This window comes from Xanthomonas sp. WHRI 8932A (genome assembly GCF_035012785.1).
In the GTDB taxonomy this organism is placed as follows: domain Bacteria; phylum Pseudomonadota; class Gammaproteobacteria; order Xanthomonadales; family Xanthomonadaceae; genus Xanthomonas.
In genome coordinates, this window is record NZ_JAYGQQ010000007.1 from 1 (window position 1) to 57,406 (window position 57,406).

A 57,406-nucleotide genomic window follows, 5' to 3' on the forward strand; every position below is an offset into this window, starting at 1 on the left:
CCGGCACCTACCGATGAACACGCCCGAAGGAAACCGATCAACGGTCGCGGATTGAGGTCCTGACCAACACAGTTGCTCCATGGACGGATTCAAGGCGTGTCCCGCAGCGTTAGGCGGGCAAGGACCATGCAGCCGGGGCGCAGATCAGCGGCTCTCCACTAGCAAATGCAAAGCAGCCAAGCACACCGAAAGCAACCGAACTAGAGCCTGCATGGAAGGATTCACGCCGTGCACCGCGGCGTTAGGCGGGTAAGGGTCATGCAGCCGGCGCGCAGATCAGCGGCTCCCCACTAACGCATGCAGAGCAGCCAGTCACGCCCAAGGCAACCGTGAGCTTCTGTTCTTGAAGACGCCGAAAAAGTCGCGAGACATGGGGCGATAAAGATGAACTGAGAACGCAATAGCGCCATGTACGCGATCTACACCGCGAACACGCCCATCGCACGGCCCAACCGGCAGTGACGCGCCAAATCCCTGTTGGTTAGCACATGTCCTCACACGCGGCGCAGTACCGTGGCGCAGCGGCAGCACCAACGGCTGGATATACATTGCCTGCCGCAGGTTGGGTGATGACGGTGGTGTGAGCGGTCGATCGTGCCTGTTGGCGATGCGTCGCGCGGTCTTGGGCTCTCTTCTAATGGTTTGGCACAGATGCACGGATGGGTGAACAGTCATCAGGGCGCAGGCGGTGAAGCGATGCGGTGGTGTCGTGCAGGCGATCTGCGGCGTGGCGTGATCGTGCGGATGCGCGCGGCATGACCACTGCATTTCCGCATGGCGACAGCGCCATGGCGCAGGCTGTGCGCGTATACGACTGGGCTGCTACGCCGTTGGGGCCGAGCGCGCAGTGGCCGTCGCCACTGCGCAATGCGGTCAGCCTGATGCTCACCTCGCCGGAGAGCATGTACGTGGTATGGGGCGAGGCGCTGACGTTTTTCTATAACGATGCGTACGCGCCGATTCTGGGGCCGCGTCGGCCGCAGGCACTGGGCGCGCCGCTGCGCGAGCTGTGGGCCGACGCGTGGGAGGCGGTACGTGCGCCGATCCAGGCAGCATTTGCCGGGAGCGCCTCGCGCTTTGAAGAAGTGCCGATTGGTATGAACCGCTACGGCATGCCGGAAGAGACCTGGTGGACGTTTTCGTTTTCGCCGATCTATCTGGACGATGGCAGCATCGGTGGCGCGTTCTGCGTGACCAACGAGGTGACCGCGCGCAAGCTGGCACAGGCGCGGTTGGCCGACGAGCACGAGCGCTTGATCCGCTTGTTCGAGCAGGCGCCAATGTTCATGGCGTTTTTGAGCGGGCCGCAGCATCGTGTCGAGTTCGCCAACCCGTGCTACTCGCGCTTGGTCGGCCACCGCGATGTGATTGGGCGGCCGCTCGCCGAAGCGTTGCCGGACGCGCTTGAGCAAGGGCATCTGCGCCATCTGGATGAGGTGTATCGCTCCGGGCGCGCCTATACGGCCAATGCGCTGGTGTACGACGTCCAGGCAGTGCCAGGCGGGCCGACCGAGCGACATCTGCTGGACCTGGTGTATCAACCGATTGCCGGTGCCGACGGCACGGTCTCCGGCATCTTCGTGCAAGGGTTGGATATCACCGATCGCATCAGCCTGGAACGCGCGGTGCGCGAGGCAGAAGTGCGCAACCGGCAGATCCTCGATAGCGTCATGGACTACGCGATCATCGCGACCGACATGCGCGGCCAGGTGACCTCATGGAACGAAGGCGCGCGCCGCATTCTGGGCTGGAGCGAGGCCGAGATGCTCGGGCAATCGCTGGAGCGCATGTTTACCCCGGAAGATGTGGCGCATCGACAGCTTCTCATTGAAGCCGCCGCAGCGTTGGAAAGCGGTAGCGGCATGGACGAGCGCTGGCATATGCGTAAATCCGGCGAGCGGTTCTGGGCCAATGGATCGTTGATGGTGCTGCGCGAAGAAACTGGCGTGGCGATTGGCTTTGTCAAAGTGCTACGCGATCGCACCGTCGAGCGCTTGGCTGGCCAAGCCTTGATCAAAAGCGAGCGCCGGCTGGACGCCTTGGTGCGCGCGTCGTCGCAAGCGATCTTTTCTGCCACTGCCAACTGGAGTGCGTTGCGCCTGCATGCCGGCGATGGCTTGTTGGACGATGGTCGTGCGGCCAATGCGCGCTGGCAGCAGGAATGGATTTATCCAGATGATCGTGCGCCGTTGCTAGCGGCCATCCGTGCTGCGATCGACGATAAGGCGGCCCTGGAGCTGGAGCTTCGCGTGCTGGACAGACAGCAGGTGCGCTGGACGCTGCTGCGCGCAGTGCCCGTGCTCGATGCAGAGGGCGAGATCGAGGAGTGGTTCGGTACGGCCTCGGACGTCAGCGATAGACGCGAGGCCGAAGAGCAATTGCGCGTGCTGACCGAAACCCTGGAACAACGCGTCCGGGAACGGAGCGCGGCATTGCTGCTGGCCGAAGAAAAACTGCGCCAGAGTCAAAAGATGGAGGCGGTCGGGCAGCTCACCGGCGGCCTGGCGCACGACTTCAACAATCTGCTGACCTCCATCACGGTGGGCCTGGAGTTGCTGCAGGCACGGGTGGAGCAAGGCAAGTACGACCGCTTGGAACGCTATGTGGAAATGGCGCAGACCAGCGCCGCGCGTGCCGCTGCGTTGACGCAACGCTTGCTGGCATTCTCGCGCCGGCAGACGCTGGCCCCCAGTGCGTTGGAAGTGGACGCGCTGGTGCACGGCATGCGCGAAATCATCTCGCGGACCTTGGGGCCACCGATCACGTTGCAGGTGACGCCGGCGCCGCAGCCGTGGAAGGTGCTGGTAGACGCGCCGCAGTTGGAAAACGCGCTGCTCAATTTGTGCCTCAATGCGCGCGATGCCATGCCCGATGGCGGCGTACTCACCATCCGGCTGCACAACCGCTCGCTGGATCCGGTGGCGGCCCAGCAGTTGGATCTTCCGCCTGGCGATTATGTGTGCCTGAGCGTGCAGGACACCGGTACCGGCATGACGGACGAGGTCATGTCCAAGGTGTTCGAGCCGTTTTTCACCACCAAACCGATCGGGCAGGGCACCGGTCTGGGCCTATCGATGATCTACGGGTTTACCCGGCAGTCCGGCGGGCACGTGCGCATCGATTCGGAAGTGGGTCTGGGCACCACCATGGCCCTGTATCTGCCGCGTTTCAGCGGGACGGATGCGCTGGACGAGGCAGTCGCCGCACCGCAACAGCCGCAGCGCGCAGCAGCGCAGAGCTCCACCATCTTGCTGGTAGAGGATGAAACCGCCATCCGCATCTTGATCTCGGAAGTGCTCACCGAGGCCGGTTACCGCGTCATCGAAGCGGCCGAAGGCAGCGCTGCGGTGGAGCGCTTGCGCTCGTTAGAGCCAATCGATGTGTTGGTGACCGATGTCGGCCTGACCGGTGGCTTGAACGGGCGCCAGGTGGCCGATGCGGGCCGGCAGTACCGACCCACGCTACCGGTGCTGTTCGTGACCGGCTATGCGGCAACCGCGGCCGTCGGCGCCGGACAGCTGGACGATGGCATGGAAGTGTTGACCAAGCCGTTCCTGGCGGCCGACCTGAAGCTGCGCGTGATGCAGTTGCTGGAGCGGCGTTTGCAATGACCATGGCTGTTGTGCAGGTAGCGGAGCCATCGTCGCGCTCGGATCGTCTGCGTTGGGCGCGTTCACGCTGGTGCTCGAGGACGCAACACGGCGGCTGCAGTCACGTGTGCAAAGCGCTGCGTACGCCTGGCCTGCGAGGCATGAGAGTGCCTTGGTTGCGCCCGGTTACAGCGTTGTCTGCACGATGCCCAGCAAGTCGCGTAACGAGAATGGCTTGGTGAGCAAGCGCATGCCGGTGTCCAGAAAGTCCGCCCGTTGGGCGCTGGCGCCTGCGTAGCCGGTCATGAAGATGATCGGGAGTGCGGGGTACAACCGCCGCGCATTGTCGGCCAGGTCGCGTCCGTTCATACCCGGCAGGCAGATATCCGACAGCAGCAGGTCGAACGGACAGGCCGTGACGAGCTGCTCCAGCGCCTGTTCGGCATCGGCAGACACGACGACCTGATAGCCCTCTTCGCACAGGATATCCGCGGTCATTGCGCGAATGGCGTCGTCGTCTTCCACCAACAGAATGCGTGCATTACATGATGCGTCGTTCACCGCTATCCTCAAGCGATCGCAACAACGCGATCTGCTTCACTGCCAAGGCTATGCGCGCGCCCGTGACGAATGTGTCGGAGTTGTCACGCAGCGCATCACAAAGACCGGGGGGCATGCCGCAGATTGACAATCCTGCGACACCCCAAAGCAGCGAAAATCCGCCACAGCGGTCACGGCAAAAGACGGGCAGAACGCACAGCGCGTCAAGCCAGGCAAGCTGATCAATTCAGTCTGTGGCAACGGACGATCACGCGCGCGTGTTAACGTGAACGGCATGAAAAATGTAAAGCCGATGATCGCAAACCGCATCACGACCGGGACGACGGGGCTTGACACCATCCTCCGCGGAGGACTGCCGGCCAATCGGCTCTATCTGCTCGAAGGCCAGCCCGGCTCCGGCAAGACCACGTTGTCGCTGCAATTCTTGCTCGATGGCGCAGCCAGAGGCGAGAGCTGCCTATACGTCACCTTGTCGGAAACCATCGACGAGCTCAACGAAGTTGCCGCGTCGCATGAATGGTCGCTGGAACCTTTGCACATCTTCGAGCTGGCCTCGGCAGAGGCGTTTCTGGGCGACGGGCGCCAGCAGTCCATTCTGCATCCTTGGGAAATGGAACTGGATGGCACGATCAAGTTGATCCAGGCCGAAGTCGATCGGGTCAAGCCGACGCGCGTGGTCTTCGACTCGTTGTCCGAACTGCGTCTGTTGGCACAAGACTCGCTGCGTTACCGACGGCAGGTGTTGGCGCTGAAGCAGTTCTTCGCGCCGCGCAACATCACCGTGTTTCTGGTCGATGACCTCACCGACGAGAATGGCCAGCGCGACGCGCATCTGCACAGCCTGTGTCATGGCGTGATTTCGCTGGAGCGTATGACGCTGGACTTCGGCGCAGCGCGGCGACGCATGCAGGTGCAGAAATTGCGCGGGGTCAACTTTACCGCCGGCTACCACGACATCACCATCGTGACGGGCGGCATGCGGATCTATCCGCGCCTGATCGCCTCCGATCATCACGTACCGTTTGTCGGCGATGCGGTGTCCAGCGGGGTGGAGCGCATCGATGCACTGCTGCACGGTGGCCCCTTGCGCGGCACCAGCACCTTGCTGACCGGTCCGGCTGGGTCTGGCAAGACCAATGTCGCTTTGCAATATGTCAGTGCGGCCTGCGAACGTGGCGAGCATTGCTGCGTGCTGCAGTTCGACGAGCGCACCGGCACCTTGCTGACGCGTGCCGAAAACCTGGGCATGGATTTACGCAAGCACCTGGCCTCGGGCATGTTGGAACTGCACCAGATGGACCCTGCAGAACTGACGCCCGGCGAGTTCTCCTGGGCGGTGCGCGAAAGCGTGGAGGCGCGGAACTGCCGCATCCTGGTGATCGATAGCCTCAACGGCTATCTGTCGTCGATGCCGCAAGAAAAGCAGCTGATGCTGCAGATGCACGAGCTGCTGTCCTATCTCAACCAGAGCGGCGTGACCACGTTCCTGATCAATCCGCAGCATGGTCTGGTGGGGACGATGTCGACCGGCAACCTCAATATCTCCTACATGGCCGACACCGTCATTTTGTTTCGCTTCTTTGAAGCGCAGGGACGGATCCGCAAGGCCTTGTCGGTCATCAAGAACCGCAGTGGCGCGCATGAAGATTCGATTCGCGAGATGCGCATCAGCAGCGGCGGTCTGCATTTGAGCGAACCGCTGGAAAGGTTCCATGGCGTGCTGACCGGCACCCCACAGTTTGTCGGGGACAGCACGCCCTTGCTGGATCGTGCACTTGACCAACTGTGAAGCGGATGGGTCTGTGGTCCACATCATCGCGCCGTTCGGCCGCGATGCGGAAAGTATTGCAAGCATTGTCGGTGAGCGTGGACTGACGCGCCGGGTCTACGGTGCGTTGGCGGCATTGTCCGGCGACCTGCTCGACAGTTCCGGCGTGGTGGTGCTGACCGAAGAGGCCGTCGGCGGCGATCTGCAGCAGTTGCAGCAGATCCTGCAGGGTCAGGCGGCGTGGTCGGATATTCCATTCGTGCTGCTGCGCGCCCCGCGTGGTAGCCAGCATGGTCGCCGGGTGAGCCTGCCTGCCGAGATGACCAATGTCATCGAGCTGGAGCGGCCTCTCAGTTCATCGTCGCTGTTGAGCGCGATTTCCAACGCATTGCGGTCGCGACAAAAACAGTTCGTAATCCGCGACCAGATGGCAGAGCTGGCCGAAGGCCGTGCGGCACTGGCATTGAGCGAAGCCGAGTTGCGCCGCGTCACCGATGCCTTGCCGGTGTTGATCGCCTTCATCGACAAACACCTGGTGTATCGCTTCGCCAATCGCTCGTACGAAGACTGGATCGGTATTCCGCCGCAAGAGGTCATCGGACGTCCGCTGGTGGATGTGGTGGGGCCTGCGGTGGTGGCCGAGCGGCGCGCCTGGATAGAGGCCGCGCTGTCCGGTCAGGCGCTGACGGTGGAAGCGAGCTGGCCGCATGCCGATGGGCGCCGCCGCGATGCCGAGATCCGCTACATGCCGCGCTTCGATGCAGATGGCAAGGTGGATGGCTTCCACGTGTTTGCGACCGACATCACCGCACGTGCGCTGGCGCTGGAGTCGATCCAGGAGCAGGCCAACCTGCTGGAGGCCAAGGTGGCCGAACGCACGGCCGAGTTGCAGCAACAGATGCTGGCGCGCGAATCCAGTGAGGCCGCGCTGCGTCAAGCGCAAAAGATGGAAGCGGTGGGCCAGTTGACTGGCGGCATTGCGCACGACTTTAACAACATGCTGACCGGCATCCTGTCGGCCTTGGATCTGGCGCGTCTGCGCATCGACCAGGGGCGGACCGAGGGACTGGGGCGGTTTCTGGATGTGGCCTCGGCCTCGGCCTTGCGCGCGGCCGCATTGACCCAACGCCTGCTGGCGTTTTCGCGCAGGCAGTCGCTGCAGGCGCGGCATCTGCAGTTGAACGATCTGGTGGTGTCGCTGCAGGAATTGCTGGCGCGCACGCTGGGCGAGTCGGTACGCATGGAGGCCGATCTTTGCGATGCGCTACCGCATGCCTATGTCGACGAAAACCAGCTGGAAAGCGCGTTGATCAACCTGGCCATCAACGCCCGCGACGCCATGCCGGACGGCGGCCAGTTGCGCATTTCGACCCGGCATCTGCATGTCGACGAACACCGTCTTGAACTTGGCCGTGGCATCAGCCTGGCGCCGGGCGACTACGCCGTGGTCTCGGTGGCCGACACCGGCACCGGCATGCCGGCCGATGTGCTGGAGCGCGTGTTCGAGCCGTTTTACACCACCAAGCCGATCGGGCAGGGCACCGGCCTGGGCATGTCGATGATCTATGGCTTCATGCAGCAGTCCAACGGGCAGGTCTGGGTGGAGTCGGAAGTGGGCGTGGGTACCACGGTGAGCCTGTATCTGCCCGCCGGCGTCGCCGTGCAGAGCGTGGCGATGGGGCCGCAAGGCGGAGCGGTGGTGGCCGGGCAGGGACAGCAGGTGCTGGTGGTGGAAGACGACGAACAAGTGCGTCTGCTGGTGACCGAACTGCTTGGCGAGTTGGGTTACGAGGCCGAGGTGGTGGCCGATGCCGACGCCGCGCTGCCGATCCTGGCCTCGCAGCGACGGATCGATCTGCTGGTGACCGATGTCGGGTTGCCCGGGCTCAACGGACGCCAGTTGGCAGAGATTGCACGACAGTCGCGCCGCGATCTGCCAGTGATCTTCATGACCGGCTATGCCGAGACCGCACGCGACCGCGGCGAATTTCTTGCCGAGGGCATGAGCATGATCGCCAAGCCCTTTACGCTGGGCGAGTTCAGCGGGAAGTTGCACGAGGTGTTGGGGCCGTCGTCCTGAGCAAGGCAGATGTGGGATCTGCCGCATTGCTTGCTTAATGCCTCTTGGCAGCTGCGTCGACTGCCTTCATCCAGGAACAAGTGCGGGCTGTCCACGCAACCTCGCGTGGTCCGCTTCAGCCTGTGTCTCTGCGTCTACCTACCGCCGCTGCGCACCATGACACCCGGCAATGCGCCTAGCGGGCTGACGTCGCCGCCTCAGGCACGCCTGCACGTGTTTTGCGCTGCTGTCTTCAGCGTGCAGCACGCCCGGATTGCCGCGCGCTCGCCATCGATTCGGCCACGGCAATCTTGTCCGCCACCGCGTTCTGCATCGGCGAGCCGGTTTCCAGCAAGCCATGCAGATGGCGCCAATGGGTGGTGGCTGCGGCGTAGTCGTGCTGCTGGAAATCGCTGATGCCCAGTAGCCACAGCCCACGCTGATTGTCCGGCTCGCGCGCGATCAGCTGCTGCAACCGCGTCCGCGAGGTCGCATCGATGGCGAAATCGCTGTGTGTTGCCATGTCGGCGGCGATCCAGCCGACGATGGCCGCGCTGGTGTCGGGCGCGATCTTCAGTGCCTGCGCGTAGGCATCGCGCGCCTCGGCGGAGCGGTTGTTCTGCTCATGCGCTTTGGCCTGTTCCATCCACGAAGTGAGCGCTGCCAGTTGCGCCTGTTCGGCAGCGCTAGGTTGTGGTGGTACCGCATCGGCTGCAGCAGCCGTTGCGATGGGCGCCGTCTGCGGTGCCGTCACGTAGACCGGATGTGCGATCGCATCGGGTGCGCCAACCAGCCGATACAGGCCGGCGGTGGCGACGGGTAGGCCCAGTACCAGCAGAATCGGCAGCGTGTAACGTGCATTGCCATTGCGCGTGGGTGTGCGCATCAGCGGCAGCAGTAACAGCAGTAGCGCAACCATCACCAGCGCAGCGCTCAAATAAAAACCCGTCATCACCATTCTTCCTCTGCCTGCGGTGCCACCGCAGTGCCGACACGTGCGCGTTTTCGCACGGTGTGAATCACCACCGCAGCACCGGCGCCCAACATCAGCAACGGCCCGAACCACAACAGCCAGGTGCCGCGTTTGACCGGCGGGTCGTACAACACAAAATCCGAATAGCGGTCGACCATGTACTGCTTGATCTGCGCATCGCTCTTGCCGGCCTGCAGTTGCGCGAACACTTGATGACGCAGATCGCGCGCCAGGGTGGCATTGGAATCGGCCAGGTTCTCGTTCTGGCACACCAGGCAACGCAGTTGCGCGGTCAGTTGTTGATACCGCGCTTCTTCGCTGCGGTTCTTGAACGGCAACGGGTCCACCGCCTGCGCCTGCACGCAGGGCGCGAGCACTATTCCCAACAGCACCACCAGCAACAGGCGCAGCTTGCGCGCCTGCTCACGCCGATGCGCCTGAAAGACGCCATATCCCAGCATCACGGTGCGCCCTTGGGCAGTGCGGCGATGGCGGGCAGCAGCTCATCGTTGATGACATCGGGGGTGAGCACGCCGATGTGCTTGTAGCGGATCATGCCCTGCGCATCGATCAGGAAGCTTTCCGGCGCGCCGTAGACGCCGAAATCGATGGCGGTCTGGCCGGCTTCATCGGCGATGACCACCGCGTACGGATTGCCCAAGCGTGCCAGCCAGGCAGTCGCATCGGCCGGCGCGTCCTTGTAGTTGTAGCCGATCAAGGGCACGCCAAGCCGGCTGGCCTGCGCCATCAGCACCGGATGCTCGTGCACGCATTCGGCGCACCAACTGCCGAACACGTTGAGCACATACGGCTTGCCCAGCAGCTGCTCACGGGTGACGTGCTGGTCGGGCGCATCCAGCCGTGGCAGCGAGAAGGCCGGCGCTGGTTTGCCGATCAATGGGGAGGGCACATCGCGCGGGTTGTGCTGCATGGTCCAGTAGATGCCGAAGCCGAACAGGGCGGCGACCAACAAGAACCCCAGCAGGGGCAGCATGCGCTTCACGGGTGCGACTCCTGCGCGATGATGGGCGCCTGGTATGCGGGCGATGCAGCCGCCTTGCCCGCGGAGACCGGCGCGCGGAAGCGTCGTGCGCAGGCGCTGACGAAGCCGCCCAGCATCATCAACAGGCCGCCGGCCCAGATCCAGCGGATGAAGGGCTTGTAGTACAGCCGCAAGGTCCAATCGTGTTCGATGTGCTGGTCGTCCAGTGGCTCGCCGAGCGCGACATAGAGATCGCGGGTAATGCCGGGATCGATCGCCGATTCGGTCTGGATGCGTTCGCTGCTGTACAGGCGTTTTTGCGGATGCAATTGCGCAATGACCTTGCCATCGCGGCTGACCTGCACGCTGCCTTGTTCGGCCTTCCAGTTTGGTCCGTCGACCAGCTGCACACCGTCGAAGCGGAACGCGTAGCCGGCAATATCCGCGCTCTGCCCGGGCGACAGCCGTACATCGCGCTCGACCGACAGGCTGTCGGAGATCAGCACGCCGGCGACGAACACCGCCACCCCCGCATGCGCGATCAACATGCCGGCCATCTCCGCCGGAAAGCGCCGCCCGCGCGGCATCTCGCGCCAACGTTTATAGACGTAAAGCGCCGTGCCGGTGGCCACCCAGGCCGCCACGCCAATGCCGGCGATGGCCTTGGCCTGGCCCTCGGCAAACAGGCTGCCGACCAGCGCGCAGGCGATTGCAGCGATGCCGGCGCGGGCACCCAGCGCCTTTAACGGTGCGCCGTCGGCCTGGCCCCAACGTAGGTAGGGGCCGAACGGCAGCAACAGCACTACCGGCAACATCAGCAACGGGAACAGCAGGCCGAAATACGGCGGTCCCACCGACACCTTGCCCAGGCCGAAGGCATCGGCAATCAGCGGGAACAAGGTGCCCAGCAACACCATCGCTGCGGCGACGGTGAGCAATAGATTGCCGATCAGAATCCCAGTTTCGCGCGAGGCGGCGGCAAACGGTTTACCGCTGGCGATTCTGGGTGCGCGCAAGGCGTAGAGCAGTAACGAACCACCGACCACTGCGACCAGGAAGATCAGGATGTACAGCCCACGGCGCGGGTCGGCGGCGAACGCATGTACCGAGGTCAGCACGCCCGAGCGCACCAGGAACGTGCCCAGCAGCGACAGCGAGAACGCCAGGATCGATAGCAGGATGGTCCACGCACGCAGGCTGCCGCGTTTTTCGGTGACAGCCTGGGTGTGGATCAACGCGGTGCCCACCAGCCACGGCATGAAACTGGCGTTTTCCACCGGATCCCAGAACCACCAGCCGCCCCAGCCCAGTTCTGCATACGCCCACCAGCTACCGGCCACGATGCCGGCGGTGAGGCAGGCCCAGGCCACATTGGTCCATGGCCGCGCCCAGCGCACCCAGGCCTGTTCCAGTTCGCCGCCCAGCAGGGCCGCCACCGCGAACGCAAAGGCCACCGAGAAACCGACATAGCCGGTGTAGAGCACCGGCGGGTGGAAGGTCATGCCCGGATCCTGCAACACCGGATTGAGCTCGTTGCCGTCCAGCGGAATCGGCGACAGCCGCCCGAACGGATTGGAGGTCAGCAGGATGAAGGCCAGAAAGCCCACCGACACCAGGCCCAGCACCGCCAACACGCGTGCAGCGAAATACTGCGGTAGATGCCGGCTGAAAGCGGCCAGCAACACCGTCCAGGTGGCAAGGATGGCGATCCACAGCAGCAACGAGCCTTCGTGCGCGCCCCACACCGCGGCAAAGCGGTAGTACCAGGGCAGGGCGATGTTGGCGTTGGCGGCGACATAGCCGACCGAAAAATCCAGCGACAGCAGCGACCAGGCGAGCAGGCCGAACGCCATCCACACGAACACGGCCTGGCCCACCGCTGCCGGCCGCGCGACGCCCATCAAAGCGGTATTGCCGCGCCAGGCACCGATCAGCGGCAACACGCCCTGGGCAAGCGAAAGCAGCAGCGCCAGGATCAGTGCGATCTGGCCGAGTTCAGGCGTCATGAGTGGGTCGCAGCGTGCGGCAAAAAGAGATTGGCGAGTGAGCGGCGCGCAGCCAACGCCCCCTCAACGCGGCGCGGCCAGCGGCACGGCGGTGGCGGGGATCGGCTTGCCGACATGGCCTTCGGCCATCGCGTCCTTGAGTTCTTTCGGCATGTAGGTTTCGTCGTGCTTGGCCAGCACTTCGTTGGCGACAAAGCGTTCGCCCTGCATGCGCCCGTTGGCGATTACCGATTGGTTGTCGCGAAACAGGTCCGGCAGGATGCCGGTGTATTCGACCTGGGTGGCCGCATATTTATCGATGACGGTGAAGCTGACTTTCAGCGAGTCGCTGGCGCGCTGGATCGAGCCGGCCTTGACCATGCCGCCGAGACGGAACTGTTGATAGCTGGCCGCTTCGCCGGCGTGCACCTGGCTGGGCGTGAACAGGTAGCTCATGTTCCGCTGCAGCGCCAGCACGATCAGCGTCACCGCGAGCGCGGCGGCGGCGATGACGCCAAGCACCAGCCACAGACGTTGTTTGCGCGTGGCATTCATGGCGCGTCGCGCTCCAGCGTTGGCGCCGGTTGATCGCGCGCACGACGCGGAGTTTGCCGTTGCAACTGGCCACGCAGTTCGCGCGGCAGGCGTCGGCGTCGCAACCACGGCGCGGCAAGGTCGGCCAACAGCACCAGCACGAACAACGCGTAGGACGTCCACACGTATTGGCCGTAGCCGCCCATCGCCAAAAACGTATTCATGCGGTGCGCTCCGTCAATACGATGCGGCGTGCCCAGTCCTTGCCGCTTTCCAGCGCCAGCAGGTCCACGCGCACGCGGCCGAACAGGCTGGCGACGTAGTAGCACTTGGTGGCCAGCATCATCGTCAGTAACGGCCACAGCATGTCCGCGCCCATCTTTGAGGGGCCGAGCAGGCGCACGGTGGAGCCTTGATGCAGCGTGTTCCACCACACCACCGAGTAATGCACGATGGGCAGATTCACCAGGCCGACCAGGGCAAGCAAGCCGGCGGCACGCATCGCCTGACGACGGTCTTCCACCGCGTGGTACAGGCCCAGCACGCCCAGATACAGAAACAGCAGCAGCAACTCCGAGGTCAGTCGCGCGTCCCAGGTCCACCAGGTGCCCCACATCGGCTTGCCCCATAGCGAGCCGGTGCACAACGTGATGAAGGTGAAGGCCGCACCGATCGGTGCCGATGCCATCGTCACCACTTCGGCCAGCTTGATCCGCCACACCAGCGCGATAAACGCCGACACGCCCATCGCTGCGTAGATGAAAAGACTCATCCAGGCACTGGGCACGTGGATGAAGATGATGCGGTAGGCATCGTGCTGCTGATAATCCGGCGGCGCCAGCACCAGCCCGCCGTAAGCGGCCACCGCGCCGAGCAGCAAGGCCAGGCCCAGCGCCCACGGGCGCACGCATCCGGCGAAGCGGTAGAACGTCGGCGGCGAGCTGAGTTTATGCAGCCACAAGGGAATCCACTTGGCCATGCCGGTGTCGTCAGTTGGAATGTTTGGAAGGCGACAGCGCATCGACGGCGGCGCCTGCGTTGACCTGCAGCTGGCCGTCAGAGACCTTGCTGGTGCGTTGCAACAGGTCGCGCAGCGCAGTGGCATCCATCGACGGCGACAGCGACAACAGCAGTGCGGCCATGCCGCTGACATGTGCGGTGGCCATCGACGAGCCGGAGGTGAAGTCGTAACGGCCGTTCGGCTGGGTGGTCAGAATGTCCTTGCCGGGTGCGCTGAGCACGCCGGGCATGGCGGTGGTAGCGCTGCTGCTGCGAACCACCAGCACGCCGGGCACATCATTGGGAAAGCCATCCAGCCGCCCGTTCGGCGGCATTGCCGCGACCACGATGCGGCCCTGCTGCACCAGATGCAGCAGCATCTTGCTCAGCAGCGGGTCGGCCGGGCCGCCCAGGCTCAGGTTGACCACGCGTGCGGAGCTGTTGTTGATCGCCGCCAGCGCCTTGGCCAGGGTGAAGGTATTGCAGCGTGCGGTGGCGCCTACCGTGGGCGCATACCAGCACGCCTTGTAGACGCTCAGCATGGCCTTGGGCGCCATGCCGACGATGCCTTGGTGGTTGTTGCTGCCGGCCGCAATGATCCCGGCCACTTCGGTGCCGTGCGAATCGCTGCTGGTCATGCCCGGCTTGTCGTCGACCAGGTTGTGCACGTCGCGGATGCGCGATTTCAGATCGGGGTGGTTGGTGTCCACGCCGGTATCGACCACTGCCACCAGCACACCGCGGCCCTGGGTAACAGCCTGCGCGCTGGCGGCATCGGTATCGATGAAGCCACGCTGCATGTCCACGTATGGGTCGTTGTAGCCGGACAACGGCGTGGTCTTTTCCGACGCATCGGTAGAAAACACCGAGAAATCCTGCACCGGCTGCACCAGCTCCACGCCTTCGTCCTTGGCCAGCGCGGTGACCAGCTCGTCGCGCGACACGCCCGGTGGCGGCTGCAGCACCGCGCAATACAGGCCCAGCGAGGTGATCGGCCAGCCGGACACTTCGCGCAGCTTGTAACGCTGCTTGATGGCTTCCATGCGCACGGCGGCCTTCTGGCCGGCGCCGTAATAGCTGGAGGCGTAGCCGATCAGGCTGGAGCCGGCACGGGCCGGCGGCGCGCTGAGCGGATTGGCCACCGCCAGCAGGATGTCGCGGCTGCTGTCGGGCGTATGCGCATCGGCGGACGTCGCGTTGGCGCTGGCCGCATCCTCAGCGGTGTTCTGCAACGCCGCGGCATGCGCATTGCCATGCACGCCCATGCTGAGCAGCGCGGCGACCAGGCCGATGGCGAAGAAACGGCTCATGGGGCGGAGACGATCTCGGCCAGCCGGATGCCCGGATTGGCGCGCAGTTGCTGCACGGTCCGTTGCGGCTGAGCCGGCGGCTGCGGCGCAGCAGGCACCACGGTGTAGGCGCCCATGTCGTTGGGCCCACCGATGACCTGCAGCTGCTGCGCATGCAGCAGGCGGTCCCAGTCGGCCACGGTCATGCTGGCATCCGGCACCACGCGGATAGCGCCTTGCGGCACAGGTAGCGCAGTGGCGCTGCTGAGTGTGCGGTAGTCGTGCGACGGTGCCGGCGAGGCCAGCTTGACGCCCATGACACCCAGGCCGATGGCCTGTACCAGCGCGGCGGCGGCCAGCGCACGCACGGTCCAGCTGCCGGAGCGACGCACGGCCGGTGCCGGTGCGATGCGTACCTCGGGTGCATCCAGGCGACCCAGCAGGCGCTGCAGGCCGGCGTTGGCGTCCAGCTTGACCGCCGGCGGTAGCGCCAGCGCCTGACGCAGGCGATTTTGCTGGGCGAACTCGGCGCTGCACGAGGTGCATTTGGCCACGTGCGCGATCAGCCAGGCGTTTTCTTCTTCGGTCGCGCTATCCAGCAGGACGGCCGGCATCAGTTCCCAGGCGTGCGAGCATTCCTTGCCAGGCGCGATGAAAAACGTCTTCATTGCAGGGTCTCCGTGTAAGGGGTGTTGCCGGCCAGGCCGGGCAGCACATTGCGTAATTTGACCCGCGCATGAAACAGCCGGGCTTTGATCGTGCCCACCGGGCACTGCATGATTTCGGCGACTTCTTCCAGCTTGTGGCCGACGCCGTAGACCAGTTCGATCACCAGGCGCTGATCCGGCGACAGCCGTTCCATGCCCTTGTCCAGCCAGTCGCGTAGCTCGCGGTCGTCGTTGTCGTCGGTGCTGGGGGCGTGGTCTTCCACCAAAACGGTATCGTCGATGGACTCGCCGTCGTGCTGGCGCAGGCATTTGAGCCCGCAGCGGTAAGCGATGCCCATGATCCAGGTCGACACTTGCGAGTCGCCACGGAAATCGCCCGCTTTTTGCCAGGCAATCCAGAAGCAGTCGTTGATGGCCTCTTCGATGATGTCCGGGCGGCGCGTCAGGCGCGACAAAAACCGGCACAAGCGGCCGTGGTAGCTGTGGTACATGCTCGCCAGGGCGTCACGATCGCCCGCAGCCATGCGGCGCAACAGCATGCGGTCGGTGGCATCGCCAAGGGTGTCGGACTCATTCATCGAAGCAGGCATGGGGTAGGACACCTCTAGGTGCCCGCAGGCGGGCGAAAGGTTGCGGTTGAATCAGAAACTGCGGGACACCATGCCCACCCACGGCGTTTCGCCGGGCCCGCCTTGCGCGCGCGGGGTGTTGTTGCTGGTGACGACCCGGTCCAGCTTCACTGTCCATGCCGCGCGGCTCCACTTCAGGCCCACTTGCCCATACCGATAGCGGCCGGAACTCTGGGCGCCGTAGGACATCGCCGGAAAGTCCGAGATGCCGGCACCGGCCGAGAGGCTGAAATCCCCCGTCAGCGGCACGTTGGCGGTGACGTCGACCACCATGTTCCAGGGCGAGCGTTGCGCGCGCGGGAAATTGAAGCTGGAGAGCGAAAAGGTGAGCGTGTCGCGGTAGGACCAGGCCAGACTGGCTTCCTGGCGGTCGAAGCTGCGCGACTGGCGGTCGGCCGGATAGGCGTAATACAGCAGGCTGGCCTGCATCTGCCAGCGATCGCCCAGCATCCAGCCACGCGCGCCCTGGAACGTGAGCGCCACCGGGTCGCTAAAGGAGGGCGACTGCAGCGCCGCGGAGGCCGATATCGACCAGCCGGGCGAGGGCAGCCAATAGCCGGCCGCCTGCAAGGTGACGCGGTTGGGTGCGATGGAGATGCCGCGGTCGATCAAGGTGGACGCCACCGCCACTGCGCCGCCGACGTTGTCTGCCACTGCAGTGCCGCAGGGGCCCATGACCAGCGCAAGCAGCAACGCGCGACGCAATCCCAGCTGCCGGCACCGCTGTAACTGGCAATGTACCCTCGGCAGGATGGGAAGGCGCGGCTGTCGTGCCGAGCCACTCGCGGGCCACGGCTGCCCGTCGCAGACGGTGTGGCGTCGCGGTCGGCAAGGGGACGGCTTGGCGGGCGAAACGTTCGGCAAGGGCGTGGGACGTGGACCGTAGCGGTGCGCGATGGTGACCCATCACGCGGGGCGAGACCGCTGTGTCTGTGGCGGTTCCGTCCGTATACGCGAAGGGTTCGTGTCAGGCAACGCGGGCCGTGCACCTGTGCAGGTGCAGCGGTGACCCGCATGCAGGCCGCGGACACTGCGGCCGGCACGCTGTACCGGGCTTGAAGCGATCCTCACAATGGCAAGCGTCGTGTTCAGGCCTGCGCGGGCGATACCGCACACCGGCACGTCCCTTCGGACCGCGCCGATTGCGCTTGCGCCATGCGTGCCGGCCAGGCCAGTGGTGCCAAGGCGGGCCGGCAGACCATCAACGCAGGGTGCTGAGGTAGGTGACCAGGGCGTCGAGTTCCTTGTCGTCTTCAAGCCCTTCGTACTTCATCTTCGTATTCGGCAGCGTGGCCTTGGAATCTTTTTTGAGGAAGTCCTTGAGGCTGGCGGTATCCCAGGTGCGCTTGCTTGCCTTGAGATCGGCCGAGTAGCCGCTGAAGTCCGCCACGCTGGCTGCGGGACGGTTGACGATGCCGAACAGCGACGGGCCTTTCTTGTTCTTGCCCTGCGTCGCGCTGTGGCACTCGGCGCATTCGCTAATGAACACACTTTTGCCATCGGCGGCGCGTGCCGAGCCAGGCAGCAGTGCGCCGGCCAGCAACAGGCCGGCCAGCGACGCGCAAAACAGGGTTGGGTGGAATGACTTCATGGGGGTCCTTACGTGTGGGGGGATCAGAACGTCAGATTGACCGACATGGTGAAGCTGTCCAGATCACGCGGGTTGGTGATCGGCGGGCCGCGGAACACGTTGGAGGTGCTGCCGTTGAACTTGTCGAACCGGAACCAGCCCGCCGACAGACGCAGGTTGGCGATCGTGGTGTAGGTGCCTTCCTTGCCGAACGGGGTCCAGTACAGAAGGATCAGGTTGCTGGTGGTATCCGGAATGCCCACCGGCGAATAACGCGCCGCATCGAACGAGCCGGTGTTGATCATGTGCGCGGCCAGCACGCCGTAGGTCTGCTTGAACGCGTAGTTCATGCTGATGGTCTGATCGCGCACGTTGCCGCGCTCCAGCGCGGGCATCGTCGGGTCGGCCGACATCAGCGGGGTGCCGTATTTGCGGCGCTCGTAGATGTTGACGTAGGCCAGCGACATCACATGCTCGCGGGTGCCCAGGAACTGATAGGTCAGGTCGTAGCCGAAGTCGGTGAGGTCGTCGCTGGGCCCGTTGCGCGGACGCTGGCGGCGCGTGTTGAGCGCAGTCAGGCCGACCGAGAAGAACTGCCGCTTCATGTCCTTCATATATGCAAGACGCGCATAGCTGGTATCGCTGAGCTTGCCCGGGTCGCCGTTGATCGGCCAGCCGAGGCGATCCTGCGCAGACGGCGACAACGCGCTGTAGCTGCCCACTTCGCCGTACCAGTTGCGATCGTACAACCCGTACACGCTGGCACCGATGACGCGGTTGGACAGCGACGAGGAGCTGAGCATGGTGGACGCGCCGCCGTTGGAGGCCGGCGTCAGGGTGGAGGCATTGGGCAACACATGGATCGGATCGGAGATGCCCGGATTGTTGTTGACGCTGACGCCGATCATGGTGTCCTTGCCGGCCATCTGGAACGGCTTGCTGACAAAGCGCAGATCCACATCGTCCAGGCGCGTATCGAAGGTGGCGTTGCCGCTGTTGTTGGAGCGGATCTTGGAGTAGCCGCCGATGTTGTCGTTGACGCGGCCGGCCAGATACAGATCGGCCTGGGTCAGGCGTGCGGTGCTGTCGCCACGGCTGGGATTGCTGCGCGCCCAGGTGAGCTGACCGGACACCGGAATCTTGGTGCCTTCGCCATTGGTATCGGTGAAACCGCCCAGCTTGAAGCGCATGCCGTAGGGCGTCAGCGACGGACCATAGGAGCCGATATGGCAATCCGCGCACGAAGAACCGGTCTGCCGGGCGAACGAGGGGATCGCCTGTGCCTGCGTGCTGGCCAGCAGCAACAACGGGCCGGACACGCATAACAAGGACGTCAGGGAAGCGGTGCGCGATGCGCTGGCGCGGCGCGGAGCAGGCTGGGAGATAGGCATGGAAAGTCCTTGTTCGACGGTGCGGGGTTCAGCGGAGAGAGAGCGGACGAGGGCGAGGGAGGTGCGGCGACTCATGCGCGCTTGCCCGGCAGCACGCGGTACAGCAGGCCATCGCGCAGCACCAGGTGATGCCAGAGCGCAGCGCCGATATGCAGGGTCACTAATGCCAGCAACGCCCAGGCGGCATTCAAATGCCACACGCCCAGGGTGTCGCCCAGATCCGGGTCTGCCTCGATGAGATTCGGCAGCGCCAGCCCGAACAGATAAACCGTCTTGCCGAACGCGTTGCTCAGCGACCAGCCGATCAGCGGCAGCGCAAGCATCAGCCCGTACATCGCCAGATGGGTGCCGCCTGCGGCCAGGCGCGTGATCAAGGATGCGGGCGGGCCGGGTGGCAGCGTGCGCAAACGCAGCCGCAGGCCGACGCGCAACACGAACAACAGCAGCACCATCAGGCCGAAATGGCGGTGGCCTTCGAGCAGCCATTGACGCAATGCGCGTCCATCGAGCTCGGCGCGCAGCAGAATCAGGCTGGCCGCCATCACCAGGCACAGCACGGTGAGCCAGTGCAGCACCCGCATCGGTTTGGGTAAAGGCGTCACGCCCGCCGTAGGCGCCGCCTGTGTCGAGGAGGGCCGCGCTGTGGCGCTGCCGGTGGCTGCCGTGTCGGGCGCCTGGGGGGATGGATGCATCTGGTTGGTGTCCTCACCGGTGGTGGTCGTTGGTTCCGGCAGTGCGTGCTGCGCTGCCAGGCCTGGCTCCCCACGCCGGCCGGAACTGCGGCCAGGTGAACGTGCACCGATATGTGCGGAGCTACCGATGAAAGGTTGCGTCGCCACAACGAATTTTTATCGTTCCGGAATGCGCTCGAAGGCGAAGCTGCGCTTGCGCGTACGTGGCTTCGCAGGGTCGTGACGTCGCGCAACCTTTCGCGCATCCCGGCGCACTCAGGCATGTCGCACTACGTGCAGTCAGCGCTTACGCCCCGGATCATGGCCTTCGAACCCATCCAGTTGCATACCCACGGCGACGATCGTGGCCTGCTCATTTCATTGGAGCAGCAGCGCAATGTCCCGTTCGAGATACGCCGCGTGTATTACCTGTTCGGTACCCGCAGCGGCGTCCACCGCGGCCAGCACGCGCATCGCCAGCTCAATCAGCTGGCGGTGGCCCTGCATGGCTCGGTGACGATCCTGCTGGACGAAGGCAAGGGCGACGGCCCGACCGAGGTGACCTTGAACGATCCCTCGCAAGGCCTGCTGCTGGGTCGCATGGTGTGGCGCGACCTGCACCATTTCAGCCCCGACTGCGTGCTGATGGTGCTGGCCGACCAGCTCTACGACCCCGGCGATTACATCCTGGATTACGACGAATTTCTGGGCGAAGTGCGTGGGGAACAGGAACAAGCGCGTGGGGAACAGGGACAGTTGAGTGCACACGCCAGCATTGTCGCGGGCAGGATCGCACTGCTGGGAGCGCAGTCGTAAATGGTCGGCTTGATGGATGTGCCTTTCCTGGATTTACGCGCGGTCAACGCACGTTACGCGGATGAACTCAAAGCCGCTGCCGCGCGGGTGATCGATGCTGGCTGGTATGTGCTCGGCCAGGAGCTGGCTGCGTTCGAAGAGGAGTTCGCCAGTTACTGCGGCGCGGCGCATGCGGTCGGGGTGGGTAATGGGCTGGACGCGTTGTCGCTGATCCTGCGCGGCTACCGCGAGCTGGGCGTGCTACGCGAGGGCGATGAAATCATCGTGCCGGCCAATACCTTCATCGCGACGTTTCTGGCGATCAGCCAGAACCATCTGGTGCTGGTGCCGGTGGAGCCGGACCCGGTCACCTTCAATATGGACACGGCGAGTGTGGAAAAGGCGATCGGGCCACGCACCCGCGCCATCATGGCGGTGCACTTGTACGGTCAGCTGGCTGACATGGCGGCGCTGCAGACGCTGACGCATCGCTACGGGTTACTGCTGATAGAAGATGCAGCGCAAGCGCATGGTGCAACGGTGCAGGGCAAGCGCGCAGGTGCTTTCGGCGATGCCGCCGCGTTCAGTTTCTTTCCGACGAAAAATCTTGGTGCGTTGGGCGATGGCGGCGCAGTCGTGACTTCCGATACGCGATTGGCCGAGCGTATCCGCGCGCTGCGCAATTACGGCTCGGAGGTGAAGTACCACCATCTCTACCAGGGTGTGAACTCGCGCTTGGACGAGCTGCAGGCCGCCTTGCTGCGCGTCAAGTTGGGCTATCTGGATGAAGAGATCGCGCTGCGGCGCGCAGTGGCGCGGCGTTACCTGCAAGGCATCGACAACCCCTTGATCGTCTTGCCGACAGTGGTCTCCGACGAACAGCATGTCTGGCATCTATTCGTGGTGCGCAGCCCACAGCGCGATGCCTTGCAGGCGCATCTGTTGCGCCATGGCATCCACACCCAGATTCATTATCCGGTGCCGCCACATCGGCAGCCGGCCTACGCAACGCTCGGTGATGCCTGTTTGCCGGTGAGTGAGCGCCTGCACGCCGAAGTGCTGAGTTTGCCGATGGGCCCCGCGCTGGATGCAGCGTCGGTAGAACGCGTGATCGCCGCCTGCCAATCGTTCGGTGCAGGTGCATGAATCTGGTGCGCAGCAGCGCCTACACCGGCGTCGCGACGCTGGCAAAGTTGCTCGCTGCGCTGGTGGTGGTCAAGTTGGTGGCCGTCTACGCCGGGCCGCAGGGCGTGGGGCGACTCGGCCAGTTTCTCAATGTGATGTCGGTGCTGGCGGTGTTGGCGGGTGGTGGCATCAGCGCCGGTATCGTCAAATACGTTGCCGAGTACCGCGACGACCCGCCGGCGCAGGCGCGCTTGCTCAGCGCGGCGTTGTGGTACGCGTTCTGTGCGTCTTGCGTGCTGGCGGTGCTGGCGGTGGCGTTCAGCGGGTTGCTTGCCGAGCGGCTGTTGGGCGATGGCAGCTACCAACCGCTGATTTGCGTGCTGGCAGTCGCGCAGTTGGGCATCGCGCTGGTCAATTACATTCTTGCGGTGATCAACGGTTTCATGGATGTGCGCCGCCTTGCCATCGTGCAGGTGAGCGGCGCGGTAATCAGCGTTGCGCTGGTTACGTGGCTGTCCAGCATGGCGCAGCTGCAGGGTGCATTGCTCGCACTGGTGCTGGGGCAGGTGGTGTGGCTGTTGGCGGGGGTGCCGGCGCTGCGGCGCAGCCCATATTTTCGGCGCGAGATGTTGCGCCCGCGCTTCGATGCCGTCATGACACGTAGGCTGGCGGCCTTTTCGGTGATGACGCTCACGTCCACCTTGGTGCCGCAGCTGGTAATCATTCTGGTGCGCAACCATCTTGTTGCCCGGTTTGGGTGGGAGCAGGTGGGCTACTGGCAGGCAGTGAGCCGGGTGTCGGATGCCTACCTGCTGTTTTTCACTACCGCCATCAATGTGTATTACTTGCCCAAGTTGGCCTCACTGCATGCGCGTGCCGCATTGGGGCGCGAGCTGCGCGCTGCTTATCGTTACGTCATGCCGCCGGTGATCACGATGGCGTTGGGTGTGTATGTCTGCCGCGATTGGGTGACCTGGCTGTTATTCGACCCGCAGTTTGCTGCGGCCAGAGAGCTGTACGGCCCGCAGCTGGTGGGCGATGTGGTCAAAATCGCCGCCTTCGTGTTGTCGTATGTGATGTTGGCCAAGGCCATGACGCGCTTGTTCGTGGTGTCCGAATGCGTGTTTGCCGCCAGCTATCTGGGCTTGGTGTACCTGTTTACCGGGTACTTCGGGCTGATCGGTGCGATGTACGCCTTCGTCGCCAACTACGTGCTGTATCTGCTGTTCAATATCGTGGTGGTACGGCGCTATCTGGTGCAGCCGGCATGAACGATCGTACGCAACCGGCAGGGCGCGCGCGCTGGCCGTTGGTGTCGGTTTTGATCCCCGCGTTCAACCATGAGCGTTTCGTCCAGCGTTGCCTGGACAGCGTGTTGGAGGACCCATACCCGTGCAAGGAGATCGTCATCATCGACGATGGCTCCAGCGATGCTACCGGCGAAAAGATCGCCCAGTGGATCGCCGCTCACGGGCATCGGCTGCCGGTGCAGTTCGTGCAGCGCGCGAATCGCGGTGTGACAGCGACGCTGAATGAGGCTGCGCGATGTGCGCGGGGTGACTATCTGCGCATCGTTGCAAGTGACGACTATCTGATTCGAGACGGTCTCGGCAGGCAGGTCGCTTATCTTGAGGAAAATCTCCGTAAATCCGCTGTCATCGGCGATGCGATCGTTGTCGATGCGGAGGGCAGGCAATTGCACCAAAGTGCGATGCGTGACCTTCACTTGGCTAACAAGAAATTGTACGGATCCGATGCAGGGATCCGTCGAGCTGTTATCAGCGAATGGGCGGTGAGTGGCGCCGTCATGATGCTCAGGCGTAGCGCCTTCGATAAAGGGATGACGTGGGATGAGACGCTCAGGATCGAGGATTGGGATTTCTTTCTTCGATTGGTTGCCGGCGATCATCTAGGGTTTATTGACGTCGCCGTGTGTGCATATCGGTTGCATGAGACCAATGTGAGTAAGACGCGAGATGTCGAGAGGCGATTGGAAAATCTGAGTGAGTTTGCAAGGGTTGCAGCGCGCAGCTGTGATCTATTCACAGGTGTCGAGTCGTGGATGCTGCGTGCCAAGTTGAGTTTGATACACGCAAAGATCTCTTTTCTGCGAAGAAGATACCCCTCCGTCCTTTGGCACCTCGCGGCACATTCGGTCAGGAACTTCATTGCTCTGTGCAGTTCGAAGACAGGGGTGTTGGGGTGACCATCACGGTTGGATCGTTGATGCGGAGGCCTTACACGTACTTGGCTATCCCCATCGTCATCAGCTGTTTCATCACAGCTGTCACTTACGAACTTCCACGTGGATACTCGCAAGGACTCGTCTGGCTACTTGCGGCGGCGATGGGCGTGTTCGTTCTGGACTTGGTGGTTGGAACCAAGTTACCGAGCTTCGAACGTTTCCGTCGCCATCGCTACGCCGGCACCCGCGATGCGTTTCTTGCGATGACGCTGGTAACCGTGGTCACGGTGTTCTGCATTGTCGACGTGGTGGTGTTTCCGATTCCCTTATTCAGCGATCCATCGTCGTATGCCACCTTGAGCCCGTTGCGCTCGCACGTGCGGCATATCTCCAACATGTGCTGGATCCTGCCGCCGATTGCGCTGCTCTGCGTACGCCATCGCGGCCTGCGCGCGGCAATGGTGACGTTTGGATTTGTGTTCCCGATTGTGGTGATCGACCGCAATCGCATCTTTGCCGGCCTGTTCTCGTTCGTGCTGGTGATGGTGCTGCGGCGTGACCCGGCGCGCACGTTGCCGTGGAAGACCATCGGTGTGCTGGTGCTGGCAGGTGGTGGCGTGTTTTCGGTGCTCGGTGCCTTGCGTTCTGGCTCGCTGGCGACCGTGGCATTGCCGTTCAGCGCGTTCTACCGTGCCATGCCGCAAGGCGTGCAGTGGCTGCTGCTATACATCAGCGCCGGGCCGTACAACTTTGGCGCCATCCTGGCCAAGGGCTACGAAAACGCCGGTTTTTTGATCAACCAGCTGGTGCCGTTCAGCGGCTCGATTGCCACCGCCGGTACCAGCATTCCACTGGATGCGCCCAACATCAATGTGGGCACGGAGTTCTTTCCGTTTCTGATGGCCTGGGGCGCGCCGGGGGCGTTGCTGGCGCTGTTGGCGTTGTATGCCGGCCTGGTGTGGAGCGTCCGCCGCCTCAATGGCTCGCTATCGATTTTCCACGTGCTGATCTTCTTGCGTATTGCTTACGCCTGCCTGATGTCGCCATTCGCGCCTCAGGCGTTCACCTGGACCAACTTTGGCTTCATTGCGCTGTGTTTGGTGCTGCACGCCTGCACCGTGTTGTTGCCAACCCGCCATGCAGTACCCCCATCTGTCGCGTAAGCGCGGCAACCCACTGTCACGTATCAGAGCCTGCGCACCATGAATCAACACGACGAAATCTATCTGATCGATCTGTGGCGCATCCTGCGACGCGAATGGCGCTGGGTGCTAGCTGCGTTTGTGCTGGTGCTGGGCATGACGTTCGTCTTCCTGCGCGTGGCAAAGCCGCAATGGGACGCCACCGCGTGGATCCAGGTGGGCGAGATCGGCCCCACGCCTGCCGGCCGTGACCCCAAGGTCGAGCCGTTCCAGCGGGTGATCGATCGCATGAAGACGCGGCTGTTTCAGGACGCTGTCCTGCACCAGGCAGGGGTGCCGCTCAAGAGCCGTGCCGCGCAGCTGTATCGCGGTAGCCTGAAGCCGGATCCAGACCCATATGCCAATCTCATCGGTGTGACCATTCGTGCCGAGTCGGCGCAGCAGGCGCGCACGTTGGCGATGGCCACCGTTACTGCATTGCAGAGCTTGCATGGCGATACCAATGCCGCTGCGCTCGCGCTTGCACGTACTCGCCTGCAGGGGCTTGACGAGGATCTGCGCGTTGCCATGCTCAATCGCGAGCAGCTGCAACAGCAACTGCAGGCCGGCACCGCAGCAAGTCCGGCGCAGGTGCTGGCCGGAGTGTTGCTGACCGACAACACCGCCACCATCCGCGCGATCAAGAGCGAGCGCGACGATCTGATCGCGCGGCTGACCGCGCGTTACACCTATCAAACCTCGCTGGCGTGGCCGTTGTATGTGCCCGAGCAGCGGGCGTTTCCGAATGCGGTGATGGTCTGGGCGGTCGGTCTGCTCGGTGGAGCGGGCTTGGGCGTGCTGGTGGCGGTGGTGCGCAATGCCTGGCGTCGCCGCCGTGCTGAAGGCGCTCGTGCCATCGCTTAAGAGCTAACAAACACGACTGCGCGCACCGGCATGCAGGCGCAGCCGCATGGCGGTGCGGCATGGACCATGCGCCCGCTCCGGCGTTGGTTGCGCCTTGCACACTACTCCCAACGTTCTGGCAGCCGCTCCATGACGAGCGCTCGTCGCCGTTAACTGCGCGTGCGTCAAAAGTGGCGGGCCGACCCTTGATAGCACCGTTGGCACGCGCATGCGCGGCACGTCGTGATTGATACGCGCAGCGCTGCCAGCGGGGTTTTGTCACCGCTGGATCTGTCGCTAGTCCATCCAGGCACTGCTCGCGCGCGCTGTCGGACTGCAACCAAACCGACTAGTGCTGGCACTCACGGGTCTATCAAGCGATACCGCGTTGGCGGTGCCGCGTCTGGAGAGTGTCGTGAAATCAGCAGGACGGGTGGGGGAGGCGATGCATGTCAGTGGTCAGTGAGCATGCCGCGCGCGGCGGAACAGTCGCGCCGGAGCAGTTGCTGGAGACGCAGCGCGCGTTCGACAGCGTCGCCCCCGATTACGACGGTCCGCGCGGCAACAACGCGCTGATCCAGCGCATGCGCACCACGCTGTGGGACACGGTGGCTGCCGAGTTGCCGGTCGGCTCGCGCTTGGTGGATCTGGGCTGCGGTACCGGTCTGGATGCAGGCGAGTTCGCGCGCCGCGGCTACCACGTGCTGGCCACCGATTGGTCGCCGGCCATGATCGAGCGCACCCGCCACCGCGCGGTGACGCAGGGTCTGGAGGAGCGTCTGGCGGCTGCGCATGTGGGCATCCAACAGCTCGACCAGCTCGAGGGCACCTTCGACGGCATGTATTCCAACTTCGGCCCGCTCAATTGCGCGCCGGATCTGCCGGCGGTGGCCGCCGAATGCGCGCGTCTGCTGCGTGCTGACGGCTGCCTGGTGTTTTCGGTGATCGGGCGCATCTGCCCGTGGGAAATCGGCCATTACGCTTTGCGCGGGCGCTTCAAGCGCGCGGCGGTGCGTGCGGCCAAGGGCGCAACCGCGGTGGGCATGAACGGCCACACCATCTGGACCTGGTACCACCTGCCGCGCGAGTTCTACCGCGCATTCGAAAAGCACTTCGTGCTGGACAGCTACCGTGCCCTGAGCCTGTTCCTGCCGCCGCCGTATCTGGTGGAGTTTTGCGAGCGCCATCCGCGCCTCTCCGAGCGCCTGGGTCGGCTGGACGACCGTTTCGGTGGGTTGCCGCTGCTGCGCGACATGGGCGATCACTTCCTGATCGTGATGCGCAAACGCTGAGTGGAGATGCCGATGTCCATGGCCGATGTCTGTCTGCAGGGCGCGCGATCGATCACGCTCGCGGGCCCGTCGCGCGCAGCGGTGAACCTGCGCGCGGGGCGCTTCGGTGGCACGCTGGGCACCGGGACCTTGCGTCTGGATCTGCAGGGGCATGTGCTGGCGCCAGGCCTGATCAACGCGCACGAGCACTTGCAGGTGAACTGTGTGCCGCCGCTGCCGCAGGGTGCGCCGTTCGCCAACAGCTACGCATGGATCGAAGCGTTTCAGGCGCACTTTCAACATCCGGAAGTGGCTGCGGCATTGCGCGTGCCCAAAGCGGTGCGCTTGCGCCATGGCGGCCTGAAGAATCTGCTCGCCGGCGTGACCTGCGTGGCGCAGCACGACCCCTGGCATGCCACGCTGGATGAGGTCGATTTTCCGGTCAGCGTGCTGCACGAATTCGGTTGGAGTTATGCATTGGGTTGGACCGGCTACGGCCCACCGGTGCAGGGCAGCTTTGCGGCAACGTCGGCGGCGCACCCGTGGATGATCCATCTGGCCGAAGGCACCGACGCAGTGGCGCGTGCCGAGCTCGACGATCTGGATCGGCTCGGTTGCCTGGCGTCCAACACGGTGCTGATCCACGGCGTTGGCATGGGCGAGCAGGATATCGAGCGGGTGATCGCGCGTGGCGCGGCGGTGGTGTGGTGCCCGTCGAGCAATCTGGCGCTGTTGGGGCGCACGCTCGATCCATGGCGGTTGTGCATGGCCGGGCGGCTGGCGCTGGGCAGCGATTCGCGCGTCAGTGGCGCGCGCGATCTGCTCGAAGAACTGCGGATCGCCGCCCGCAGCGGGCTGGCGCCGGACCTGCTGTTGGGCCTGGCGACCGAGCAATCGGCACGCATTCTGCGCATGCCAACACGTGGACGCATCGCGCCGGGCGCTGCTGCAGATCTGGTGATCGTGCGCGACCGCGGCGGCGAGCCCGCCAGCAGCGTGATCGGCTGCGAACGCAGCGACTTACGTGCGGTGATCCGCGATGGCAAACCACGCATCGCCGATCCGGACTTTGCACCGTGGTTCGACGCCGCCGGCATCCGGACCGTTCCGGTGGTGCTGGATGGACGCCCCAAGTTGCTGGACGCCAGCTTGGCGGACCCGGCCGTGCTGGCGCTCGAACCCGGCTTGCAACGTGTGCAGGACCTGCAGCAAGCGTCGAGCGCAATGGCAGCGATGGGCGTCGCGTCGTGAGCGCGGTTCCGGTACTCGAGCCTGACGCGGCGTATGCATTGTGGGCCCAGGCGTATCCGCCGCACGCGCATAACCCGGTGATGCAGGCCGAAGAGCGCGCAATGCTTGGCTTGATGCCCGCTACCTTGCAGAACCAGCATGTCGTGGATGCCGGCTGCGGCAGCGGCCGCTACATGCTGCATGCGTTACGCCGTGGCGCACGCCAGGTCACTGGTGTCGATCTGTCGCCGCAGATGCTCGCGCGCGCCCAAACCGAACTGTCGCAGCATTGGCCAGCTGCGCGGGTGCAGCTGCAGCAGGGCAGTCTGGACCAGTTGCCGCTTGCCGATGCGGTTGCCGACCTCAGTGTGTGCGGCCTGGTGGTCGGGCATCTGCAGCGGCTGTGGCCGGCGCTGGAAGAACTGCATCGCGTCACCCGCATCGGTGGCATCGTGTTGTGCAGCGACGTGCATCCCATCGGCCATGCATTGGGTTGGCGCCGCGATTTCAAGGCCGATGGCCAGCACTATGCGGTGCGCCACACCCAGCATCTGTACAGCCATTGGCATTCGGCATGCGTGGCCTTGGGCTTCGCGATCGAAGCGGTCGCCGAGCCGATGCTGGACCCAGCCGATATCCCCGCTGGCGCACGCTTCGACCAGGCGGCGCTGCAGGTACCGGTGGCGCTGGTGCTGCGGTTGCGGCGTCTCGCGTGAGCGTCGCGCTGGCGCTGTCCCTCCGCAATACGCGCGGCATAGGCCCTCAGCAGGATCTGCTGTGGTGCTGCGTGGAGGGCGGCGACGTTCACTCCGCACAGCGCGCCAGCCCATCGGCGATCGCACCGTGACACGACATGTCGCACAGCTCAATCTGGTGCCGACGCCCGTCGGCCTGAGCGCCGACCAGGTGTTTGCGCAATGGCCGTCGCTTGCCGACATTGCCGAGGCGGTGGCCAGCGCAGATGTACGCGTTTCGGTGATCCAGGCCTCTGCGTTGAATGCGCGCATCGAACGGCAGGGCGTGGACTATCGCTTTGTCGATCTTGGCTTGCGCGGAAGCGCCGCGCGTGCAACCACGTTGTCGGCGCTCCTGCGCGAGATCGACGCCGACGTGATCCATGTGCACGGCCTGGAATTCGCCGGTGATGCGCGCAGGCTTGCGCGCCTGCTGCCGCATGTGCCGATCCTGCTGCAGGATCATGCCAATCGCCCGCCGCGGTGGTGGAGCAGGGCGGTGTGGCGGGCTCGCTATCGCGCCGCTGCCGGCATCGCGTTTACCTCGTTGGACATGGCACACCCGTTTCTGCGTGCGCGTCTGTTTCAACGCCGCACGCAGCTGTTTGCGATTCCCGAATCCAGCAGCCGCTTTATGTCCGGCGATCGCCTGCTGGCACGCGAGCACACGCAACTGCATGGCGACCCATGTGTGCTATGGGTGGGCCATCTGAGCGCAGCCAAGGACCCGCTGTGCGTGCTCGATGCGGTTGCCATGGCGGCGCGCCTGTTGCCCGGTCTGCGGCTGTGGTGCGTGTTCGACCAGGCGCCCTTGCTGGAACAGGTGCAGCAGCGGCTGCGCGACGATGCGCGTCTGGCGGGGTGCGTGCAGCTGGTGGGCAAGGTCGAGCATGCGCGCGTGCAGACGCTGTTGCAGGCGAGCGATGTCTTCGTGTCCGCCAGCCATGCCGAGAGTTGCGGCTATGCCGCGCTGGAAGCCTATGCCTGCGGCGCCCTGCCGTTATTGACCGATATTCCGGCCTTCCGCGCACTCAGCGATGACGGCGCGGTCGGCGAACTCTGGCCGGTAGGCGATGCCAGCGCATTGTCGGAATTGTTGTTGCGCGTAGCGCGGCAGCGGCCCAGCCGTGCGCAGGTGCGGGCGCACTTCGATGCGCGGCTGTCGTTCGCGGCAGTGGGGCAGCGCTGGGCGCAGGCGTATGCGAGCCTGCTGAAACCATTGCGAGCGCACCCACGATGAAGTTGGCGCTGGTGGTGCCGGGCGGGGTGGATCGCAGTGGCGATGTGCGTGTGATTCCGGTGTTTCTGACCTTGATCGAATGGCTGGCACGCAGCCACGAGGTGCACGTTTTCGTGCTGCATCAGGAACCCTTACCCGATACCTGGATGCTGCGCGGCGCCAAGGTGCACAACATCGGCGCGCGACGCACGCGCCTGCGTGCCATCGGCGCCATTGTCGAAGAACATCGGCGTGCGCCGTTTGCGGTGATCCAGGCAATCTTTTCCGGCTATTGCAGCCTGATCGCGGTGAGTGCGGCAAGGCTGCTGCGACGTCCGAGCGTGGTGCATATCGCCGGCGGTGAGCTGGTCGCGCTGGATGCCATCGGTTATGGCGGCCGGCGGCGGTGGCGCGGACGCCTGCGCGAAGCGGTGATCCTGCGCTTGGCCGATCGTGTTACCGCTGCCAGCGCGCCGATCATTGATTCGTTGCAAGCGCTCGGTATCGGCGCGCAGCGCGTGCCGCTGGGCGTGGATCTGCGTGCCTGGCAGCCCGTTCCACCGCGCCCGCGCGAAGGCGCGGTTGCACGTTTGCTGCACGTGGCCAGCCTCAATCCGGTCAAGGACCAGAGCACCTTGCTGCGCGCGATGGCCGCACTCAAGCGGGCCGGTGTGGCTTTTACGCTGGACATGGTCGGTGTCGACACGCTGGATGGTGCCATGCAGCACCTGGTGCAGCAGCTGGGCCTGCAGGAGCAGGTACGTTTTCTGGGTTTCAAAACGCAGCGCGAGTTGCGCCCGATCATGCTGGCAGCCGATCTGCTGGTGATGTCGTCCCTGCACGAAGCCGGGCCGATGGTGCTGCTGGAAGCGGCCGTGGCCGGTGTTCCGACCGTCGGTACGGCCGTCGGGCATTTAGTGGAATGGGCGCCGATCGCAGCGCTGGCGGTGCCGCCGGGCGATTGGGCGGGCATGGCCGAGGCGATCCGGCAGGTGCTCGGCGATGACGAGCTGCGTCTGCGTCTGGCATGGGCGGCGCAGTGCCGCGCGTTGCGCGAAGACGCGGCCATGACCACGCGTCTGTTCGAGCAGATCTACCGTCAGTTATGCGAGCGCCGGCCGCTTGGCCCAACAAACTAGAGCGACCTTAAAGCCTAGTGCGCAGCTGCCAGGCGGGCAAAGCTGGTACTCGGTGCGGCATTTGGCACGCGTGCACTGCGGTGCTGCGCGCGCCGGCCATATCCACCTGGCGACTGCTCGCCACGTTGTCTTGACCACGCTTGAGGGCGCGATTCAACGACACATCGTGCGCAGCCAGTACGCACGCTGTAGTCCAGCGGCCATGCAGGGTGGCTAAGCACGCAGCATCCACTGATCGCTGCTTTGGTCAGTCAATTTGAACGCGGCGATCAACGCAGCATGCAAGGCCGGAGTGTCGGCGCATGTTCCGCGCCAACGCAGACATCAGACGCGAGCACGGCATTCCACAGGACACCAACGCAGCCTTACGCAGGCTGCAGATATCCATCGAGCGCAGCACGCACCACATACAGCATGTCGGTGCGCGGGACAGGCCGGGTCAGCCTAGTCATCAGACGACGTGCCTGGGTCTGGCGCACCCACGGCTGGCCCTGCAGCCACAACTGCGTCTGCAACATGTCGGCCCGCTCCTTGCGGCTCTCTGCCGACGGCACTACGCGTTGACGCAGATACTGGCGCGCCTCCCGCAGCGAACCCGACCACTCGATGCCGGGTAGTGCAGACAACCACAGGTTCGAGCACGAGGCGGTGGTGAGCGTTTGCCGCGCGGCGCGCATGCGCAGCAGTCGCGGACACTGCGCATGCAGGCGCGCCATCACCGTCGCTGGCACCACTGCGCGGTAGTAGCGCTGCAGCAACAACAATGGCGGCAGTGCCCACCATGGCGAGATGGCCGGGTCTTCCCACAGCTCCTGCCAATCGCGTGGCCCCATGCGTGTGGCCAACAATGCCAGATCGTGCAGATGCATCAGCCGGATGCTGCGATGGCAGATGCCGCCAGCGGCATGCAGCAGCAGGTGACACATCAAGGCGCCGATGGAGGGGTACGAGTTCAGTCCCGGCTGCGCGCGCTCCGGCCAGACCAGCGCGGTGATGTCCACGCTACGCACCGGCAGGCGTTCCTGGATGCGCGTATGCAGCTCGATGTTGATCGGTGCGTCGCGGTGCTCGCCCAGGCCCGCAACGGCATCCCCCTGCAGCGGTTTGAACACCTGGTGCTTCCATTGTTCGAACGACGCCACATAGCTAAGTTCGCACAACAACGCTGCCGCCGCAGCCGCGTCCTCTGGCTGCACCAGCAAGTCGATGTCGGCCATCGGACGATCGCCGGGCAGATACACGCCGAGCCGATGCAAGGCGCTGCCTTTCAGTCCCACCAGCGCAATGCCGGCACTGCGTGCAGCCGCGTCGATCTGCGTCAGCAGCAGCGCAATACGCCGGTGCCGGTCTTCGACATGGCTGCGCTGCTCGCTCAGGAAGGCCGTCCATTCGGCGTTCTGCCACAACGAGCGCCGCTGCAGCAACGGCGACACGCCATGCGCCGCCGCAGCCGCCGCGGCCAGCTGCCACTGCAGCCGGTCCCACTGCGGCGCGTTGTCGCCAGGCTGCGCCAGCTCGTGCGCCAGCTGCTCGGTGGCAGTGTGCAGGCCATGTCTGATGGTGCGAAGCGAAGGCTGCATGCAGGTGATCCGGAGAGTCGAACAGGTTGGCGAACGGGATAGCGATGCTGATTGTGAGTGGTGTTGCTGGCACGGCTTGACGCCCTTGCAGCAGTGCTGCAAGGGGATTTCCGCGCATACCACATGATGGTGATCTGGCGGCCGCTTGTTGCCGTGTTTGATCAGCCCACCAGCAGCGTTTCCAGCTGGCGTGTCTGCCGCGTCGCCAGGGTGGCAAGCGGCTCGGTACGGTGGAGATGTTCCGATGCGATCAGTGCGGCCCAACGCGCTTCCAGTTGCTCTGACGCTTGCGAAAGGGCGTCGGCCGTCATCGTTGCGCGCGCCTGTTGCAGGTCGACCTGGGTATGCAGCAGATTGCGCACGCTGCGGTAGAACTCCGAGTCGTAGGCACCATGGAACATCATGGCCAGGTCGTCGCTGTCCTGCCAATGCGTCTTGCCACCCAATTGGTTCTTCACTTCTTCATAGAACTTGGTGCCGGGCAGGGGATACGACACGCTGACGCCGATGATGTCCGGGTTGGCCTGCGTCACCAGTGCGCGCGTGGCCAGAATGTCCTCGAGCTCTTCGCCCAGATACCCCAACTGGATGAAGAAGCCCACGCGGATGCCATGTGCGCCCAGCCGTTCGCGTGCTGCGATTACCTCTGCCACCTGCGTGCCTTTGGTCATCTTGTCGAGGATGCGTTGGCTGCCGCTTTCCGCGCCGATCCAGGCCTCCGCGCAACCGGCACGCGATAGGGCGGCAGCCATGCGTTCGCTGGCCAGATCGGCACGGGTCTGGATGGTGAAGGGAATCGCGCCGTCGTCCTCGCTCAAACGCTGCGCAAACGTCTCGACCCAATCGATATGGAAGCCGAAGATATCGTCGGCCATCCACAGATGGTCGGGCTGGAAGTTACGTTTGAGATGGATCATCTCTGCGGCCACGTCTTCGGCGCCGCGGCGTTTGTAATGGTTGCCCCAGATCGGCTTGGCGCACCAGTTGCAACGGAACGGGCAGCCGCGCGAGGCCGCCATGTTCAAGCTGAAATAACCATGCCGTTGCTGCCAGAACTGCCGATAGCGCGGCATGTCGACCAGGTCCCAGGCAGGCAGCCCGCTCAGACGCGCATCCGGTGGCTGCGCACCGGGATGTGTGCGGACTGCTGCAGGGTCGCTGGTAGCAATGCGTGCAACGCCGGCCAGCCAGGCCTGGTCATCGATCTGCGGATTGGCCTCGACGCGTTCGATCAGTTCGATCAACGGCGCGATGCCTTCACCGATCAAGGTCGCGTGTGCGCCGGCGGCCAGAAACACGTCTGGGTTGTCGGAGGCATCCGAGCCCGCTACCAGCACCCGGCACCCGGCGGCGCGCGCCTGCCGGATCATGTGGCAGGCGGCCTCGCGCATCCGGCTCAGGCACATCTTGGTGAGAAAGTTGAAGTTGTCTTCGTAGAACACCACCAGGTCCGGCTGCGCCTCGTGCAGCGCGCCGGCATAGTCCTCCACGTCGTCGGCCAGCATGGCGTCGAACAGGCTCAGCGCATGCCCGCGCTCGCGCAGCAATGCGGCAATCTGCAGGGTGGCCAACGGCGGATACGGCTTGCCGCGCTCCCATTGTTTTGGGTCGTAACGCAAGAAATACGAATGACTGACCTGGATCTTTAGCATCTGCACAAGGCTCTCGTTCTGTCGCCAGATGACGCGCAGCGGTGGCGTGCGCAGACACCGGCATTCGGCTCGGCAGTAGGTGCGCACGCAGGCGCCTTTGGTTGCGCTGTTGCGATGCGTCGCAGCGTCGATGCAATGCAGCGGTACATCGCATTCGACGATGCAACCTTTCTTTGGCGAATCAGCACACACCGGCTGATCGATGCAATGGATGACAGGCATGCCGCAGTCGGCTGCGTTGGCGCAACACACGCCGGTGAGCGAACGCGCATGCGTGGTTCCGCCGAACACTTTTGCACCGGACACTCTCGCGGCAGATCCGTTCAGTGAGCAGCGTGCACGTCGTTTCAGCGTACAGCGGCAGATTCTCGGCGCGCTCTTCCACTTTCACAGCGATAGCGAAGCCTTGCTGGCGTTGGTGGATGCCGCCTACGCGGGCCTGCCGGCGCACTGCCTGCCTGCCGCGCCGCAGTTTCATCTCACCCTGGATCTGGTGCCACGCGCGCCGGGCGCCATTGTCGATACGCCGCCGCCGGTGCGCACGCATGCGGTTGGCGGGTTGGTCTGCGGCGTCATGGATGCCTGCAATTACCTGATGCTCTCGGTAACGGAGCGTCGCGCGATGCTGGTGGTGTCTGAAGACATGCTGGCGCATGCCTATCACGTGCGCTATGAACTCATCGAATTTGCGGTGTTCCTGCTTGCCGCGCGTGGCATCGGGCTGGTGCCCTTGCATGGTGCCTGCGTGGGCCGGCACGGTCGCTGTGTGCTGTTGCTTGGCGCCAGCGGTGCGGGCAAATCCACGCTGGCGCTGCACAGTCTGCTGCATGGCCTGGAATTCATCGCCGAAGACGGCGTGTTCGTGGCGCCGGAGAGTCTACTGACCACCGGGGTTGCCAACTTTCTGCATCTGCGGCCGGAATCGCTCGGCCTGCTCGACGCGCACACGCGCGCATGGATCGGCGCAGCGCCCACCATTCGTCGCCGCAGCGGTGTGGAAAAGTACGAGGTCGATATTCGCCACGGTCATGCCACCCTTGCGCCAACGCCGTTGCAGCTAAGCGCGGTATTGATGCTGTCCAGCCAGTCTGCCGATGGCTCCGCACCGGGCCTGGTGCCGGTGCCGGTCACGCAGATTGCCGAATCCCTGGCGCGCGATCAGCCGTACGCTGCCGGTCAGCCCGGCTGGCAGCGGTTTGTCGCGCAGGTGCAGCGCGTCGGGATGTTTACCCTGCGTCGCGGCGCGCATCCGCACGCCTCGGTCGAGGCAGTGCTGCGGGTGTTGCGATGACGGCCTTCACGATCAAAAGCGCGTGCAATGCGCTGGATGGCCCGCGCCGAGCGGCACGGCATGCGCGCGGCGGCGCAGATGCATAAGCCTGCGCACGGCGGCCGGAGTCAAGCAGCGCTACGCAGCTTCATCGACACGCTGGTGCCCGCCGACCTGCCGGCTGTCGGGTTGTACGTCGCGCTGTCGCTGGCGGCCGCGTGCGTCGGCAGCATCGTTGCAGTGTGTCTGGTGCCGCTGGTGCAACCCGGCCACAGCGTGCAGTTGGCTGGCTACCAACTCGCATTGCCGGGTGGCCTGCCGACGCAGGCGAGCCTGTTCGTGGTGGTGAGCTTGTTGTTCGCCACGCTGCGTTGGTGCGGGGCGCGCCTGGCCGCACGCCTGACCAGCCGCTATGCAGTGGGCCTGCGTCGGCGCGTGCATGCCGCCTTGATCGATGCGCCGTTGCCGGCACTGGCTGGCGCCAGCTCGGCCGAGATCGCCAACGTGCTCACCTACAACATCGAGATCGCAACGCAAGGCTTCAGCGCCGTGCTGCAGTTGCTGGTGGCAGGCATCACTGCAGTGGTCAGCGTGTGCATCGCGGTGTTGATCGCACCTGCGTTGCTGTTTGCCACGCCGTTATTGTTGGTGCTGGCCTGGCTGGGTGTGCGGCTGTCCAGCAGCGATGCGCAGGCACGCATCAGTCGCGACTATGTGGCCGACATGACGCAGCTGTTCTGGTTGAGCGAAGATTTTCCGCGTCGCCTGCGCCATGTGCGCTCGTTCCAGCGCGAAGAGGTCGAAGCACAGCACTACGAACGCATTTCAACGCGGTTGGGGCAGGGCTACGCGCAGCAACAGGAACTGGTGGCCAGCAGTCGGTTGTTCCTGGAACTCACCGCCGTAGCCGCAATTGCCGGCATCCTGGTGCTGGCCAATCTATGGCAAGGCGCCGACCGCGCCGCGCTGATCACCGTCAGTCTGCTGCTTGGTCGCTTGCTGCCGTATCTGGTGACGACGCGGCAGAGCATGCAGCAATTACGTTCTGCGTGGCCGGCGCTGCAGTTGTGGCGGCGCCATGTGGATCTGGGTGCACCGCGCATGCAGGCATCGGCCGACGCAGCGCAGCCGCTGCCGGCCGCGTTACATGTCGAGCGCATCGAATTGGCGGCGCCGCTGCCTGCGCTGGATATCGGCCCGCTGTTGCTGGTGCCCGGCGAGATGACCTTGATCGTCGGGCCTTCCGGCGTCGGCAAGAGCAGCTTGATGGACGTGCTCTCCGGGCAGGCGCCGCCCGTAGCGTTCGATGCGCATATGGGCGGGCGTCGGCTGGATTTCACTGCTTACCGGCAACTGATCCGGCACAGCGCCTACATCGGTCAGGGCGTGCGGCCCTGGCAGCGCAGCGTGCGCGATTGCCTGGAGTGGGCGTTGCCGGGCACCACCGAGACCCGCATGTGGCAGGTCCTGGCCGAGGTCGGTTTGCACGCGCGGTTGCAGCGCGACGGCCACGGCTTGCTCACCGCGATCAATGGCCCGGAAAGCCGCCTGTCCGGTGGCGAGTTGCAACGTCTGCTGTTGGCGCAGGTGTTGCTGCGCGCGCCGACCCTGGCGGTACTGGACGAGGCGACCAGTGCACTCGACGCGCAGGCCGAACATCAGCTGCTGTGCACGTTGCGACAGCGCCTGCCGCACACCGTGCTGGTGGTGGTTTCGCATCGCACCAGCCTGGCTTCGGTGGCCGACCGCACCGTTGCACTTGGACAGACACCGGTTTTGCAGCCGAAGGGCAAGAGCGCGGCGTTGGTAAAACGCCACGGCGCATGACGTGAGCCGCGTGCATCGCCGAGCTGTCACACCACTGCGCAGGCGCTAGCCCGCAATCTCTTCCAGCGCACGATTACGCGTGCGCGGCCCGAACACGGCGATCACGCTTGCAACGATCGACATGCTGATCACAATAAACGTCAGCACGCCATGGCTGCCGACCTGGGCAAGTAGCCAGCCAATCAACACGCTGCTCACCGCCGTCGACAGACGGCTGAACGAGTAGCAAAACCCGACCGCCCGCGCACGCAATCCGGTGGGGAACAGTTCGGCCTGATAACCGTGGTAGGCAAAGCTCATCCAGGCATTGCAGAACGCGATCATCGCCCCGCACAGCACCATGCCGATGGCGTCATGCTGCAGCAAAAACAGCACGCCAAACAGCACCGCGCCCAGCGCCGACGCGGTGATCTGCCACTTGTTTTCCCAGCGCTGCGCAAAGCGCAGCAACAGCAGCGGCGCAAGCGGGTAGGCCAGCGAAATCGCAAACGAATAGCCCAGGCTCTTGGTGACACCGGTGCCTTGCGCTGCAATCAAGGCTGGCAACCAGTTGCCGAAGCCGAAGAAACCGATGGCCTGAAAAATGTGGAACACCACCAACATGCCGATGCGCCCGCGATACGGTGCCCGCCACAAGGCCGACACCCGCGCCTGGCTGGCGGGCGCTGTGGTGGCCAGTTGCGGCTCGGGCAACGGCGCGCCGATGTCGCGCACGCAGCGCGCTTCCAGTTGATTCAGCACCGCGTCCGCTTCGGCATGGCGGCCCTGCGCTGCCAGCCAGCGCGCCGATTCCGGCAAGCGGCTGCGCAACCACCAGATCGCCAACGCAAACACACCGCTCAGCAGCACGACCCAACGCCAGCCGCTCACTCCCAGTGGCGCATGCGGCACCAGCAGCCACGCGGCCAGCGCCACTGCGGGCACCGCCAGAAACTGCACGAAGAAGGCAAACGCGAACGCCGCGCTGCGCATGTGCCGCGGGACCAGCTCGGACAGATAGGTATCGATGGTCACCAGTTCAATGCCCAGCCCGATCCCCACTACAAAGCGCAGCACGATGACCCCGGTGGCTGTGCTCTGCAGGCCCATCGCCACGGTGGCGGCGGTGTACCAGACCAGTGCGAAGGTGAACACCAGGCGGCGGCCGAAGCGGTCAGCGAATGGGCTCAACAGCGCGGCGCCGACGAACAGCCCAAGAAACGTCGCTGCGGCGAATGCGGCCTGGTCCGACATCCCGAAGACGCCATCGGCACCCTTGGCAAAAATGCCGTCGGCAATCAGCCCCGGGCTGATGTAGGCGGTCTGGAACAGGTCGTACAGCTCGAAGAACCCGCCCAACGCCAGCAGGCCGACCAGCCGCCACAGCGTGGCGCTGGCCGGTAGTCGGTCGATGCGCGCGGAAATCTGGGCGGCACCGGAGTCATGGGCAGGCGGGGCGGTCATGGTCATCGTGGTGTCGCATTGCAAGGCAATCCGCATCATAGCCAGCGGCCTGATCCGGCAGCGCCGGCCCTTCGTCGCGCGGTCGATGGGTTCGCGCCCAGGTCACTGCATCTGCTGCAGCGGCGCGGCTATCTGTCCATAGAGCAGTCGATACAACGACTGTGCAGCCGCCAGGCGGGCGCGGCCGGTGCCCGCCTGGCGGGGCATGTACCGCTCGTGCACTCCCATTCTTGCGCGTCGGCCACACCTGCTTCACAACTGCCCGCGATGGGGTGTCAGCCACTGTTGATGACGCAGGCCGCGCCCCGCATCCGGTGTTCGGCTGCTGGAATGCTGTAATCCCCTCAGCGCCGGACAAGCGACTGGCAATGCCGCCCGGGCAGCCCCATCTCTTGCACATCACTTAGTTCCGGAGCCGTCCGATGACGCCCATTTCCGTGCTCGACCTGGCGCCCGTCTGCGAAGGCAGCGACACCACACACGCCTTCGCCAACATGCTCGATCTGGCGCAACACGCCGAGCGCTGGGGCTATCACCGGTACTGGCTGGCCGAGCACCACAACATGCCGGGCATTGCCAGCGCCGCCACCGCAGTGTTGATCGGCCACGTCGCCGGCGGCACCAAGACCATCCGCGTCGGTTCCGGCGGCATCATGCTGCCCAACCATGCCCCCCTGCAGGTGGCCGAACAGTTCGGCACGCTGGCGTCGCTGTACCCGCAGCGCATCGATCTGGGCCTGGGCCGCGCCCCCGGGACCGATCAACCCACCGCACGCGCCTTGCGCCGCTATTTCGACGGTGCCGACCAGTTCCCGCAGGACGTGGCGGAGTTGCTGCGTTACTTCGCCCCCGCGGTGCCGGGGCAGTTGGTGCAGGCCGTCCCCGGCGCCGGGATCGATGTGCCGGTGTGGCTGCTCGGTTCCAGCCTGTTCAGTGCGCGGCTTGCTGCCGCGATGGGGTTGTCGTTCGCGTTCGCCTCGCACTTTGCGCCCGATGCGATGGACGAAGCGGTGGCGATCTACCGCCGCGAATTCCGTCCGTCCGCGCAGTTGGCCAAGCCGCACGTCATGCTCGCCCTGAACGTGGTGGCTGCCGAGACCGAAGCGCAGGCGCGTCGGTTGTTCACTACCCAGCAGCAGAGTTTCGTCAATTTGCGTCGCGGCAAGCTCAGCAATATCCCGCCGCCCATCGACGATATCGACAGCTTCTGGCAGCCGCATGAGCGTATCGGCGTGGAGCGTGCCCTGGCATGCACGGTGCTCGGCGATGCCGACCAGGTTGCGCAGGGCGTGGCCGCCTTTATCGATCGCCACGGCCCGGACGAGTTGTTGTTCACCGCCAACATCTACGATCACGCCGCGCGCCTGCGTTCGTTCGAGATCGCGGCAGAAGCGGTCCGCGAGCTGGACGTGACCACTGCGTGATTCACGTCGCTTTGCGCGTCGATCCGCTCAGATGCATGCATCTCCATTGGGAACACACGCATGCAACTTCAGGAACGTAGCGAGAGCATCAAGCAGTTGGCGGAATTGATTCGCGGCGTGGACATTGCGATGTTCACGACCGTCTCGGCGGACGGCAAGCTGGTGAGCCGCCCGCTGGGCACGCAGGAAGTCGAATTCGACGGCGACCTGTGGTTCGCCACCGCCGCCGATAGCCCGAAAGTGGCGGAAATCGCCGCCGACCCACGCGTCAACGTGGCCTACGCCTCGGCATCCAAGAACACCTACGTGTCGGTCGCCGGCACCGCCCGCGTGGTGCACGACCGCGCCAAGATCGATGCGTTATGGTCGCCGGCAATGAAAGTGTTTTTCCCCGGCGGCAAGGACGACCCCAACCTGCGCTTGATCCATGTACGCGCCGAGTCGGCAGAGTATTGGGACGGCCCCAGCGGCCTGCTGGGCAAGGCGCTGTATTTCGTCATGGCTGCCGTCACCGACGATACTGCCAGCCTCTCGGATAACCGCGTGGTCGATCTGAAGTAAGCAAGACCTGACGTAAGCGCCAAGCCCTGATCTGAGCACCAGGACCAGACGTAACCGACAAGTCCCGATCTGATGACCAAGGTTTGGCTTTAGTACGACGATCGGGCGTTCCAGACGATCGGTCCTTCTAAAGGCGGCGAAAACCAATCGCCGCACGGGCCGTCTGGGTTCCATATGGCGCAAGGCTTCGCTTACAACGCAACGTTATCCGCATGGCGCGTACGCGACCCAAGATCGCTCAATCGCACGCCAAGCGCTTTAGCCCCTCTCCTGCGGGAGAGGGGTTGGGGTGAGGGTACGTCCGCGAGCAACCTCGACGTTGAACGAACATCCCAACCAACGTTCGCCAGCGAAAAAGTGTCACCCATTCCAGCATCAGAGCTGATCCGTCAGCGCCAACAAGCCCAATCCGGCGCGCACTCGACGGTGGAACTCAACGCCACGCTACCGGCCACCACCCACGAATCAAATCCAGCAACTGATCCGAGGTGATGCCGAACACCGCGATCGACACCAGCGCCGCCGCCCAGCCGACCAGCATCAACGCGCCGTCGCGCTCCAGCAAGGCCAGCGCAAACAGCAGCAGGATCAAGCCGAACAGATAGTTGGTAAACGGGATCGGCAGCGTCAGTAAAATGCCGACCAGCACCAGCAGCAACCCGGTGAACACCTGCGCCGGTATCCGATCGAGCACCCCGTGCAAACGCGGCTTGAGCAGGCGGTCCAACCGCTGCAGCGTCGGCGCCAGTTTCGCCACGAAACGCTGGCTGGTGCGTCGCCGTGGCCCACGGTTGCCGATAAAGGCCGGCACCCACGGCTTGCGCAGGCAGCACATCATCTGCACTCCGATCAGCACCGTCAGCGGCCCGCTGATGCCACCGGCCACGCCCGGAATCGGGATGAACGACGGCAGGATCGCCAGAAATAAAAACACCCCGAACGCGCTCTGCTGCAGGTCGGCCAGAATCTCGCGCACCCGCAGCACCTGCTCCGGGTCGCCGTCGCTGAAGGCCGCCAACAAACTGCGGATGCCTTCATTGCGGTAGCGCATCTGCTCGCCACCGGAGTCGTCGGATGGCGGCGCGCCGTCATCCGACGATGTCATCGCTGTCCTCGTCGCCGACGCGGCTCAGCAACAGCTTGTCCACGCGCGCACCATCCAGATCCACGATCTCGATGCGCCAGCCGGCCCAATCGAAGAATTCGCCGGCCTGCGGAATGCGCCCGAAGTAGTAAATGCACAGCCCGGCCAACGTGTGGTAATCGCCTTCGTCGGCTTCCGGAAGTTCGGCGCCCAGCACTTCGCGCAATTCTTCCACCGGCAGCGAGCCGTCGATCAGCAGCGAGCCATCCGCACGGGTGATCACCAGCGCGTCTTCGTCGGTGTTTTCCACCGCCTGCAGGCGTCCCACCACCGCGCCCATCAGGTCGCTGATGGTGACGAGCCCACGGATTTCGCCGTATTCGTCGACCACCAGCGCCATCGACTGCTGTTCTTCGCGAAAGATCTCCAGCAACTTCATCGCATGCGTGGACTCGGACACGAACAAGGTATCGCGCAGTGCCTGGAACAGGTGCTCGCCATGCCCGCCCAAGCGCGTGACCAGCGATTTGACCTCCAGCACGCCGGCAATGTCCTGGTCGCTGCCGCGATACACCGGGTAACGCGAGAACTCGTGCTCGCGCATCATCTGCAGGTTGCGTTCCGGCTCGGCATTGGCATCCAGCCAGGCGATGCGGTTGCGCGGCGTCATCAGGCTGTCGGCGGTGCGGTCGCCCAGGCGCATCACCCTGTTCATCATGTCGCGCTCGTGCGCGTCGATCACGCCGGCTTCGTGGCTTTCGGCCACCAGCATGCGGATCTCTTCTTCGGTGATCGATGCCGATTCGTCCTTGCCCATGCCCAGCATGCGCAGCACCAACCGCGTAGAGCGCGCCAGCACCCACACCCCGGGCGCGGCGATCTTGGCCAGCCAGGTCATCGGCACCGCGACAAAGCCGGCGATATCTTCGGAATTGCGCAATGCCAGCCGCTTGGGCACCAACTCGCCGAAGATCAGCGTCAAAAAGGTGATCAGCGCCACTGCCAGCGTGCTGCCGATCACCACCGAATACGGTTTGGGATCGCCGACCAGCGAGAAAGTGGCCGACAGTGCAGGGAAGGCCAGCTGCAGCCGCTCACCGATGGCCTCACCGATGGCTTCGCCGCCGAACAGGCCGGTCAGGATGCCGATCGAGGTGATACCGATCTGGACCGTGGACAGGAAGTTCTCGGGGCTCTCGGCCAAGGCCAGCGCCCGCGCGGCGCGCTTGCTGGAGCCGGCCATCTGCTTCAGGCGGCTCTTGCGCGAGGTCATCAACGACATCTCCGACATGGCGAAGAAGCCGTTCAATAGAATCAGCGCGATGACGATCAGAAACTCAACCACGGGCGTCTTCCCCGGTCAGTGAAGGGGAGGGCGGGCAAGCGCGGGGTTGGCCGGCGCGCGCAGGGGCGGGGCGGCAACGGGGAAATATAGGGTCGTCTTCCATAGGGTGCGCCCGAAAGCGCGGAGGCATGTTAGCAAATTACAGGGTGATTCGAGCCGGGAAATGCCGATGTGAAGGCCGTGCGCGGCGCCGATGTACCCAGACAGGTCATGGAACGGTCATAATTCGTCCTTGGCGCCCGTCTCTCCCTCGACGGCAGGAAGTTCTCCACCCATGTTCTCGTTGCAGACCATCTTCGGTTCCGGCAAGCAGTTCTATTCGCTTCTGAACGAAGCGGCGCAGGCCGCCTACGACAGCACCAAGGCGTTGCACGCCATGATGCGCACGTCCGACCGGCAGCCCGCGCTGGACGCCTTCAAGCTGGCCCGCCTGCGCGAACGCGCCGCCTCCGACAAGATCGGCCAGGCGCTGGTCGACAGCTTCATGACCCCGATCGAGCGCGAAGACATCGAAGCGCTGGGCTCGGCGCTGTACAAGATTCCCAAGCAGGTCGAAAAATTCGCCGACCGCTATTCGCTGGCCACCAAGCACCTGGAACACATCGACTTCGCTCCGCGCGCGGCGATGCTGGAGCAGGCCGCCGCAGTTGTGGTGGAGATGGTCACCGACCTGCCGCAGATGAACATCGATCGCATGACTGCGCTCAACGACAAGCTGCGCACGCTGGAAAACGAGGCCGACCGCCTGATGCTCGAGTTGTACCGCGACATCTATTCCGGCCGCCTGGACACGCTGCAGATGTTCCTGCTCAAGGAGTTCTTCGAGATCCTGGAGAAAGCCATCGACCGTTGCCGCGAGGCAGGGGTGGTGGTGTACCAGATCGTATTGAAGAACAGCTGAGGTCGCCGCGTGCTTACCCTTGTTCTGGTGGTGATCCTGGCCGCGTTGGTGTTCGAGTTCATCAACGGCTTCCACGACACCGCCAATTCCATCGCCACTGTTGTCGCCACCAAGGTGTTGTCGCCGGGTTGGGCGGTGATGCTGGCCGCCGGCATGAATTTGATCGGCGCCCTGACCGGCACTGCGGTGGCCTTGACGATTGCGTCTGGCCTGCTCAACACCAACGTGGTCGAAGTCACCCCGCAGGTGATTTTGTGCGCGCTGCTGGGCGGCATCATCTGGAACCTGATCACCTGGTGGAAGGGCCTGCCGTCGTCGTCCTCGCATGCGCTGATCGGTGGCCTGTGCGGCGCCGGTCTGGCCGCCGCGCACAACAATTGGGACGCGTTGATCTGGTCGGAAAGCGTCGGCAACTGGGCCAAGAACAAGGGCCTGTTGTGGAAGGTGTTCGTGCCGATGATCACCTCGCCGATCGCCGGGTTCCTGCTCGGTATCGTGGTGATGCTGCTGCTGTGGGCCATCATCGCCGGCATGTCGCGGCTCGGTGGCCGGATCGGGCGGCTGGCGCGGCCGCGCTGGGTCAATGCGTTCTTCGGCAAGGCGCAGATCGCCTCGGCCGCGTACATGGGCTACGCCCACGGCCATAACGATGCGCAGAAGACCATGGGCATCATTGCGATGACCCTGATCGGCGCGCAGTCGGCCGGTGCGCTGGACAATCTGCCGAGCTGGCTGGCATTTCTGCATCCGGGCACCGGCCTGGCCGCCGGTGACGGCATCCCGATGTGGATCGTGCTGACCTGCGCGGTGGTGATGGCGGCCGGTACCGCCTCCGGTGGCTGGAAGATCATCAAGACGCTCGGCCACAAGATGGTCAAGCTGCATCCCATCCACGGCTTTGCTGCCGAAACCAGCTCGGCCACCGTGCTCACCGTGGCTGCGCATTTCGGCATGCCGGTGTCGACCACGCACAGCATTTCCACCGCGATCATGGGCGTGGGGTTTGCCAAGAACCCGCGCTCGCTGCGGCTGGGCGTGATCGAGCGCATTGTCTGGGCGTGGATCCTCACCATTCCCGCCGCGGGCGGTGTGGCGTATCTGATCCTGACGCTGTTCGAGCTGTTTGGCTGGACCTGATGCGATGTCGCGGTGCGGTCACGCACCGCCGTCACGCTGCGCTGTTATTGCGCAAGGGATCTGCCGTGACCGGGGGTGCCTGCGCGTCCTGAGTGAGAACCTTCCGCGATGATGCTTGCCCTGGTGTGCGTGTTGTTCGGCTTGGCCTGGTTGATCGATCGTCGCGGATCGCGGCGGTTGTCGCGCGTGCTGGCCGGGGCCAGCCTGGCGCTGGTGTTCGCGGTCGGTTGCGGGCCGCTGCCATCGTGGATGCTGCAGAACCTGCAACACACCGGCCTCAACGATTTCAATGCCTGGGGCGCGCGCAACGTCATCGTGCTGCTGGGCGCCGGCACCGTGCGCCCGGAAGGCCGCGATGCGGTGGCCGAGGCCAATATGTTCGCCTATGGCCGCATCGTTGAATCGGCGCGGCTGTATCGGCAATGCCGGCACAACGGCGGCGATTGCAAGATCGAGATCAGCGGCGGCGACGCCCGCGGTCTGGGCCTGTCGGAAGCGGTGGTGTATCAGCGCGTATTGATCGGGCTGGGGATCGATCGGGCAGACCTGATCATGGAACCGTCCAGCATGAACACCTGGCAGAACGCGCAATTCAGTCAGCCCTTGCTGCGCGCGCACCGGCCCGATCGCGTCGTGCTGGTGTCATCGGCCACGCATCTGCGCCGCGCCGAGCTGTACTTCCGCCACTTCGGGATCGATGCCATCCCGGTGCGCGCCGACTGGCTCACCGCGTCCTGGTCGATCCTGCCGCAAAGCTACAACTTCACCCTGGCCGATGTCGCCTTGCATGAATACCTGGGCATCGCGCGGTATCGGCTTTACCAATGGATGGGCTGGAACGTGAAAGCGACCGCGCCTGGCGCGGTTTAAAGCGTCACGACGCGGTTGATTCATCGCCGGGCGTGAGTCGCACGCCCGGCACTGCATGCGCTCAGCGCGTTTCGTACATCGCCTTGACGTCGCGACGGAACGCGGCCTGGCTATCGGCGCGGTTGTAGAACATGTGGCCGCCCGGATATTCGTGTACCTGCACGCGGTTGGGGTCGCCCATCGCCGGCATCTGATCCACGGTGAGCACCGAGCCCATGAACGGGCAGGAGAGGTCGTTCCAGCCATGTGCGATCAGCACCCGCAGCTTGGGGTCGATCGCCACCGACTGACGCAGCTGCGTCACCGCGCCCTTGCGCAGCTCATCGCCCCATTCCCACGCCGTATTGACCTCGTAATTGATCGCCTGATAGCGGGCATCGACTTTCCAGCCGACGATCCGGGTGACGAAGTCCACCATCGCGGTGGTGGTCGGGGCGATGATGCTGTCCAGCAGCGGGTCGCTGGCGCGCTGCGTGGGGTCGTTGGGGAACGGGTCGAAGGCGGTCACGTTGGCGTCGTAGCGGCTGCCCAGCTCGCCCTTGTCGCGAAACACTTCGCGTAGATACGCCTGGGTTTCCAGGCGTCCACCGGAGCGGCGCACATAGGCCGGATCCAGCCCGGTCATGCGGGTGACCTGTTGCAGCATTGCCTCGGTGGCCTGCGGATCGGTACGGCCCTTCATCAGCGCCACCGCATAGTCGCTGCGGGTGTAGTCGATCACCTGGCGCATCGCGCTGTCGCTGAGTTGGCCCTGGCGTTCCAGGTGTGCAGCGGCGATCGAAGGCAGGGTCAGCATCCACGCCAGCGGCGAGACGTCGCTGTTGTCGTCCAGGGTCGGGTTGAGGAACGGCGAGACCAGCACCACACCATTCATCGCAACGCCAAGTCGGGTCTGCAGATACTGGGTTATGCGCGGGCCACGGAAACCGCCATAACTTTCGCCGACCAGATACTTGCGCGTCTGCAGGCGGCGATTCTTCAGCAGCCAGTCGTAGATCACGCGCGAGAGATATTCGACGTCGGCCTGCGGGTTGTAGAACTGCTTCTTGGCTTCGTCATCGCCGATCAGTGCGCGGCTGAAGCCGGTGCCGACCGGGTCGATGAACACCAGGTCGGTGAAGTCCAGCCAGGTGCCCGGATTGTCGCGCAAGGTCGCCGGCGCAGATGCGCTGTCGCCCTCGGCGCCGAACCCGACCACCTTCGGCCCGATCGCGCCCATGTTCAGATACACCGACGCCGCGCCCGGGCCGCCGTTCAAGGCAAAGGTCACCGGGCGGTCCTTGCCGTCCACGGTGTAGGCGGTGAATACCACCTCGCCGGTGGTCTTGCCCTGCGCATCGCGCACCGGCAGCGTGCCGACGGCGGCGGTGTAACTCAGCGTTCGCCCGGCAAGGCGCGTACTTTGGCGCACGCTGACATCAGCCGGCAGCGGTGCGGGTTTGCTCGCAGCGGTATCGGCCTTGGCGTCAGGCTTGGAATCGGTCTTGCTGTCCTGCGCGGCGGCGAATGCCGGGACGCCGAACAGCAGGCAGGCCAGCAGGCCGGTATGGAACAAGGAGGGCATGGGCAATCGGCATTCGAACGGAAGAGCGCCGATGCTAGGCTGCGGCACCGCGCGGTGGATGTGCAAAAAGGCATGCCTGTCGCGCTGACCGATTCCGAGCGGCTCGCTATCATGGCGTGCCCTGGTAATCGAGCTGCAGATGAGGCCTGGCGCCGTTCGACATGCGTGTGCCGTGTTGCTGCTGTTGTCTGGCTGTGCGGCAGCGCCACCTGCACCGGTACGCCATACCAGCGACCCGGATGCGTTGTGGCGCATCGTCTCCACCCGCTGCCTGGCAGAGGCGCCGCGGCCGCCCGACTGCGCCGCCGTGTGGTCGGATCCGGCGCGCCGGGCGGTGCTGTTGAAAGACCGTCACGGCAGCTTCCAGTATTTGTTGGTGCCCAGCGTGCGGGTCAGCGGAATCGAAGACCCCGCGTTGCTGCGCGCCGACGCGCCGAATTATTTCGCCACTGCCTGGGATGCGCGCAGCTTCGTGGCGCAGGCGCTGCAACGTCCGCTGCCAAGGCAATACGTAAGCCTCGCGTTGAACTCGCCGCACGGGCGCTCGCAGGAGCAACTGCATATCCACATCGATTGCCTGCGTCCGGACGTATACGCAGCGCTGCAGCGTCAGCGCACTGAGATCGGCCCGGAATGGCATGCCCTGGCCGAGCCGCTGCTGGGTCATGTGTATCTGGCCAGGACGCTGGAAGGCGATGCGCTGGAGCAAGATCCGATTCGCCTGCTCGCAGACGCGCTTCCTGCCGATGCCAGCTTGCGCGATTACTCGCTGGTGGTCGCCGGCGCGCAACTGCAGGACGCGCGACCGGGGTTCGTTCTACTGGCGACGCGGCAGGATGCACGCAGCGGTAACCGTGCCAGTGGCGAAGAGGTGCAGGACCACGCCTGCGGTCTGGTGACCGGTGCAACGCAGGTGTTGCCGGGCGTGCGTTGAGGTGGTGTTGACCAGCTCGTCAGCACGCACTGGTCTTTCAACGCGATACGTTGCAGTTCAAACAGACGAATCGCTGCCGGTAGGTGGCGAAAGTCAGTACCGCACACGGTCATCGCTGTATCTGCTTTGCCTACGCAACTATGCCTTCGGCAAGGTGCTTGGCGGCACGCGCACGCGCGCACCAGTAGTAAGCGCGTGTGCTGCGTCCTCTCTACGCTGAGAGAGGGCGCTTAACCACGCACACGCGTGCAAGAAGCGTACGCGTATACGTTGCCCTCTCTGTGTTGAGAGAGGGCGTTTTTGCAGGGCTTTAGACTTCCAGCGACGCCAGGTCGCCCTTGGTTTCCAGCCACTGTTTGCGGTCGCCCGCGCGTTTTTTCGCCAGCAGCATGTCCATCAACGAGCGGGTCTGTTCGCCGTCGTCGATGGTCAACTGCACCAGCCGGCGCGTGTCCGGATGGATGGTGGATTCGCGCAGCTGCTGCGGGTTCATCTCGCCCAGGCCCTTGAAGCGGGTGACGCTGATCTGGCCCTTCATTTTCTCGCGCGCGATCTTGTCCAGCAGCGTGGTCTTTTCTTCTTCGTCCAGTGCGTAGAACACCTGCTTGCCCACGTCCACGCGGAACAGCGGCGGCATCGCCACGAACACGTGCCCGGCGGCCACCAGGGCGGGGAAATGCTGCAGGAACAGCGCCGTCAACAGCGTGGCGATATGCAGGCCGTCGGAGTCCGCATCGGCCAGGATCACCACCTTGCCGTAGCGCAGCCCGGTGATGTCGTCCTTGCCCGGGTCGCAGCCAATCGCAATGGCCAGGTTGTGCACTTCTTCAGAGGCCAGCACGCTGCCCGATGCCACTTCCCAGGTGTTGAGGATCTTGCCGCGCAGCGGCAGGATCGCCTGGAAATCCTTGTCGCGCGCCTGTTTGGCCGAGCCGCCGGCCGAGTCGCCTTCGACCAGAAACAGTTCGGTGCGCGACAGGTCCTGGCTGATGCAGTCGGCCAGCTTGCCGGGCAGGGCGGGGCCCTGGGTGACCTTCTTGCGGACGATCTGCTTTTCGGTCTTCAGCCGCGCACTGGCGCGGTCGATGGCGATCTGCGCAATCTTCTCGCCGATGTCCACGTTCTGATTGAGATACAGGCTGAAGGCATCGTGCGCGGCGCCTTCGATAAAGCCGGCCGCCTGACGCGAGGACAGCCGCTCTTTGGTCTGCCCGGAGAACTGCGGGTCGGTCATCTTCAGGCTGAGCACAAAGGTGACCCGGTCCCACACGTCTTCCGGCGCCAGCTTGACGCCGCGCGGCAGCAGATTGCGGAAGTCGCAGAACTCGCGCAGCGCATCGGTCAGGCCCGAACGCAGGCCGTTGACGTGGGTGCCGTGCTGCGCGGTCGGGATCAGGTTGACGTAGCTTTCCTGCACCAGCTCGCCTTCGGGTACCCAGGCGGCAGCCCAGTCGACGATCTCGGTGTCTTTCTTCAGGCTGCCTGCGAACAGGTCGGCCGGCAGCATCTCGTGCTCGGCCATCTCGCCCTTCAAATAATCGCGCAGGCCGTTTTCGAAGTACCAGCTGTCCTGCTCGCCGGTGGCCTCGTCATGCAGCTTGACGGTCAGGCCCGGGCACAGCACCGCCTTGGCGCGCAGCAGATGGCGCAGCGCACGCACGTTGAATTTGGGTGTGTCGAAGTACTTCGGGTCGGCCCAGAAGCGCAGCCGCGTGCCGGTGTTCTTCTTGCCGACCGTGCCGACGACCTCCAGCTTGGAGGCGGCGATGCCGTCGTGGAACTCCATGCGGTGCTCGCTGCCTTCGCGCTTGATGAACAGCTCGACCTTGGTCGAGAGCGCATTGACCACGCTCACGCCCACGCCGTGCAGGCCGCCAGAGAAGGTGTAGTTGCGGTTATTGAACTTGCCGCCGGCGTGCAGGCGGGTCAGGATCAGTTCGACACCGGGAATCTTCTCTTCCGGATGCATGTCCACTGGCATGCCGCGCCCGTCATCGGACACTTCGCAGCTGCCGTCCTTATACAAGGTGACTTCGACCTGCCGGGCGTGGCCGGCCAGCGCTTCATCGACGGAGTTGTCGATCACCTCCTGCGCCAAATGGTTCGGGCGCGCGGTGTCGGTATACATGCCCGGGCGGCGTTTGACCGGGTCCAGGCCCGACAGCACTTCAATATCGGCGGCGTTATAACGGGTGTTCATGCATCTCGCTGGCACGTGAAACGACGCACAAGTGTGGCTGCTGGGGCGTTTTTTTGCACGCGACCGGCATTCAGTGCGCGGCCGGGTACCACTGGCTACCCTGGCGTTGGTTTCGGAACCAAACGTCCCCACCTGAGGATGTCACCGACGCCAAAGAGGACGCCATGAAGTTCAAGCACATCCTGATGCTCACCCTCGGTGCGGCCGCGGTCGCAGCACTTCCTGCCCTGGCCCAGGCGGCTCCGCAGCAGACCGGGCAGGGCGCCACCGCGCAAAAGGCCGACGATGCCAAGGCCAAGACCGACGCTGAGCGCAAGGCCGAGCGCCGCGCCGCCGCTGCCGCGCAGAAGCCCAAGGCCGACAACGCGCCGCGTGAGGAAGAGGAAGAAGAGAAGCCCGCACGCTGACGCATCTGCGCAGCGCGACGTGTTCCACGGACGCCCCGGCTTCGGTCGGGGCGTCTGCATTTGCGCGCCGTGGCGCGCATTTGCCGCGTGCGACGCCCCGGGCGTCACACAACCCTTGGGCATTCGCCCGTCACCCGCTAAACTATGGCTTTCCGGGAGGCTTCAAGCCCCATGACCCCCCTGATTTTTGTTACCGGCGGCGTAGTGTCCTCGCTAGGCAAGGGCATTGCCGCCGCTTCGCTTGCCTCCATTCTGGAAGCGCGTGGCCTCAAGGTCACGATGATGAAGCTGGACCCGTACATCAATGTGGACCCGGGCACGATGAGCCCGTTCCAGCATGGCGAGGTCTACGTCACCGACGACGGTGCCGAAACCGACCTGGACCTGGGCCACTACGAGCGCTATGTGCGCACGCGGCTGTCGCGCAAGAATTCGGTCACCACCGGCCGGATCTACGAGAACGTGATCCGCAAGGAGCGCCGCGGCGATTACCTGGGCGCCACCGTGCAGGTGATCCCGCACATCACCGACGAAATTCGTCGTTGCATCGACGAGGCCACGGCCGGCTTCGATGTGGCGCTGATCGAGATCGGCGGCACCGTCGGCGATATCGAATCGCTGCCGTTCCTGGAAGCCATTCGCCAGGTCCGCACCGAGCGCGGCGCGGAAAAAGCCATGTTCATGCACCTCACCCTGGTGCCGTACATCGCCGCGGCCGGTGAATTGAAGACCAAGCCGACCCAGCACTCGGTCAAGGAACTGCGCTCGATCGGCATCCAGCCGGACGTGCTGCTGTGCCGCTCCGAGCAGGCAGTGCCGGATTCGGAGCGTCGCAAGATCGCCTTGTTCACCAACGTCTCCGAGCGCGCGGTGATCAGCTGCCCGGACATCGACGTGCTCTACGGCATGCCGCTGGAATTGCTGCGCCAGGGCCTGGACGAGCTGGTCATCGACCAGTTCAAGCTGCGCGACAAGGTCGCTGCGGCCGACCTGTCCGAATGGGCGGCGGTGGTGGATGCGGTCAAGCATCCGCTCGACGAAGTCACCATCGCGGTGGTCGGCAAGTACGTCGATCACCAGGACGCCTACAAGTCGGTGGCCGAGGCGCTGCGTCACGGCGGTCTGCGCCAGCGCACCAAGGTCAACTTGAAGTGGCTGGAAGCGCAGGATCTGGAAGGCAGCGACATGGCGGCCTTGCAGGACATCGACGGCATCCTGGTGCCGGGCGGCTTCGGCGATCGCGGTTTCGAAGGCAAGGTGCAAACGTCCAAGTTCGCGCGCGAGCACAAGGTGCCGTATTTCGGCATCTGCTACGGCATGCAGGCCGCGGTGGTGGACTATGCGCGCCATGTCGCCGATCTGGACGCGGCCAACAGCACCGAAAACGATCGCCAGTCGCCGCATCCGGTGATCGGCCTGATCACCGAATGGCGCACCGCCACTGGTGAAGTCGAAAAGCGCGACGAAAAGTCCGACCTGGGCGGCACCATGCGGCTGGGCTTGCAGGAGCAGCGACTCAAGCCGGGCACGCTGGCGCGCGAGGTGTATGGCAAGGACGTGGTGGCCGAGCGTCATCGCCATCGCTACGAGTTCAACAACCGCTACCGTACCCAGCTGGAAGATGCCGGCCTGGTGATCTCCGGTAAGTCGATGGACGACACGCTGGTGGAAGTGGTCGAGCTGTCGCGCGATGCACATCCCTGGTTCCTGGCCTGCCAGGCGCATCCGGAGTTCCTGTCCACCCCGCGCGACGGGCACCCGTTGTTCATCGGCTTCGTGCGCGCCGCGCGCGAGAAGAAGGCCGGCGGCAAGCTGCTGAAGGAAGCGCGTGCGTGAGCAGTGCCTTCTCCCCTCGGGAGAAGGTGGCGCCAAGCGCCGGAGCGCCGCAATACACCGGAAGATGGCGGTCCTGATGAACGCGTCGCCACGCGCAGCCAGGGCAAATCATCGGGCTTCGCAAGCGCTTCGCAACCTTACCCGCACCCCAGCCTCTCTCCCGACGGGAAAGAGGCTTCAATCGAAATAAGGTGACCTGATGAAACTGTGTGACTTTGAAGTGGGCCTCGACCAGCCGTTGTTCCTGATTGCAGGCCCGTGCGTGATCGAGTCGATGCAGTTGCAGCTCGATGTCGCCGGCAAGCTCAAGGAGATCACCGGCAAGCTCGGGGTCAACTTCATCTTCAAGTCGAGCTTCGACAAGGCCAACCGCACCTCGGGCACCAGCTTCCGCGGCCCCGGCCTGGAAGAAGGCTTGAAGGTGCTGGACGCGGTGAAAAAGCAGATTGGCGTGCCGGTGCTCACCGACGTGCACGAATACACCCCGATGAACGAAGTCGCCGCCGTCGTCGACGTGTTGCAGACCCCGGCGTTTCTGGTGCGTCAGACCGACTTCATCAAGAACGTCTGCGCCGCCGGCAAGCCGGTCAACATCAAGAAGGGTCAGTTCCTGGCGCCGTGGGACATGAAGCCGGTGGTGGAAAAAGCCAAGTCGACCGGCAACGAGCAGATCATGGTCTGCGAGCGTGGCGCCTCGTTCGGCTACAACAATCTGGTCAGCGACATGCGCTCGCTCAGCGTCATGCGCGACACCGGCTGCCCGGTGGTGTTCGACGCCACGCATTCGGTGCAGTTGCCGGGCGGGCAGGGCAGCAGCTCTGGTGGCCAGCGCGAGTTCGTGCCGGTGCTGGCGCGCGCTGCGGTGGCCGTGGGCATTTCCGGCCTGTTCGCCGAAACCCATCCGGACCCGTCCAAGGCGCTCTCCGATGGCCCCAATGCCTGGCCGCTGGACCGCATGGAAGAACTGCTCGAAACGTTGATGGAGCTGGATGCGGTGACCAAGAAGCACGGGTTCGCGCGCTTCGCATGAGTTCCGACGTCGTATGAGTTCCGACCCATGGGCGTTGGTGGCAGCGCGTCGCCAACGCCGGCACTGGCGGCAATGGCCCTGGGGCTGGATGGCGTTGGGGTTGTCGCTCGCGGCATGGGCCTGCCTGGCCGTGATGGCCTTCCTGGTGACCGCCAGCATCGGCATGCCGGGCGACGGCAGCCATGCGATGCAGGCCACGCGCATTCCGATGTTTGTCACGCTGTTGGTAGGTGCGCTGGTCACGCTGGGCGGTCTTGTCGCCAGCTCGGTTGCGTTCTCGCAGCGTCGCCAGCCGGGCGCTGCAGCCATGGGCCTGGCGCTGCTGCTGCTCTTGCTACTGCTGTTTTGTTTGTCGCTGCTGGCCCTGAAGGCCTAGTCGCGCAGTCTTGCCGGTCTGGCACGCATCCAGCCCCATGCGATTTGGCAATGGACCGGTGTGCAGCGATAATCCGGCAGCTTGTTTCCGGTGTACTTCCCCCTTACTGGTAACCGATCGACCTATGACCACTATCGCCAAGATCCTCGCCCGCGAAATCCTCGATTCCCGCGGCAATCCCACGCTGGAGGCCGAAGTCACGCTGGCAGACGGCTCGTTCGGCCGCGCGGCCGTGCCCTCGGGCGCCTCGACCGGCACCAAGGAAGCGGTGGAGCTGCGCGACGGCGACAAGACCCGTTACATGGGCAAGGGCGTGCGCCACGCGGTGGACAACGTCAACGGCACCATTGCCGAGACGCTCAAGGATTTCGACGCGGCCGACCAGCAGGGTCTGGACCGTCGCCTGATCGACCTGGATGGCACCGAGAACAAGGGCCGCCTGGGCGCCAACGCGCTGCTGGGTGTGTCGCTGGCCGCCGCGCATGCGGTTGCCGCCTCGCGCAAGCAGCCGCTGTGGCAGTACCTGTCCACCATCACCGAATCCGATGTGCAATTGCCGGTGCCAATGATGAACATCATCAACGGCGGCGCGCATGCCGACAACAACGTCGACTTCCAGGAGTTCATGGTGCTGCCGGTCGGTTGCAGCTCGTTCTCCGAAGCGCTGCGCGCCGGCACCGAAATCTTCCATTCGCTCAAGTCGGTGCTCAAGGGCCACGGCCTGAGCACGGCGGTGGGCGATGAAGGCGGCTTTGCGCCGGACTTCCGCAGCAACGTCGAAGCGCTGGACACCATTCTCGAAGCGATCGGCAAGGCTGGTTACACCGCCGGCGAAGACGTGCTGCTGGGCCTGGACGTGGCCTCCAGCGAGTTCTACGACAACGGCAAGTACAACCTGGTGGGTGAGAACAAGCGCCTGACCAGCGAGCAGTTTGTCGACTTCCTGGCCGACTGGGTTGCGCAGTACCCGATCATCAGCATCGAAGACGGCCTGGCCGAAGACGATTGGGCCGGCTGGAAGTTGCTGACCGACCGCGTCGGCAAGAAGGTACAGCTGGTGGGCGACGATCTGTTCGTCACCAACCCGAAGATCTTCAAGCAGGGCATCGACTCGGGCACCGCCAACGCGATCCTGATCAAGGTCAACCAGATCGGCACGCTGACCGAAACGCTGGAAGCGATCGCCATGGCGCACGCAGCCAACTACGCGTCCATCGTCTCGCACCGTTCCGGCGAAACCGAAGACACCACCATCGCCGACATCGCCGTGGCCACCACCGCCACCCAGATCAAGACCGGCTCGCTGTGCCGCAGCGACCGTGTGGCCAAGTACAACCAACTGCTGCGCATCGAGCAGGCGTTGGGCTCCGGCGCGCGTTACGCCGGCCGCGACGCGTTCGTTTCGATCAAGCGATAAGCCGTGCGCAACTGGCGCTGGCTACTGCTGGTGCTGGCGGTGCTGCTGGCTTGGCTGCAGTACCGCTTCTGGTTCGGGCCTGGGAATTCCGGTGAAGTCATGATGCTGGAAGCCCAGGTCGCGCATCAGACACAGGACAACGAAGGTCTGCGCCAACGCAACCAGGCGTTGGCAGCAGAGGTGAAGGATTTGAAGGACGGCGAGGCGGCAATCGAAGAGCGCGCACGCAGCGAGCTGGGCATGATCAAACCGGGCGAGACGTTCTATCGCGTGGTCGAAGATGCGCCGCTGCTGCCTGCGGCAACGACTGAACCTGCGCCCGCGCCGGCCACGTCCGAGCCCGCATCTGCGACGGAACAGCATCCATGACCGGCTCGATCTGGGCCATCGTGCCGGCCGCAGGGCGCGGCACGCGGTTTGGCGGCGCGCTTCCCAAGCAATATCTGCCAGCAGCGGGCCAACCGTTGATGGCCTACACCTTGGCAGCGCTGGCCGCGCATCCGGCGGTCGCCGGCATCCTGGTGGCGATTGCGCCGGGCGATGCCGACTGGCCGGGCTGGACGGCGGTGCAGTCCAAACCCGTGTTGACCTGCGTTGGCGGTGCCACACGCGCAGCCTCGGTACTGGCCGGCTTGCTGGCCCTGCCCGAGAGCGTGCGTGCGGACGACTTCGTGCTGGTGCACGATGCCGCGCGTCCGAATCTGGCATTGGCAGATCTGGACCGGCTGTTGGAAATCGGCCGTGGCGACCCGGTCGGCGCGATCCTGGCCGCACCGGTGCGCGACACGCTTAAACGTGCCGGCGACGACGGTGGTATCGATGGCACCGAGCCACGCGAGCGCCTGTGGCGCGCGCTGACACCGCAGCTGTTTCGGCGGCATCAGCTGATCCGTGGTCTCACCGACGCGTCGGCTGCCGGCGTCGACGTCACCGACGAGGCCATGGCGATGGAGCGACTTGGGTTGCGTCCGTTGCTGGTGGAAGGCGCCGAGGACAATTTCAAGGTCACCACGCCGGCGGATCTGGCACGCTTCGAGTTCGAACTTGTACGCCGCGGCGTTGCGGTAGACGCCGATCCGGCCGCTGCGTCCTACGAGGTTGCGCCACCCGCGCGCAGCGATGCCGGGCTGGGCATCGTTGCCAGCGACGCCTCTTAA

50 protein-coding genes, 1 other RNA gene and 1 pseudogene are annotated in these 57,406 nt (G+C 64.6%); 30 read left to right on the forward strand and 22 right to left on the reverse strand.

Annotated elements, in window-relative coordinates; translation table 11 throughout:
- The first annotated feature begins 755 nt into the window (after nt 1-755).
- A complete protein-coding gene (locus tag VC212_RS12345; RefSeq protein WP_323525951.1) occupies nt 756-3,611 on the forward strand; it encodes a PAS domain-containing protein in 2,856 nt (951 codons plus the stop codon).
- Between the two features lie 165 nt (nt 3,612-3,776).
- Here VC212_RS12345 and VC212_RS12350 read toward each other — a convergent pair whose 3' ends face one another.
- Entirely contained in the window at nt 3,777-4,121 is a 345-nt protein-coding gene (locus tag VC212_RS12350; protein WP_055846156.1) for a response regulator, read from the reverse strand.
- 304 nt (nt 4,122-4,425) lie between these two features.
- Here VC212_RS12350 and VC212_RS12355 point away from each other — a divergent pair, with 304 nt between their 5' ends.
- Both VC212_RS12355 and VC212_RS12360 read left to right on the forward strand, forming a co-directional pair.
- A complete protein-coding gene (locus VC212_RS12355) occupies nt 4,426-5,940 on the forward strand; it encodes an ATPase domain-containing protein (protein WP_323525952.1) in 1,515 nt (504 codons plus the stop codon).
- Nucleotides 5,927-7,999, forward strand: coding sequence for a PAS domain-containing protein (locus VC212_RS12360; protein ID WP_323525953.1), 2,073 nt, complete (start codon nt 5,927-5,929; stop codon nt 7,997-7,999). Before VC212_RS12355 ends, VC212_RS12360 begins: the two co-directional genes overlap by 14 nt.
- A 232-nt stretch (nt 8,000-8,231) precedes the next feature.
- Here the strand turns inward: VC212_RS12360 and VC212_RS12365 are convergent, their stop codons facing one another.
- The 14 genes from VC212_RS12365 to VC212_RS12430 form a co-directional block, all read right to left on the reverse strand.
- Nucleotides 8,232-8,930, reverse strand: a complete 699-nt coding sequence (locus VC212_RS12365) for a tetratricopeptide repeat protein (protein WP_323525954.1) — start codon at nt 8,928-8,930, stop codon at nt 8,232-8,234.
- Nucleotides 8,930-9,412 (reverse strand): cytochrome c-type biogenesis protein, encoded by a 483-nt coding sequence (locus tag VC212_RS12370; protein WP_323525955.1) that lies wholly within the window; start codon nt 9,410-9,412, stop codon nt 8,930-8,932. Before VC212_RS12370 ends, VC212_RS12365 begins: the two co-directional genes overlap by 1 nt.
- Nucleotides 9,412-9,954, reverse strand: coding sequence for a DsbE family thiol:disulfide interchange protein (locus VC212_RS12375; RefSeq protein WP_323525956.1), 543 nt, complete (start codon nt 9,952-9,954; stop codon nt 9,412-9,414). The genes VC212_RS12370 and VC212_RS12375 overlap by 1 nt, the downstream gene beginning before the upstream one ends.
- The gene (locus tag VC212_RS12380) at nt 9,951-11,939 is read right to left on the reverse strand and encodes a heme lyase CcmF/NrfE family subunit (RefSeq protein WP_323525957.1); all 1,989 of its coding nucleotides are present in this window, start codon (nt 11,937-11,939) and stop codon (nt 9,951-9,953) included. The genes VC212_RS12375 and VC212_RS12380 overlap by 4 nt, the downstream gene beginning before the upstream one ends.
- Before the next feature lie 63 nt (nt 11,940-12,002).
- Complete coding sequence (gene ccmE / locus VC212_RS12385) at nt 12,003-12,473, reverse strand: cytochrome c maturation protein CcmE (protein ID WP_323525958.1); 471 nt, start codon at nt 12,471-12,473, stop codon at nt 12,003-12,005.
- A complete protein-coding gene (ccmD, locus tag VC212_RS12390) occupies nt 12,470-12,676 on the reverse strand; it encodes a heme exporter protein CcmD (protein ID WP_115527573.1) in 207 nt (68 codons plus the stop codon). Before ccmD ends, ccmE begins: the two co-directional genes overlap by 4 nt.
- A complete protein-coding gene (gene ccmC / locus VC212_RS12395; protein WP_323525959.1) occupies nt 12,673-13,431 on the reverse strand; it encodes a heme ABC transporter permease CcmC in 759 nt (252 codons plus the stop codon). The genes ccmD and ccmC overlap by 4 nt, the downstream gene beginning before the upstream one ends.
- A 10-nt stretch (nt 13,432-13,441) precedes the next feature.
- Entirely contained in the window at nt 13,442-14,761 is a 1,320-nt protein-coding gene (locus VC212_RS12400) for a S8 family serine peptidase (RefSeq protein ID WP_323525960.1), read from the reverse strand.
- Nucleotides 14,758-15,408, reverse strand: a complete 651-nt coding sequence (locus VC212_RS12405) for a zf-HC2 domain-containing protein (protein WP_311238452.1) — start codon at nt 15,406-15,408, stop codon at nt 14,758-14,760. The genes VC212_RS12400 and VC212_RS12405 overlap by 4 nt, the downstream gene beginning before the upstream one ends.
- A complete protein-coding gene (locus VC212_RS12410; RefSeq protein WP_193552531.1) occupies nt 15,405-15,998 on the reverse strand; it encodes a sigma-70 family RNA polymerase sigma factor in 594 nt (197 codons plus the stop codon). The genes VC212_RS12405 and VC212_RS12410 overlap by 4 nt, the downstream gene beginning before the upstream one ends.
- 51 nt (nt 15,999-16,049) lie before the next feature.
- Nucleotides 16,050-16,712, reverse strand: a complete 663-nt coding sequence (locus tag VC212_RS12415; protein WP_115528258.1) for a hypothetical protein — start codon at nt 16,710-16,712, stop codon at nt 16,050-16,052.
- A 526-nt stretch (nt 16,713-17,238) separates the two neighbouring features.
- Entirely contained in the window at nt 17,239-17,628 is a 390-nt protein-coding gene (locus tag VC212_RS12420) for a c-type cytochrome (protein WP_115561826.1), read from the reverse strand.
- A gap of 23 nt (nt 17,629-17,651) precedes the next feature.
- A complete protein-coding gene (locus VC212_RS12425) occupies nt 17,652-18,998 on the reverse strand; it encodes a cytochrome C (RefSeq protein ID WP_115527578.1) in 1,347 nt (448 codons plus the stop codon).
- Between the two features lie 71 nt (nt 18,999-19,069).
- Nucleotides 19,070-19,690, reverse strand: coding sequence for a cytochrome b/b6 domain-containing protein (locus VC212_RS12430; protein ID WP_323522146.1), 621 nt, complete (start codon nt 19,688-19,690; stop codon nt 19,070-19,072).
- 300 nt (nt 19,691-19,990) lie between these two features.
- On the opposite strand from VC212_RS12430, the gene VC212_RS12435 reads away from it, so the two are divergent.
- From VC212_RS12435 to VC212_RS12485, 11 genes are all read left to right on the forward strand, one after another.
- The gene (locus VC212_RS12435) at nt 19,991-20,485 is read left to right on the forward strand and encodes an FdtA/QdtA family cupin domain-containing protein (protein ID WP_323525961.1); all 495 of its coding nucleotides are present in this window, start codon (nt 19,991-19,993) and stop codon (nt 20,483-20,485) included.
- Nucleotides 20,486-20,497: 12 nt separating this feature from the next.
- Nucleotides 20,498-21,610 (forward strand): DegT/DnrJ/EryC1/StrS family aminotransferase, encoded by a 1,113-nt coding sequence (locus VC212_RS12440; RefSeq protein ID WP_323525962.1) that lies wholly within the window; start codon nt 20,498-20,500, stop codon nt 21,608-21,610.
- Nucleotides 21,607-22,860 (forward strand): O-antigen translocase, encoded by a 1,254-nt coding sequence (locus tag VC212_RS12445; RefSeq protein WP_323525963.1) that lies wholly within the window; start codon nt 21,607-21,609, stop codon nt 22,858-22,860. Before VC212_RS12440 ends, VC212_RS12445 begins: the two co-directional genes overlap by 4 nt.
- Nucleotides 22,857-23,795 carry a glycosyltransferase gene (locus VC212_RS12450; protein WP_323525964.1) on the forward strand — a complete coding sequence of 313 codons (939 nt, stop codon included), beginning with the start codon at nt 22,857-22,859 and terminating at the stop codon, nt 23,793-23,795. The genes VC212_RS12445 and VC212_RS12450 overlap by 4 nt, the downstream gene beginning before the upstream one ends.
- A gap of 20 nt (nt 23,796-23,815) precedes the next feature.
- Entirely contained in the window at nt 23,816-24,937 is a 1,122-nt protein-coding gene (locus VC212_RS12455; protein WP_323525965.1) for a hypothetical protein, read from the forward strand.
- Between the two features lie 39 nt (nt 24,938-24,976).
- Nucleotides 24,977-25,819, forward strand: a complete 843-nt coding sequence (locus tag VC212_RS12460) for a Wzz/FepE/Etk N-terminal domain-containing protein (RefSeq protein WP_323525966.1) — start codon at nt 24,977-24,979, stop codon at nt 25,817-25,819.
- Nucleotides 25,820-26,247: 428 nt separating this feature from the next.
- A complete protein-coding gene (locus VC212_RS12465; RefSeq protein WP_323525967.1) occupies nt 26,248-27,090 on the forward strand; it encodes a class I SAM-dependent methyltransferase in 843 nt (280 codons plus the stop codon).
- Nucleotides 27,091-28,320 (forward strand): amidohydrolase family protein, encoded by a 1,230-nt coding sequence (locus VC212_RS12470; protein ID WP_323525968.1) that lies wholly within the window; start codon nt 27,091-27,093, stop codon nt 28,318-28,320. It begins immediately after the preceding gene.
- Nucleotides 28,317-29,015, forward strand: a complete 699-nt coding sequence (locus tag VC212_RS12475) for a methyltransferase domain-containing protein (protein ID WP_323525969.1) — start codon at nt 28,317-28,319, stop codon at nt 29,013-29,015. The genes VC212_RS12470 and VC212_RS12475 overlap by 4 nt, the downstream gene beginning before the upstream one ends.
- Nucleotides 29,016-29,142: 127 nt before the next feature.
- On the forward strand, nt 29,143-30,273 hold the full coding sequence (locus VC212_RS12480) for a glycosyltransferase family 4 protein (protein WP_323525970.1): 1,131 nt from the start codon (nt 29,143-29,145) through the stop codon (nt 30,271-30,273).
- The gene (locus VC212_RS12485) at nt 30,270-31,391 is read left to right on the forward strand and encodes a glycosyltransferase family 4 protein (RefSeq protein ID WP_323525971.1); all 1,122 of its coding nucleotides are present in this window, start codon (nt 30,270-30,272) and stop codon (nt 31,389-31,391) included. Before VC212_RS12480 ends, VC212_RS12485 begins: the two co-directional genes overlap by 4 nt.
- Before the next feature lie 365 nt (nt 31,392-31,756).
- On the opposite strand, the gene VC212_RS12490 is transcribed toward VC212_RS12485, so the two are convergent.
- Complete coding sequence (locus VC212_RS12490; RefSeq protein WP_323525972.1) at nt 31,757-32,971, reverse strand: nucleotidyltransferase family protein; 1,215 nt, start codon at nt 32,969-32,971, stop codon at nt 31,757-31,759.
- Between the two features lie 161 nt (nt 32,972-33,132).
- Nucleotides 33,133-34,687 (reverse strand): annotated as a pseudogene (locus VC212_RS12495) (radical SAM protein).
- 156 nt (nt 34,688-34,843) lie between these two features.
- Between VC212_RS12495 and VC212_RS12500 the strand changes: the two are divergent.
- Together VC212_RS12500 and VC212_RS12505 are read left to right on the forward strand one after the other, a co-directional pair.
- The gene (locus VC212_RS12500; protein WP_323525973.1) at nt 34,844-35,914 is read left to right on the forward strand and encodes a serine kinase; all 1,071 of its coding nucleotides are present in this window, start codon (nt 34,844-34,846) and stop codon (nt 35,912-35,914) included.
- A gap of 78 nt (nt 35,915-35,992) precedes the next feature.
- A complete protein-coding gene (locus VC212_RS12505; protein WP_323526078.1) occupies nt 35,993-37,720 on the forward strand; it encodes an ABC transporter ATP-binding protein in 1,728 nt (575 codons plus the stop codon).
- A gap of 45 nt (nt 37,721-37,765) precedes the next feature.
- Here VC212_RS12505 and VC212_RS12510 read toward each other — a convergent pair whose 3' ends face one another.
- Nucleotides 37,766-39,163 (reverse strand): MFS transporter, encoded by a 1,398-nt coding sequence (locus tag VC212_RS12510; protein WP_323525974.1) that lies wholly within the window; start codon nt 39,161-39,163, stop codon nt 37,766-37,768.
- A gap of 205 nt (nt 39,164-39,368) precedes the next feature.
- Between VC212_RS12510 and VC212_RS12515 the strand changes: the two genes are divergently transcribed.
- The 3 genes from VC212_RS12515 (at nt 39,369) to VC212_RS12525 (ending at nt 41,148) form a co-directional block, all read left to right on the forward strand.
- Nucleotides 39,369-39,444: non-coding RNA, sX9 sRNA (locus VC212_RS12515), on the forward strand.
- A 141-nt stretch (nt 39,445-39,585) separates the two neighbouring features.
- Nucleotides 39,586-40,587: an LLM class flavin-dependent oxidoreductase gene (locus VC212_RS12520; RefSeq protein ID WP_323525975.1), complete on the forward strand. Its 1,002-nt coding sequence runs from the start codon at nt 39,586-39,588 to the stop codon at nt 40,585-40,587.
- A gap of 60 nt (nt 40,588-40,647) precedes the next feature.
- Nucleotides 40,648-41,148, forward strand: coding sequence for a pyridoxamine 5'-phosphate oxidase family protein (locus VC212_RS12525; RefSeq protein ID WP_055844359.1), 501 nt, complete (start codon nt 40,648-40,650; stop codon nt 41,146-41,148).
- Between the two features lie 433 nt (nt 41,149-41,581).
- Here the strand turns inward: VC212_RS12525 and VC212_RS12530 are convergent, their stop codons facing one another.
- Nucleotides 41,582-42,253: an exopolysaccharide biosynthesis protein gene (locus tag VC212_RS12530; RefSeq protein WP_323525976.1), complete on the reverse strand. Its 672-nt coding sequence runs from the start codon at nt 42,251-42,253 to the stop codon at nt 41,582-41,584.
- Nucleotides 42,237-43,577 (reverse strand): hemolysin family protein, encoded by a 1,341-nt coding sequence (locus VC212_RS12535; protein WP_115553564.1) that lies wholly within the window; start codon nt 43,575-43,577, stop codon nt 42,237-42,239. Before VC212_RS12535 ends, VC212_RS12530 begins: the two co-directional genes overlap by 17 nt.
- A gap of 274 nt (nt 43,578-43,851) precedes the next feature.
- Between VC212_RS12535 and VC212_RS12540 the strand changes: the two genes are divergently transcribed.
- The 3 genes from VC212_RS12540 (at nt 43,852) to VC212_RS12550 (ending at nt 46,485) form a co-directional block, all read left to right on the forward strand.
- Nucleotides 43,852-44,478: a DUF47 family protein gene (locus VC212_RS12540; RefSeq protein WP_055844350.1), complete on the forward strand. Its 627-nt coding sequence runs from the start codon at nt 43,852-43,854 to the stop codon at nt 44,476-44,478.
- Nucleotides 44,479-44,487: 9 nt separating this feature from the next.
- Nucleotides 44,488-45,615: an inorganic phosphate transporter gene (locus tag VC212_RS12545; protein WP_055844347.1), complete on the forward strand. Its 1,128-nt coding sequence runs from the start codon at nt 44,488-44,490 to the stop codon at nt 45,613-45,615.
- 108 nt (nt 45,616-45,723) lie between these two features.
- A complete protein-coding gene (locus VC212_RS12550; RefSeq protein WP_323525977.1) occupies nt 45,724-46,485 on the forward strand; it encodes a YdcF family protein in 762 nt (253 codons plus the stop codon).
- Between the two features lie 61 nt (nt 46,486-46,546).
- Here VC212_RS12550 and VC212_RS12555 read toward each other — a convergent pair whose 3' ends face one another.
- Nucleotides 46,547-48,049, reverse strand: a complete 1,503-nt coding sequence (locus VC212_RS12555) for a S10 family peptidase (RefSeq protein WP_323525978.1) — start codon at nt 48,047-48,049, stop codon at nt 46,547-46,549.
- 139 nt (nt 48,050-48,188) lie between these two features.
- Here VC212_RS12555 and VC212_RS12560 point away from each other — a divergent pair, with 139 nt between their 5' ends.
- On the forward strand, nt 48,189-48,983 hold the full coding sequence (locus tag VC212_RS12560) for a CDP-diacylglycerol diphosphatase (RefSeq protein WP_323525979.1): 795 nt from the start codon (nt 48,189-48,191) through the stop codon (nt 48,981-48,983).
- Between the two features lie 310 nt (nt 48,984-49,293).
- Here VC212_RS12560 and parE read toward each other — a convergent pair whose 3' ends face one another.
- Nucleotides 49,294-51,183, reverse strand: a complete 1,890-nt coding sequence (parE, locus tag VC212_RS12565; RefSeq protein ID WP_055844337.1) for a DNA topoisomerase IV subunit B — start codon at nt 51,181-51,183, stop codon at nt 49,294-49,296.
- Between the two features lie 164 nt (nt 51,184-51,347).
- On the opposite strand from parE, the gene VC212_RS12570 reads away from it, so the two are divergent.
- The 7 genes from VC212_RS12570 (at nt 51,348) to ispD (ending at nt 57,406) form a co-directional block, all read left to right on the forward strand.
- A complete protein-coding gene (locus VC212_RS12570; RefSeq protein ID WP_055844334.1) occupies nt 51,348-51,590 on the forward strand; it encodes a hypothetical protein in 243 nt (80 codons plus the stop codon).
- Nucleotides 51,591-51,761: 171 nt separating this feature from the next.
- On the forward strand, nt 51,762-53,426 hold the full coding sequence (locus VC212_RS12575) for a CTP synthase (RefSeq protein WP_055844331.1): 1,665 nt from the start codon (nt 51,762-51,764) through the stop codon (nt 53,424-53,426).
- Between the two features lie 199 nt (nt 53,427-53,625).
- On the forward strand, nt 53,626-54,456 hold the full coding sequence (gene kdsA / locus VC212_RS12580; protein ID WP_005992423.1) for a 3-deoxy-8-phosphooctulonate synthase: 831 nt from the start codon (nt 53,626-53,628) through the stop codon (nt 54,454-54,456).
- A gap of 13 nt (nt 54,457-54,469) precedes the next feature.
- A complete protein-coding gene (locus tag VC212_RS12585; protein WP_323525980.1) occupies nt 54,470-54,832 on the forward strand; it encodes a hypothetical protein in 363 nt (120 codons plus the stop codon).
- 124 nt (nt 54,833-54,956) lie between these two features.
- Entirely contained in the window at nt 54,957-56,249 is a 1,293-nt protein-coding gene (gene eno, locus VC212_RS12590) for a phosphopyruvate hydratase (protein ID WP_115511964.1), read from the forward strand.
- A gap of 3 nt (nt 56,250-56,252) precedes the next feature.
- Nucleotides 56,253-56,618 (forward strand): cell division protein FtsB, encoded by a 366-nt coding sequence (ftsB, locus tag VC212_RS12595; protein ID WP_115511963.1) that lies wholly within the window; start codon nt 56,253-56,255, stop codon nt 56,616-56,618.
- Entirely contained in the window at nt 56,615-57,406 is a 792-nt protein-coding gene (ispD, locus tag VC212_RS12600; RefSeq protein WP_323525981.1) for a 2-C-methyl-D-erythritol 4-phosphate cytidylyltransferase, read from the forward strand. Before ftsB ends, ispD begins: the two co-directional genes overlap by 4 nt.

What these genes read in the sequence shown, in the direction of transcription:
- VC212_RS12420 (WP_115561826.1), bottom strand. Translation starts at nt 17,628, where the DNA reads ATGAAGTCATTCCACCCAACCCTGTTTTGCGCGTCGCTGGCCGGCCTG.
- VC212_RS12405 (WP_311238452.1), bottom strand. Translation starts at nt 15,408, where the DNA reads ATGAAGACGTTTTTCATCGCGCCTGGCAAGGAATGCTCGCACGCCTGG.
- VC212_RS12380 (WP_323525957.1), bottom strand. Translation starts at nt 11,939, where the DNA reads ATGACGCCTGAACTCGGCCAGATCGCACTGATCCTGGCGCTGCTGCTT.
- VC212_RS12370 (WP_323525955.1), bottom strand. Translation starts at nt 9,412, where the DNA reads ATGCTGGGATATGGCGTCTTTCAGGCGCATCGGCGTGAGCAGGCGCGC.
- VC212_RS12575 (WP_055844331.1), top strand. Translation starts at nt 51,762, where the DNA reads ATGACCCCCCTGATTTTTGTTACCGGCGGCGTAGTGTCCTCGCTAGGC.
- kdsA (WP_005992423.1), top strand. Translation starts at nt 53,626, where the DNA reads ATGAAACTGTGTGACTTTGAAGTGGGCCTCGACCAGCCGTTGTTCCTG.
- VC212_RS12570 (WP_055844334.1), top strand. Translation starts at nt 51,348, where the DNA reads ATGAAGTTCAAGCACATCCTGATGCTCACCCTCGGTGCGGCCGCGGTC.
- VC212_RS12365 (WP_323525954.1), bottom strand. Translation starts at nt 8,930, where the DNA reads ATGACGGGTTTTTATTTGAGCGCTGCGCTGGTGATGGTTGCGCTACTG.
- VC212_RS12400 (WP_323525960.1), bottom strand. Translation starts at nt 14,761, where the DNA reads ATGAGCCGTTTCTTCGCCATCGGCCTGGTCGCCGCGCTGCTCAGCATG.
- ccmC (WP_323525959.1), bottom strand. Translation starts at nt 13,431, where the DNA reads ATGGCCAAGTGGATTCCCTTGTGGCTGCATAAACTCAGCTCGCCGCCG.
- VC212_RS12500 (WP_323525973.1), top strand. Translation starts at nt 34,844, where the DNA reads ATGCCGCAGTCGGCTGCGTTGGCGCAACACACGCCGGTGAGCGAACGC.
- VC212_RS12530 (WP_323525976.1), bottom strand. Translation starts at nt 42,253, where the DNA reads ATGACATCGTCGGATGACGGCGCGCCGCCATCCGACGACTCCGGTGGC.
- ccmE (WP_323525958.1), bottom strand. Translation starts at nt 12,473, where the DNA reads ATGAATGCCACGCGCAAACAACGTCTGTGGCTGGTGCTTGGCGTCATC.
- VC212_RS12490 (WP_323525972.1), bottom strand. Translation starts at nt 32,971, where the DNA reads ATGCAGCCTTCGCTTCGCACCATCAGACATGGCCTGCACACTGCCACC.
- VC212_RS12560 (WP_323525979.1), top strand. Translation starts at nt 48,189, where the DNA reads ATGAGGCCTGGCGCCGTTCGACATGCGTGTGCCGTGTTGCTGCTGTTG.
- VC212_RS12445 (WP_323525963.1), top strand. Translation starts at nt 21,607, where the DNA reads ATGAATCTGGTGCGCAGCAGCGCCTACACCGGCGTCGCGACGCTGGCA.
- VC212_RS12435 (WP_323525961.1), top strand. Translation starts at nt 19,991, where the DNA reads ATGGCCTTCGAACCCATCCAGTTGCATACCCACGGCGACGATCGTGGC.
- VC212_RS12430 (WP_323522146.1), bottom strand. Translation starts at nt 19,690, where the DNA reads ATGCATCCATCCCCCCAGGCGCCCGACACGGCAGCCACCGGCAGCGCC.
- parE (WP_055844337.1), bottom strand. Translation starts at nt 51,183, where the DNA reads ATGAACACCCGTTATAACGCCGCCGATATTGAAGTGCTGTCGGGCCTG.
- VC212_RS12345 (WP_323525951.1), top strand. Translation starts at nt 756, where the DNA reads ATGACCACTGCATTTCCGCATGGCGACAGCGCCATGGCGCAGGCTGTG.
- VC212_RS12525 (WP_055844359.1), top strand. Translation starts at nt 40,648, where the DNA reads ATGCAACTTCAGGAACGTAGCGAGAGCATCAAGCAGTTGGCGGAATTG.
- VC212_RS12550 (WP_323525977.1), top strand. Translation starts at nt 45,724, where the DNA reads ATGATGCTTGCCCTGGTGTGCGTGTTGTTCGGCTTGGCCTGGTTGATC.
- ccmD (WP_115527573.1), bottom strand. Translation starts at nt 12,676, where the DNA reads ATGAATACGTTTTTGGCGATGGGCGGCTACGGCCAATACGTGTGGACG.
- VC212_RS12455 (WP_323525965.1), top strand. Translation starts at nt 23,816, where the DNA reads ATGCGGAGGCCTTACACGTACTTGGCTATCCCCATCGTCATCAGCTGT.
- VC212_RS12585 (WP_323525980.1), top strand. Translation starts at nt 54,470, where the DNA reads ATGAGTTCCGACCCATGGGCGTTGGTGGCAGCGCGTCGCCAACGCCGG.
- VC212_RS12460 (WP_323525966.1), top strand. Translation starts at nt 24,977, where the DNA reads ATGAATCAACACGACGAAATCTATCTGATCGATCTGTGGCGCATCCTG.
- VC212_RS12410 (WP_193552531.1), bottom strand. Translation starts at nt 15,998, where the DNA reads ATGCCTGCTTCGATGAATGAGTCCGACACCCTTGGCGATGCCACCGAC.
- VC212_RS12540 (WP_055844350.1), top strand. Translation starts at nt 43,852, where the DNA reads ATGTTCTCGTTGCAGACCATCTTCGGTTCCGGCAAGCAGTTCTATTCG.
- VC212_RS12520 (WP_323525975.1), top strand. Translation starts at nt 39,586, where the DNA reads ATGACGCCCATTTCCGTGCTCGACCTGGCGCCCGTCTGCGAAGGCAGC.
- ispD (WP_323525981.1), top strand. Translation starts at nt 56,615, where the DNA reads ATGACCGGCTCGATCTGGGCCATCGTGCCGGCCGCAGGGCGCGGCACG.
- VC212_RS12485 (WP_323525971.1), top strand. Translation starts at nt 30,270, where the DNA reads ATGAAGTTGGCGCTGGTGGTGCCGGGCGGGGTGGATCGCAGTGGCGAT.
- VC212_RS12425 (WP_115527578.1), bottom strand. Translation starts at nt 18,998, where the DNA reads ATGCCTATCTCCCAGCCTGCTCCGCGCCGCGCCAGCGCATCGCGCACC.
- VC212_RS12415 (WP_115528258.1), bottom strand. Translation starts at nt 16,712, where the DNA reads ATGGGCCCCTGCGGCACTGCAGTGGCAGACAACGTCGGCGGCGCAGTG.
- VC212_RS12510 (WP_323525974.1), bottom strand. Translation starts at nt 39,163, where the DNA reads ATGACCGCCCCGCCTGCCCATGACTCCGGTGCCGCCCAGATTTCCGCG.
- VC212_RS12555 (WP_323525978.1), bottom strand. Translation starts at nt 48,049, where the DNA reads ATGCCCTCCTTGTTCCATACCGGCCTGCTGGCCTGCCTGCTGTTCGGC.
- VC212_RS12465 (WP_323525967.1), top strand. Translation starts at nt 26,248, where the DNA reads ATGTCAGTGGTCAGTGAGCATGCCGCGCGCGGCGGAACAGTCGCGCCG.
- VC212_RS12355 (WP_323525952.1), top strand. Translation starts at nt 4,426, where the DNA reads ATGAAAAATGTAAAGCCGATGATCGCAAACCGCATCACGACCGGGACG.
- VC212_RS12440 (WP_323525962.1), top strand. Translation starts at nt 20,498, where the DNA reads ATGGATGTGCCTTTCCTGGATTTACGCGCGGTCAACGCACGTTACGCG.
- VC212_RS12505 (WP_323526078.1), top strand. Translation starts at nt 35,993, where the DNA reads ATGCATAAGCCTGCGCACGGCGGCCGGAGTCAAGCAGCGCTACGCAGC.
- VC212_RS12450 (WP_323525964.1), top strand. Translation starts at nt 22,857, where the DNA reads ATGAACGATCGTACGCAACCGGCAGGGCGCGCGCGCTGGCCGTTGGTG.
- eno (WP_115511964.1), top strand. Translation starts at nt 54,957, where the DNA reads ATGACCACTATCGCCAAGATCCTCGCCCGCGAAATCCTCGATTCCCGC.